Annotated in this window: 53 protein-coding genes and 1 pseudogene (1 of these 54 running past the window's edge); 6 read left to right on the forward strand and 48 right to left on the reverse strand. The window is 36.0% G+C overall.

Annotation, left to right across the window (positions count from 1 at the left end):
* Positions 1-314 precede the first annotated feature (314 nt).
* Positions 315-464, forward strand: a pseudogene (locus tag ACH0B5_RS02365) (IS3-like element ISBsp3 family transposase); the annotation flags it as partial.
* Between the two features lie 771 nt (positions 465-1235).
* Here the strand turns inward: ACH0B5_RS02365 and ACH0B5_RS02370 are convergent.
* The 35 genes from ACH0B5_RS02370 to ACH0B5_RS02540 all read right to left on the reverse strand — a co-directional run bounded on the left by ACH0B5_RS02370 (position 1236) and on the right by ACH0B5_RS02540 (position 40753).
* Complete coding sequence (locus tag ACH0B5_RS02370) at positions 1236-1844, reverse strand: immunity protein Imm33 domain-containing protein (protein WP_406927336.1); 609 nt, start codon at positions 1842-1844, stop codon at positions 1236-1238.
* Entirely contained in the window at positions 1841-3067 is a 1227-nt protein-coding gene (locus ACH0B5_RS02375) for a BAR domain-containing protein (protein ID WP_406927337.1), read from the reverse strand. The genes ACH0B5_RS02370 and ACH0B5_RS02375 overlap by 4 nt, the downstream gene beginning before the upstream one ends.
* Positions 3068-3345: 278 nt before the next feature.
* Positions 3346-3972, reverse strand: coding sequence for a Bax inhibitor-1/YccA family protein (locus tag ACH0B5_RS02380; protein ID WP_406927338.1), 627 nt, complete (start codon positions 3970-3972; stop codon positions 3346-3348).
* A gap of 167 nt (positions 3973-4139) precedes the next feature.
* Positions 4140-5846 (reverse strand): phospho-sugar mutase, encoded by a 1707-nt coding sequence (locus ACH0B5_RS02385; protein WP_406927339.1) that lies wholly within the window; start codon positions 5844-5846, stop codon positions 4140-4142.
* 103 nt (positions 5847-5949) lie between these two features.
* The gene (gene galE, locus ACH0B5_RS02390; RefSeq protein ID WP_122970436.1) at positions 5950-6921 is read right to left on the reverse strand and encodes a UDP-glucose 4-epimerase GalE; all 972 of its coding nucleotides are present in this window, start codon (positions 6919-6921) and stop codon (positions 5950-5952) included.
* 133 nt (positions 6922-7054) lie between these two features.
* The gene (locus tag ACH0B5_RS02395) at positions 7055-7744 is read right to left on the reverse strand and encodes a sugar transferase (RefSeq protein ID WP_406927340.1); all 690 of its coding nucleotides are present in this window, start codon (positions 7742-7744) and stop codon (positions 7055-7057) included.
* A 101-nt stretch (positions 7745-7845) separates the two neighbouring features.
* Positions 7846-8733, reverse strand: a complete 888-nt coding sequence (galU, locus tag ACH0B5_RS02400) for a UTP--glucose-1-phosphate uridylyltransferase GalU (protein ID WP_122970435.1) — start codon at positions 8731-8733, stop codon at positions 7846-7848.
* A gap of 31 nt (positions 8734-8764) precedes the next feature.
* Positions 8765-10054: a glucose-6-phosphate isomerase gene (locus ACH0B5_RS02405; RefSeq protein WP_241559235.1), complete on the reverse strand. Its 1290-nt coding sequence runs from the start codon at positions 10052-10054 to the stop codon at positions 8765-8767.
* Positions 10055-10435: 381 nt separating this feature from the next.
* Positions 10436-11203, reverse strand: coding sequence for a tyrosine-protein phosphatase (locus ACH0B5_RS02410; RefSeq protein ID WP_406927341.1), 768 nt, complete (start codon positions 11201-11203; stop codon positions 10436-10438).
* A 98-nt stretch (positions 11204-11301) separates the two neighbouring features.
* On the reverse strand, positions 11302-11958 hold the full coding sequence (locus ACH0B5_RS02415) for a CpsD/CapB family tyrosine-protein kinase (protein WP_406927342.1): 657 nt from the start codon (positions 11956-11958) through the stop codon (positions 11302-11304).
* 22 nt (positions 11959-11980) lie between these two features.
* Positions 11981-12733 carry a YveK family protein gene (locus tag ACH0B5_RS02420; protein WP_122970432.1) on the reverse strand — a complete coding sequence of 251 codons (753 nt, stop codon included), beginning with the start codon at positions 12731-12733 and terminating at the stop codon, positions 11981-11983.
* 183 nt (positions 12734-12916) lie between these two features.
* Complete coding sequence (locus ACH0B5_RS02425; RefSeq protein ID WP_406927343.1) at positions 12917-14143, reverse strand: GNAT family N-acetyltransferase; 1227 nt, start codon at positions 14141-14143, stop codon at positions 12917-12919.
* Positions 14144-14394: 251 nt separating this feature from the next.
* Positions 14395-15336, reverse strand: a complete 942-nt coding sequence (locus ACH0B5_RS02430) for an LCP family glycopolymer transferase (RefSeq protein ID WP_174232626.1) — start codon at positions 15334-15336, stop codon at positions 14395-14397.
* A gap of 192 nt (positions 15337-15528) precedes the next feature.
* On the reverse strand, positions 15529-17082 hold the full coding sequence (rny, locus tag ACH0B5_RS02435; RefSeq protein WP_122970503.1) for a ribonuclease Y: 1554 nt from the start codon (positions 17080-17082) through the stop codon (positions 15529-15531).
* A gap of 500 nt (positions 17083-17582) precedes the next feature.
* Positions 17583-18650, reverse strand: coding sequence for a recombinase RecA (recA, locus tag ACH0B5_RS02440; protein WP_277749703.1), 1068 nt, complete (start codon positions 18648-18650; stop codon positions 17583-17585).
* A 182-nt stretch (positions 18651-18832) separates the two neighbouring features.
* Positions 18833-20089, reverse strand: coding sequence for a competence/damage-inducible protein A (locus ACH0B5_RS02445; RefSeq protein ID WP_122970430.1), 1257 nt, complete (start codon positions 20087-20089; stop codon positions 18833-18835).
* A 13-nt stretch (positions 20090-20102) separates the two neighbouring features.
* A complete protein-coding gene (gene pgsA / locus ACH0B5_RS02450; RefSeq protein ID WP_122970429.1) occupies positions 20103-20681 on the reverse strand; it encodes a CDP-diacylglycerol--glycerol-3-phosphate 3-phosphatidyltransferase in 579 nt (192 codons plus the stop codon).
* 48 nt (positions 20682-20729) lie between these two features.
* Positions 20730-21599, reverse strand: a complete 870-nt coding sequence (locus ACH0B5_RS02455) for a helix-turn-helix domain-containing protein (protein ID WP_406927344.1) — start codon at positions 21597-21599, stop codon at positions 20730-20732.
* 146 nt (positions 21600-21745) lie between these two features.
* On the reverse strand, positions 21746-22543 hold the full coding sequence (locus ACH0B5_RS02460) for a DUF3388 domain-containing protein (protein ID WP_122970427.1): 798 nt from the start codon (positions 22541-22543) through the stop codon (positions 21746-21748).
* Positions 22544-22895: 352 nt separating this feature from the next.
* The gene (locus ACH0B5_RS02465) at positions 22896-23153 is read right to left on the reverse strand and encodes a DUF3243 domain-containing protein (protein WP_122970426.1); all 258 of its coding nucleotides are present in this window, start codon (positions 23151-23153) and stop codon (positions 22896-22898) included.
* Between the two features lie 47 nt (positions 23154-23200).
* On the reverse strand, positions 23201-23929 hold the full coding sequence (gene ymfI / locus ACH0B5_RS02470) for an elongation factor P 5-aminopentanone reductase (protein ID WP_122970425.1): 729 nt from the start codon (positions 23927-23929) through the stop codon (positions 23201-23203).
* Entirely contained in the window at positions 23929-25224 is a 1296-nt protein-coding gene (yfmH, locus tag ACH0B5_RS02475) for an EF-P 5-aminopentanol modification-associated protein YfmH (RefSeq protein ID WP_122970424.1), read from the reverse strand. Before yfmH ends, ymfI begins: the two co-directional genes overlap by 1 nt.
* 3 nt (positions 25225-25227) lie before the next feature.
* Positions 25228-26490 (reverse strand): EF-P 5-aminopentanol modification-associated protein YfmF, encoded by a 1263-nt coding sequence (gene yfmF / locus ACH0B5_RS02480; protein ID WP_406927345.1) that lies wholly within the window; start codon positions 26488-26490, stop codon positions 25228-25230.
* A gap of 348 nt (positions 26491-26838) precedes the next feature.
* Positions 26839-27798 carry an ABC transporter permease gene (locus tag ACH0B5_RS02485; protein ID WP_406927346.1) on the reverse strand — a complete coding sequence of 320 codons (960 nt, stop codon included), beginning with the start codon at positions 27796-27798 and terminating at the stop codon, positions 26839-26841.
* A gap of 1 nt (position 27799) precedes the next feature.
* Positions 27800-28849 carry an ABC transporter permease gene (locus tag ACH0B5_RS02490; RefSeq protein WP_406927347.1) on the reverse strand — a complete coding sequence of 350 codons (1050 nt, stop codon included), beginning with the start codon at positions 28847-28849 and terminating at the stop codon, positions 27800-27802.
* The gene (locus tag ACH0B5_RS02495; protein ID WP_406927348.1) at positions 28842-30389 is read right to left on the reverse strand and encodes an ABC transporter ATP-binding protein; all 1548 of its coding nucleotides are present in this window, start codon (positions 30387-30389) and stop codon (positions 28842-28844) included. The genes ACH0B5_RS02490 and ACH0B5_RS02495 overlap by 8 nt, the downstream gene beginning before the upstream one ends.
* A gap of 249 nt (positions 30390-30638) precedes the next feature.
* On the reverse strand, positions 30639-31709 hold the full coding sequence (locus ACH0B5_RS02500; RefSeq protein ID WP_406927349.1) for a BMP family lipoprotein: 1071 nt from the start codon (positions 31707-31709) through the stop codon (positions 30639-30641).
* A gap of 53 nt (positions 31710-31762) precedes the next feature.
* Positions 31763-32491, reverse strand: coding sequence for a GntR family transcriptional regulator (locus ACH0B5_RS02505; protein WP_122970418.1), 729 nt, complete (start codon positions 32489-32491; stop codon positions 31763-31765).
* A 172-nt stretch (positions 32492-32663) separates the two neighbouring features.
* The gene (locus ACH0B5_RS02510) at positions 32664-35000 is read right to left on the reverse strand and encodes an FtsK/SpoIIIE family DNA translocase (protein ID WP_122970417.1); all 2337 of its coding nucleotides are present in this window, start codon (positions 34998-35000) and stop codon (positions 32664-32666) included.
* A gap of 175 nt (positions 35001-35175) precedes the next feature.
* Positions 35176-36843 carry a ribonuclease J gene (locus ACH0B5_RS02515; RefSeq protein WP_406927350.1) on the reverse strand — a complete coding sequence of 556 codons (1668 nt, stop codon included), beginning with the start codon at positions 36841-36843 and terminating at the stop codon, positions 35176-35178.
* 242 nt (positions 36844-37085) lie between these two features.
* Positions 37086-37988, reverse strand: coding sequence for a 4-hydroxy-tetrahydrodipicolinate synthase (gene dapA, locus ACH0B5_RS02520; protein ID WP_406927351.1), 903 nt, complete (start codon positions 37986-37988; stop codon positions 37086-37088).
* A 12-nt stretch (positions 37989-38000) separates the two neighbouring features.
* Entirely contained in the window at positions 38001-39038 is a 1038-nt protein-coding gene (locus tag ACH0B5_RS02525) for an aspartate-semialdehyde dehydrogenase (RefSeq protein ID WP_122970414.1), read from the reverse strand.
* 82 nt (positions 39039-39120) lie between these two features.
* Complete coding sequence (locus tag ACH0B5_RS02530; protein ID WP_341361891.1) at positions 39121-39711, reverse strand: dipicolinate synthase subunit B; 591 nt, start codon at positions 39709-39711, stop codon at positions 39121-39123.
* Positions 39705-40487, reverse strand: a complete 783-nt coding sequence (locus ACH0B5_RS02535) for an NAD(P)-dependent oxidoreductase (protein ID WP_122970412.1) — start codon at positions 40485-40487, stop codon at positions 39705-39707. The genes ACH0B5_RS02530 and ACH0B5_RS02535 overlap by 7 nt, the downstream gene beginning before the upstream one ends.
* Positions 40484-40753 carry a YlmC/YmxH family sporulation protein gene (locus ACH0B5_RS02540; RefSeq protein ID WP_122970411.1) on the reverse strand — a complete coding sequence of 90 codons (270 nt, stop codon included), beginning with the start codon at positions 40751-40753 and terminating at the stop codon, positions 40484-40486. The genes ACH0B5_RS02535 and ACH0B5_RS02540 overlap by 4 nt, the downstream gene beginning before the upstream one ends.
* 139 nt (positions 40754-40892) lie before the next feature.
* Between ACH0B5_RS02540 and ACH0B5_RS02545 the strand changes: the two genes are divergently transcribed.
* Genes ACH0B5_RS02545 through ACH0B5_RS02555 form a run of 3 tightly spaced genes read left to right on the forward strand, consistent with a single transcriptional unit; the run spans position 40893 to position 42744 of the window.
* A complete protein-coding gene (locus tag ACH0B5_RS02545; protein ID WP_341361889.1) occupies positions 40893-41273 on the forward strand; it encodes a GntR family transcriptional regulator in 381 nt (126 codons plus the stop codon).
* Positions 41270-42121: an ABC transporter ATP-binding protein gene (locus ACH0B5_RS02550; protein WP_406927352.1), complete on the forward strand. Its 852-nt coding sequence runs from the start codon at positions 41270-41272 to the stop codon at positions 42119-42121. Before ACH0B5_RS02545 ends, ACH0B5_RS02550 begins: the two co-directional genes overlap by 4 nt.
* The gene (locus tag ACH0B5_RS02555) at positions 42118-42744 is read left to right on the forward strand and encodes an ABC-2 transporter permease (protein WP_341361887.1); all 627 of its coding nucleotides are present in this window, start codon (positions 42118-42120) and stop codon (positions 42742-42744) included. Before ACH0B5_RS02550 ends, ACH0B5_RS02555 begins: the two co-directional genes overlap by 4 nt.
* Positions 42745-42827: 83 nt before the next feature.
* Here ACH0B5_RS02555 and ACH0B5_RS02560 read toward each other — a convergent pair whose 3' ends face one another.
* Positions 42828-44054, reverse strand: coding sequence for a M16 family metallopeptidase (locus tag ACH0B5_RS02560; RefSeq protein WP_406927353.1), 1227 nt, complete (start codon positions 44052-44054; stop codon positions 42828-42830).
* A 320-nt stretch (positions 44055-44374) separates the two neighbouring features.
* On the opposite strand from ACH0B5_RS02560, the gene ACH0B5_RS02565 reads away from it, so the two are divergent.
* Together ACH0B5_RS02565 and ACH0B5_RS02570 are read left to right on the forward strand one after the other, a co-directional pair.
* Positions 44375-45070, forward strand: a complete 696-nt coding sequence (locus ACH0B5_RS02565; RefSeq protein ID WP_122970406.1) for an ABC transporter ATP-binding protein — start codon at positions 44375-44377, stop codon at positions 45068-45070.
* The gene (locus tag ACH0B5_RS02570; RefSeq protein ID WP_406927354.1) at positions 45060-46343 is read left to right on the forward strand and encodes an ABC transporter permease; all 1284 of its coding nucleotides are present in this window, start codon (positions 45060-45062) and stop codon (positions 46341-46343) included. The genes ACH0B5_RS02565 and ACH0B5_RS02570 overlap by 11 nt, the downstream gene beginning before the upstream one ends.
* A gap of 88 nt (positions 46344-46431) precedes the next feature.
* On the opposite strand, the gene pnp is transcribed toward ACH0B5_RS02570, so the two are convergent.
* From pnp to ACH0B5_RS02630, 12 genes are all read right to left on the reverse strand, one after another.
* The gene (pnp, locus tag ACH0B5_RS02575) at positions 46432-48543 is read right to left on the reverse strand and encodes a polyribonucleotide nucleotidyltransferase (protein ID WP_406927355.1); all 2112 of its coding nucleotides are present in this window, start codon (positions 48541-48543) and stop codon (positions 46432-46434) included.
* Positions 48544-48905: 362 nt separating this feature from the next.
* Positions 48906-49175, reverse strand: coding sequence for a 30S ribosomal protein S15 (gene rpsO, locus ACH0B5_RS02580; RefSeq protein WP_122970403.1), 270 nt, complete (start codon positions 49173-49175; stop codon positions 48906-48908).
* Positions 49176-49300: 125 nt separating this feature from the next.
* The gene (gene ribF, locus ACH0B5_RS02585; RefSeq protein WP_341361884.1) at positions 49301-50257 is read right to left on the reverse strand and encodes a riboflavin biosynthesis protein RibF; all 957 of its coding nucleotides are present in this window, start codon (positions 50255-50257) and stop codon (positions 49301-49303) included.
* Positions 50258-50278: 21 nt separating this feature from the next.
* On the reverse strand, positions 50279-51184 hold the full coding sequence (truB, locus tag ACH0B5_RS02590; RefSeq protein ID WP_406927356.1) for a tRNA pseudouridine(55) synthase TruB: 906 nt from the start codon (positions 51182-51184) through the stop codon (positions 50279-50281).
* Positions 51185-51297: 113 nt separating this feature from the next.
* The gene (gene rbfA, locus ACH0B5_RS02595; RefSeq protein WP_122970400.1) at positions 51298-51639 is read right to left on the reverse strand and encodes a 30S ribosome-binding factor RbfA; all 342 of its coding nucleotides are present in this window, start codon (positions 51637-51639) and stop codon (positions 51298-51300) included.
* A 163-nt stretch (positions 51640-51802) separates the two neighbouring features.
* The gene (locus ACH0B5_RS02600; protein WP_122970399.1) at positions 51803-52081 is read right to left on the reverse strand and encodes a DUF503 domain-containing protein; all 279 of its coding nucleotides are present in this window, start codon (positions 52079-52081) and stop codon (positions 51803-51805) included.
* Complete coding sequence (gene infB, locus ACH0B5_RS02605; protein ID WP_122970398.1) at positions 52081-54336, reverse strand: translation initiation factor IF-2; 2256 nt, start codon at positions 54334-54336, stop codon at positions 52081-52083. Before infB ends, ACH0B5_RS02600 begins: the two co-directional genes overlap by 1 nt.
* A 14-nt stretch (positions 54337-54350) precedes the next feature.
* The gene (locus ACH0B5_RS02610) at positions 54351-54656 is read right to left on the reverse strand and encodes a YlxQ family RNA-binding protein (protein WP_122970397.1); all 306 of its coding nucleotides are present in this window, start codon (positions 54654-54656) and stop codon (positions 54351-54353) included.
* The gene (rnpM, locus tag ACH0B5_RS02615) at positions 54653-54931 is read right to left on the reverse strand and encodes an RNase P modulator RnpM (RefSeq protein ID WP_122970396.1); all 279 of its coding nucleotides are present in this window, start codon (positions 54929-54931) and stop codon (positions 54653-54655) included. Before rnpM ends, ACH0B5_RS02610 begins: the two co-directional genes overlap by 4 nt.
* A gap of 58 nt (positions 54932-54989) precedes the next feature.
* A complete protein-coding gene (gene nusA, locus ACH0B5_RS02620; protein WP_122970395.1) occupies positions 54990-56126 on the reverse strand; it encodes a transcription termination factor NusA in 1137 nt (378 codons plus the stop codon).
* A gap of 22 nt (positions 56127-56148) precedes the next feature.
* Complete coding sequence (rimP, locus tag ACH0B5_RS02625) at positions 56149-56628, reverse strand: ribosome maturation factor RimP (RefSeq protein WP_122970394.1); 480 nt, start codon at positions 56626-56628, stop codon at positions 56149-56151.
* Between the two features lie 325 nt (positions 56629-56953).
* Positions 56954-57671, reverse strand: the final stretch of a protein-coding gene (locus ACH0B5_RS02630; protein WP_122970393.1) for a PolC-type DNA polymerase III. The gene runs 3608 nt beyond the window's last position; the window shows 718 of its 4326 coding nt (coding positions 3609-4326); the start codon falls outside the window, past its right edge; the stop codon is at positions 56954-56956.

Raw genomic sequence — 57671 nt, forward strand, 5'->3', positions numbered from 1 at the left:
AAGTTAGGATTATTTTCATATAAAAGTGGCTCACTTTTCAACTGCGATGGTGGCTCAGTTTTAGCTTATCAAATACATCAATTAAAGATCTCTTGAAATTCCCAGTTCTCCAATATATGGTTGGTTCCTTCGATATATTCCAAGTTCCGAATTCTATATTAATGGGTCTATAAATATCAATTCAATATTTAAAGACTGATTTTCTTTATATTCTTTTACTTTTAACATAATTATGTCTCCTTCTAAGGCCTATACACAGCGTGCTGAACTACCCCGTTATACTTAACATACTATTTATGAACGGGAGAATTTTTATGAGTAAGATAATTTTTAATGAACATCAACGTAGACTATTAGAAACAAACCAAAATGTTGCATCAGTATCAGATCGCGCCATCCAATATACAGCCGAATTTAAAATAAAAGCGGTTAAGGAAAATCAATTAGGAAAAGGACCAGCTCAGACTCTTCATCTCTTGCCTGCCCTTGAGTGGAGACTCGTATATACCCAACAACGTTCAACTTTTCACCCTCCCGTTACATAAATTGTAATTTTCGTAACGTTTTTTAACGAATAGCGAGTATTATACGACCGTCTCTTGTAAAAATACAACCATAAGTTAATTTTCTTATACAATAAAACAGCACCTCTTTACGTTACCCATTGGTTATCGCCACGAGCTTTGTCATTGTCGTTAGTTTGTTAGCCATTCCATGTATAAGTACCCCTGACATGTAAAATGTCATCTCGCCTAATTATCGTACTGCTCACAATATCCAAGTATTAAAACGATACTCCATGACGGTACAACCTTCATGAGCTTTTGATTTTCTAGTAAATCATTTTCTTTTTGTCTCACTCAAAATCTTCACTTTTAAATATTCACTATCTTTATGTATCCGTATCATTACCACCTTTAGCATTACGAGCTTTCTCATTGTCTTTAGTTTGTAGGTTTTGCAGTATCATAAGTCCTGTTGACATGTAAAATGTTATCTCTCCTAATTATCTTATTATTTTCACAAACACAGTACTAAAACAGAATGCCTTGATGGTACTACCTTCATGAGCTATGAATCTCATACAATCTTTTTTTGTTGTCCAATGCATAAATTTCTCACAAAAAACAAAAAGCACTTGTTGCCTATAGTTAAAGTAGACAATCAAGTACTTTATTCAATGTTTTACTTTCTATATAGTTTAGTTGTGCAATTTAAGTTTTTCTAAATAAAATCTATATAGACCCTTTAAAAACATCTACATCGTTTTCGTTTAATACTGCTTTTATTTCATTACCTTCAAAAACAACCATGTAGTCATTTGGTAAAGCAAGAACTTGAATGATTTCAGGTTTAATTTTTAGTAGTTGATAAGCATATAGAGCATACAACTCTGTAGTATTATCATCCTCTACAGGACCTATATACCAACCTGAATCTCCTTTTTCAACATCTCCATTTCTTTGTAAATATATTTTCTCGAGTTCTAGTACACCTTTAGAAAGTATGATTTTATCACTAAATTTTATTGATAAACCATCGACATTCATCTTTTTCAAAAAATGACCTTGTTCTAGTTGTACCCACAATGCTAAAGTTAAATCTTCTGTTATATCTTCAAATGGGTTTTTAGAGTAATCTGGAGTAGTCAATATAAAATCCCCAGTTTCTCTCTCATGTAAATAATAGACAGACCAACCTACTTGTAAAGAGAATCCATGAATCAATTTATTACGGTCTACCTGTGCTAATATAGCGAATAAAATTTCTACTTGAGGTTGTAATTCTTTTTCGGCAGTCACTATAATGGTTTTACCCATAATACTCTTTTCAAATTTCTTCATTTCTTCAACCTCTCTTCTATAGCTATTTTTAGAGCTTCTCTAGCTTGTTTCTCTTTTTCTAGCATTTCCATTCTAACATTAACAGGAACCTCTCCCATCTTAGAATGTCCTTTCCAATCAGCCCAACTATGAGCTCCCTTAGACGCATTCGAAGATTTTCCAAGACCAACAAAATTATCTTTTAGATTTAGAATTTCTATTTGTTGTTCTCTAGTTAACCTACTGAATCCATCCATTTCAGTTATTTCTTTCATTGAAACAATATGGTCTGCTTCAAACTTATCAACTTCATACCCGTACACTGGGTCTACTTTAGGACCATCTGGATTAACCATTTTTCTTATATCGTTACTTGGTGTCTTTTTCCTCAAACTTTTATATTCATCTTTTGTAACACCATTACCCGTACCCTTATCTACCTGCTTCTTCTCAAGATCCTTTATGTATTCCCCTAGTTGTTTTACTTCTAAATCAGAAATTGTTTTATCTTGTATCTCTTTCGTCTTATCTACAGATTTTGAGAGGTTCTTAATATTTTCTGCTTTATCCACAGTTTTTGCAATGTCTTCTGAATTATCGAGCACATCCTTCGCGACTTTTGCTCCTTTTATAACTTTTATCGCTTTACCCAGCGGAGTCATAGAAGCTCTTGCTATGGCTCTTTCAGAATCTGAACCGCTTGGGTCAAAAAGAGTAACTATATCACTTAGAAAGATTTCATATAATAAATCATCTACTGAATTTACTAATTGAGAAATAGCATCTGGTGTACCAGAACTATTTCCCCCCAATACTTGCCTTTGACCTTCATATGTAAATAAATATTCACCAGTATTTGGATCAATGGCTCTATTAGTATTAAATTGGGCATATTCATCCATCACTTGTATTTTACCATTTGCATCAATAGTTATGTTATTTTTTCCTATCACATTAGGTAACATAGGTACTTGCCTAGCAATTTTCTCTTCAGCCTCTGCATACTTATCCATCGAATTTTGAAGGAAGGATACTAACTTCTTCATATTCTTTTCAATCGTTTGTAATTCATTCGATATTTTGTACAATTGATCACCGATGCCATGTCGTGCTTTAATACGGTAATCGATTTGAGATCGGATGGATGCAACATTGTCTGTAGTATTCGATACTTTTGTGGCAACTTGTGAAAAGCTAGGGGTCAAATCATTAACTCTATCAATATCGACTTTTATCTTTGACATGAATGTTCTCCACTAAACTCATTCCCTTATTATTTTCATTAATAATGTTCCCATGTTCATCCGTTAATCATGGGAAACAAAAAGGATGATTTTAAAATATGTTACTCTACAATTATAGTAAATTAAGGTAATTATACTATATAGCAAAAGTAATTTCCATAATTTAACTACATTCAGTTGTGCTAGATTACTTGTTTAATTGAGCCCTATCATCACAAAAAAAGACACCTAACGAATCTATTAGGTGTCCTCACTCTTATCATTTTGCTACTACGTAATTATTTAAACTCTTCTCTTATTCTCCAAATCAGTTCTAAAATATTTAAGAATAGGTTAATGAAATCTAAATATAAATCTAATGCCGAGCTTACAACATCCTCTTCTGAAACATGCCCTTTTGCAATTCGATTAAAATCGTAAATTGTATATAAGACGAAAATTAAAATAATGACTGCTGCTAAAAGCAATAATATGAAGTTAGACGGCGTAAAGAAGAAGAAAACGATGGAAACTAAAATCGCAACTAATAGAATTCCAAATAGATATCCACCCCACCCAGACAAATCGGATTTTGTAACACTACCAATAAACCCTAGAATGGCGAAGATTACTATTGTACCAATTAGAGTAATAAGTACGGTTTCCATACCTAATTGATTGATGTAGAATTGCGTACTCCAGAAAAACGTAATCCCTACTAAAAATGGGATACAGTATAGGATAGTATTCATCATTCGAATGTTTCGCACAAAGATTGCGATAATTAATAACAAAATGGTAATGATGGATACAGGTAATAGAACAGTTGGTGGTAACACACTACCAACAAAGAATCCAACCCCTGTTAAGAGCCACATAATAGCAAAATGCTTCAAGACTTTACGTAAAATATTTGTGTTTTTCAATTTACTTGCCTCCTATTTTCTAAACCAATTATATATACTTTATAACCAATAATAAAGTTTCATTTTTTTATTGATTACACCTCCAAATTAGTTCGATGTAACGTATTCATCCTATGTTCATATTATTCGATTTTTAAAAGAAAACAGAAGCAAATAAAAAAGCCTTCCTAAATTGGAAGGCGTGATGTTGTAAAGAATTTTTTTAATTGGTCTAACTGTTTTTCCGCTTCCATTTTAGAAGTGGCCACAACACCAAAGTAAAATTTACATTTAGGTTCTGTCCCGGAAGGACGGATAGCAACCCATGAATCATTGTCTAATACAAACTTTAATACATTTTCCTTCGGTAAAAGAATATCTTCAATGGACCCATCTGCATTTATCGTAACACTAGTTAAATAATCTTCTACTCTTATAACAGGTATCCCGCCAATTTCAGTAGGTGGATATTTTCGAAAGTCATTTAAAATAGCTTTCATTTTTTCTTGACCGTCTTTTCCTTCGAACACTTTGGATACAAGGGCTTCTTGATGATATCCGAATTGTTTAAACAAGTCATTTAAAACATCCAACAACGTCTTTCCGTGCAATTCATAATAAGCAGCCATTTCCGCAACTTTCAATGCGATTTGAACCGCGTCCTTATCTCGAACAAAAGTTTTCATTAAATAGCCATAACTTTCTTCATAACCAAATAAATAAGTATGTTGTTTCGTTTGTTCAAATTCTTCTATTTTTTCAGCAATAAATTTGAAGCCAGTTAATGTATTAATCGTATTGATGTGATATTTTGATGCAATTTTAGCGCCAAGTTCTGACGTTACAATGGTTTTAATGATAGCTCCATTAGAAGGCAGCGTTCTATTTTCAAATTGGTTTTGTAAAATATAATGTAATAGCAGTGCCCCTAATTGATTGCCAGTTAATAGTTCATATTGTTCCCCGTTACGAACAGCAACCCCGATTCGGTCCGCATCCGGATCTGTTGCGAATAAAATTGTTGCCCCAACTTTTTCTCCTAATTGCATCGCCAAGTCAAATGCAGCCGGTTCTTCTGGATTCGGGTATTCTAACGTTGGGAAGTGACCATCTGGAGAGGCTTGCTGTTCTACTACATGGACATTATGAAATCCAAGCTGTTTCAATCCTTCTATAACAGGGACTAATCCCGTTCCATGCAACGGGCTATAAACAATGTTTATATTTCGATCAATATTGTCCCGATCTTTTACCGTTAATAGCTTTTCAATATATTTTGCATCAAAGTCTTCTAATATCCATTGGACTAACCCTTCCATTTCTAATAACTTCAAGTCCCAAACTGCGATGTCAAAAATATCTTCAATTTGCTCCATCGATTTAATGATGGCTTCGGCACCTGATGGTACAAGTTGAGCACCGTCTTCTCCGTACACTTTGAAACCATTGTATTGTTTCGGATTATGACTGGCTGTAATGACTACTCCTGCAAAGGCGTTCAATTCCCGAACCGTAAAGGAAAGCTGTGGTGTTGGTCTTGGTTCCTTATAAATATAGGAATTTATCCCATGGGCGCCCAGTACACAAGCTGTTTCGATGGCAAATTCTTTTGAAAAAAGACGCGTATCATAGGCTATTACTACACCACGTTTTTTTGCCTCATTTCCTTTGGATTCAATATAACGGGCCAATCCATCCGACACGCGACGTATCGTATAAATATTTATGCGATTCGTTCCAGCACCAATTAAACCGCGCATGCCTCCTGTACCAAAGGAAACATATTGATAGAAACGATCTTCCATTTTTTTCTCATCTTCAGAAATCGCATTCAATTCTTCCCACAAATCGTTTGGTAATTTTTGAGACTTCCATTTCGTAAAGATTGCTTTCATTGAGATACCTTCCTTTTATCATGTTGAATGATAGTATAAAAAGTCTTCTTTACTATACTTATAAAGAAGACTCGGCCACATTCTTAGCCGAGTTCGTAAATGTTTAATACTTTGGATGTTGATGCCATTTCCAAGCACTTTGAATAATTTGTTCTAAATTTCTCTCTGCTTTCCAACCGAGCTCTTCATAAATTTTATTTGAAGAGGCAACTAATCGTGCTGGATCACCCCTTCTCCGTTTTGTCATTTCCACGTTTGCTTTCAACCCTGTCACATATTCACAAATTTCAATCACTTCTTTTACCGAGTAACCTAATCCATTCCCAAGATTGTAGGTCGCCGTTTTATTTTTTCCATCTATTAATGATTGAAGAGCTACTATATGAGCTTTTGCAAGGTCTGTAACATGTATATAATCACGAATACATGTCCCATCTGGTGTGTCATAATCATTACCAAAAATTGATACTTGCTCTCTTAATCCAGCTAAATGTTGCAACACGATCGGAATAAGATGGGTTTCTGGATTATGACTTTCACCAATTTCTGCAGTTTCATCTGCACCGGCTGCATTAAAATACCTCAATGTAACATAATTTAACCCATAGGCCGCAGCATAATCTTCTAGAATTTGTTCCACCATAAGTTTGGATTTCCCATAAGGATTGATTGGATTTGTTTCGACCGATTCATTAATTATTTCCACTTTCGGAATACCATAGGTAGCAGCTGTGGAAGAAAAAATAAAATTGTTCACGTTATTATCGAGCATAACTTCCAGCAGAGTAAGGGTAGATACAATATTATTAGCGTAATATTTTTGGGGATTACTAACCGATTCTCCTACTAAACTATTTGCCGCAAAATGCATTACTCCATTAAAAGCATATTCGGAAAAAAGAGTACGTAAATCCGCTTCATTTCCTAAATCCCCGTGGATAAAAGTTACCTTTTCGTCAACCGCTTCGATATGACCGGTTGAAAGGTTATCTAAAACAACAACTTGTTCTTCTTTCACTAATTCTTTTACAACATGACTACCAATATAACCTGCGCCACCTACGATTAAAATCATTTCCTAACCCCTTTTAATTCGATATCATTATTACTTAATTGCGGTTAAAGCTACTAGCGAAAAAATACATTGCTTTCATATATGTATTTTTAGAAAAACGCCTATTCCTTTGTACAATAAAGTGGATTACCCTTTAGTACGCATCCTTTGATCCTAATAAAACGAATACGGTTTTGAATATTAATTTTAGATCAATGATCATATTTCGTTCTTCCATATATTTCAAGTCCAGTCGAACCCATTCATCAAAGCCGATATTACTTCTACCACTCACTTGCCAATAACACGTTAATCCTGGAGTTACCTTTAGCCTTTGTTTTTCATAGTTAGAATATTGGGCTACTTCCTCTGGAAGGGGGGGCCTTGGTCCGACTAGACTCATATCCCCTTTTAGCACATTGATTAATTGGGGAAGTTCATCAAGACTTGTTTTCCGAATAAACTTCCCAATCCTCGTAACCCTTGGATCCTCTTTCATTTTAAATACAGGTCCATCCTTTATATCGTTTTGTTCTAGTAATAACATTTTTAACTCTTCTGCATTGGAGACCATGGAACGAAATTTGTAAATTGTAAATTCCTTTCCGTTTCTACCGACACGAACTTGCTTAAAGAAAACTGGACCATTTCGATTTTCTAATTTAATAAGTACCGTAATAAGTATAAAAACAGGAATTAGTATAATCATTCCAAGTAAGGAACCAATAATATCCATAATTCGCTTACTGATTAAATATCCTTTATGTTCTTTCAATATAACCGGACTAATCTGCTCCCTTCCCTTTTTTCTTGTAGCCTGTTCATTTGTAGTTGTGACAGACAATATGATTCACCATCTCTCAATCATAAATTAGCGCATTTGGTTTTAAAGGTTTTACTACTATCTATTTTTCCTATTACTAGATGTTCATTAAACGTCCTAATCTATTGAACTTGTGTATAGAATCTTTTCATTAATATTTCTTTTAATAATTGTTCTACCTGTGGTCCAATCTCTTTACTGTTCAATGCAAATTCCAAAGTTGTACGAATAAATCCAAGTTTTTCTCCAACATCATAACGGACACCATCAAACTCATAACCATAAACAGGTTGAATTTCATTTAATTTTTGAATAGCATCCGTTAATTGAATTTCCCCACCTGTACCAGCTTCTTGATTTTCTAAAAATTGGAAAATTTCAGGAGTTAAAATATATCTTCCCATAATGGCTAAGTTGGAAGGCGCTGTACCTAGTGGCGGTTTTTCAACAAATTGATTTACTTTATATAATCGATCGAATTGACTAATTGGATCAATAATTCCGTAACGATTCGTTTCTTTATCGGAAACTTGTTGAATACCAATCACAGACGATTGAATTTGTTCGTATTGGGCTATTAACTGTTTTGTACAAGGAATATCCCATTGTACAATGTCATCCCCAAGTAGTATTGCGAAAGGTTCGTTCCCTATAAATTTCCGAGCACACCAAATGGCATGTCCAAGTCCTTTTGGCTCTTTTTGTCGTATATAATGAATTTCAATTTGGGAGGACTGATTCACTTTTTCTAAAACATCTACTTTCCCTTTTTTTAAAAGGTTTTCTTCTAATTCCATATTTCGATCGAAATGGTCCTCAATTGCCCGTTTCCCTTTACCTGTCACAATAATAATTTCCTCAATCCCCGATTGAATCGCTTCTTCCACGATAAACTCAATCGTTGGTCGGTCTACAATCGGAAGCATTTCCTTTGGCATCGCTTTTGTCGCTGGTAAAAAACGTGTACCTAAGCCGGCAGCAGGTATAATAGCTTTTTTAACTTTTTTCATTCGTAGGTCTCCCCTTCAGTAAAAAATAAAGTTAATGGATAATGCTTTCTTCGATTAAGAGCTGGGTAATTTTTTTCTTATAAGCTTCTACACCTGGTTGATCGAATGGATAAACATCTAATAAATAAGCACTCATCGCACATGCCTTCATAAAAAAGTAAATAACATACCCCACGTGAAAAGCATCAAGACGATCTACTTCTATTTGTATGATTGGTACGCCCCCTTCTGCATGGGCAAGGACTGTACCTTGTTTTGAAATTGAATTGATTTCATTAAATGTACGGTTACTTAAAAAATTTAAATAGTCATCATTTAATGTCTTATACGGGATGTAGTAATCATCTGAAATCTCTTTAAAATGAAGAAATGTTTCAAAAAGTAATGGACTGCCATCTTGAACAAATTGACCTAATGAATGTAAATCCGTTGAATAATTTACCGAAGCAGGAAATAATCCTTTTTTATTTTTCCCTTCACTTTCTCCAAATAATTGCTTCCACCATTCATGTATCGAAGTAAGAGCTGGTTCGAAGGATGCTAATAACTCAATGCGATAACCTTTGGTGTATAAAGCATGACGAATAACGGCATAACGGTATGCCTCATTTTTTTCTGGGCTACTATCTTTCAAATCAATTGCCGCCTTTTTTGCTCCTTCTAGTAGTTCGCAAATATTTATTCCTGCAACTGCAATAGGTAATAACCCTACAGAAGTTAAGAGTGAGTAACGTCCACCTACATTGGAAGGGATATCAAACTTACGATAACCATTGTTTTCAGCTATCACTTTTAGTAGACTATTTTCCGGATCTGTTGTGACAATAATTCGGTTTTTTGCCTCCTCTTTATAACGCTCTTCTGCATATTGACGAAGAACTCGGAAAGCAAGGGAAGATTCCATCGTAGACCCTGACTTTGAAATGACATTAATATAAAATTCTTTGTCATATAGACTTTCAATTAATTGATTCATATAAGCCCCGCTTAAGTTAAATCCTACATATATGACGTCAATTCCCTTTTCGTGATGTTTAAAATAAGGAGAAAGCGCTTCTTGCACTGCCTTAGCCCCTAAATAAGAACCACCAATCCCAATTACTACTAATACATCTGCCCGTTTTTTAATTTCATCTGAAACCGTTAAAATGGATTTTAAATACTCCTCATCCATTAGTAACGGTCCATTTAACCAACCTATTGGTTCGTTATCAGCTTCTTCTAAATGTTGATGTATCATGGAAACTGATGAAGCATAATGAGATACATCTAAATTTAAAAATCGTTCATTGATAATTGTCGTTAATAGTAATTGAGCCAATTTAATCCATCCCCTATCTGGAAATAAACATCCTTATATAGAAAAAATTAACAATTTCTATTAAAAAAAGAGAAAGCAGAATGTCAATTTCTACTGTCTATTAAAATTTCACCAAAGCTTCAACCATTTTTTAAGACTATCTTCCTACATCCACTAGAAGTTCAGAACAGGTATTACTTCTAGGAAAGTGATTTCCTATACTTTATATGAAATTTATAAGTACAATATACCATCTAAAATAATAACAAAGAGTATTTTTGAAATAAATTGTACCGTTCAATTTATAAAATTAAATATTTCATTCAATCACTCTGAACAAATAGACTTATTTAATTATGTTTTTTGAATTAATGAAAATTAACAATAAGACAATATATCTAGTTAAAAGGTAAAAAGACTCCGCTTTTTCTTCGAAGAAACGTCTGGTTCATACATAATTAACGAGTCATTTCCTATAATTCTTTTGTTATTTTCCATAAAAAGGTCTACTAAATCTAAAAGTTTATGCTTTTCTAAATAAAAAAGACCTTGTTTAAAAAGAAACGGTCTCCTTTTTACATGATGAGCATCTGAACCATAAGTATGAACTAAATTTGCTTTCATAAGCTCCATTGATAATTTTTGAATGGTACGTCCAAAATGACCGACAATACTTCCAGCCGTTATTTGAGCTGCTGCACCCTCTCGAATTAATCGCTCAAGTCGTTCAGGCTTTTGTGCGATAGCTTTATTCCGTTCTGGATGAGCAATGATAGGTATAATCCCTATTTTGTGTAATTCGTGAATGATATTTTTTGTATAGCGGGGGATATGATTGGATGGTAATTCTAGAAGTAAATAGTTCGAATCGGCCAAAGATAAAATTTCCTTCTCCTTTACTAAATTAATGATATCTTCACATAAACGAACTTCGTGACCGAGGTGGATTGAAAGGGGGATATGGCGTCGATGTAATTCGTTTTGTAGTTCATGTACTTGCAGTTTAACTAGTTCAGCAGAAACATGATATTGGGGATGACACGTATGGGATGTGGAGATAATGTCAGAAATCCCTTCCTTTGTAGCAGCTTCTAACATATCAATTGATTGTTGGAAAATTCCAGGTCCATCATCAACGTTAAATAAAATATGGCTATGAATATCAATCATTCAAATACACCTACTTAAAAAGTTTTTGAAAAGAGGTATCCATCGAAAGCTAGGAAATACCTCTTAATCTGAAATTTAACTAATTTTGCTTTTCTATGTTATTGATAGTAGAAATAGTGATTCTTTTCAATAGTGAAATTATTTAATACAACTCCGATCATATTCGCCTTTGATAAGGTTAGCATTTCCTTTGCCTTAACGGCCATTTCCTTTTCTGTTTTTCCAGAATTAATAACTAAAATCGTCGCATCACATTTATTTGATAATATTTGTGAATCGGTAACAGTCAAAATTGGAGGTGTATCAAAAATAATTAAATCAAACTGACTCTTCAACGTTTCAAGTAATTGATTCATACGATTCGAATCTAACAATTCAGCAGGATTAGGAGGGATTGCACCACTCGGAAGTACGTAAAGTCCTTGTATATCCGTTAGTTGGATTGCATCACTTAATTCACACTGTCTAGTTAGCACTCCAGATAATCCATAGATATTTGAAACTTTAAATGTATGGTGGGATGTAGGTTTTCGCATATCCGCATCGACTAAAATAATTCGCTTGTCCTCGCCAGAAAAAACCCCTGCAATATTTGCAGCTGTCGTTGATTTCCCTTCACTCGGCCCAACTGAAGTAACAAGAATCGTTTTAAAGTCTTTATCGGGCATGGAAAAATTTATGTTTGTACGAATCGTTCGATATTGTTCAGCTATAACGGATTTCGGATTTTCCTTTACAATAACCTTTCTTGCCATCGTATTCCTTCTTCTTTTTTTCCTAAACAAGTTTTTCCCTCCTACTTTTACTACGACTTAATTCTGAATTTGGGGAATAGGGACGTTTATTTAATTCCTTTTCAGGGATTGGGCTTACAATACCGATAATAGGAATTCCTAATAGTTCTTCTACATCTTGTTCAGTTTTAATTGTCGTATCTAAATATTCACGTAGGAAAGCAAGTCCGACTCCAACTAGTAAACCGATCATTGTCGCAATAGCAATATTCATTAATTCATTTGGTTTTACATGACTTGGATTTTCAAGATGGACAGCAGGAGATAAAATGGTAACGTTGTTAGCATTCATTAAAACAGGAATTTCCTCTTGAAATACTTCAGCAATTGTATTCGCAATATTGACTGCTTCGAAATATTGTTCGTCTTCAACACTTATACTAATAACTTGAGATTCTTCAACATTTGATACAGAAATTTGTTCAGATAATTGGGGTGTCGTTTGATTTAAATCCAACCGTTCTATGACTTTATCTAGGATGACGGGACTTTTTATAATTTCATTATACGTATTGATCAATTGCAAGTTTGCTTGTATTTCTTGACTTTGAATTGATTCTGTTTCACTTTTTTGTTCATTGACTAGAATTTGAGTGGAGGCTTGATAGACTGGCGTCAAAATAAAATAACTAACGACGGATGCAATAATAACGGAAATAATCGTTAACGAAACTATTAAAAATAATCGTTTTTTAATCACTTTTAAAATATCTTGTAAACTTATCGTTTCTTCCAATTAGGCCATCTCCCCTAAACTAGCAATTTTATATTATCCTATTTATATTTATTTTCTATTGAATAAATAAAGTACTATTTCATACATTTTTTTCAATTAATTTGATTCTTGTTGAATAAATATAATAATACTTAGCCATATAATAGCTTTTAAAAAAGTAGTCCATTTCTTTGGACTACTTTTTTAGAAATAATCTATAAATGTTGGAATTCCTACGGGAAGTACATCTTCCAAAACCGCGATAGTGTCATCTGCACCTTTCAACCGTTCAATCTTTTGAAGATATTTAGGCCGTTTATATCCGAGTAGCATCGTAGTTACCGTTTGGATCGACATTTCAACGGTTATATCTTCACGATCATTTTCGTCGACTGTAGATATTTTTACTTTCCAGTTTTCTGAGACAATATCATAAATGCCATTATTCCATTCCACTAATGGATCGCTAATATGGAATCGAATATGGAAATTAGGTTCATCGAAAGGATAACGTTCAAGAAATTTTAGCACATCCACAATTCTAGCCATAAAGTATGGTGAAACCTTTTGAATGATTTCACTATCTTCTAGTAAAAAGGCAACCGGCTCATTACCAGCTGTTTTTCCATAGGCATTGTATACCATTGATTTATGGGCTGATACAAAATTCCATAATCCTTTTCTTGCTTCTTCTTGTAAATAAACAATTTCATCTATATAAAAGTTTTCTTCCATAATGCGATAAAACATATAGCCTTGCGGTTTATTTTCCTCATCATAGTAAACAGCTGCTTGAAGCTGCACATTGGAATCAATAAATTTTTCTTCCCAATAATCTTCATGAAATTTTTCATTCCAAGCAATTGAATTTCGAATCATCGCTCCGTGGGCATGGGAGGCATATTTTTCATAAACATGTAAAACATCTTCATCTAGTGTGTCTACTCGTCGAATTTGACCAGCTACTTCTTTATAATTTGGGAATTGGGTATCTTTCACTTGAAATTCCACAATATCACTCATAATTTCCCAGCCCTTTTTCCGATAATAGGGAATCGAAAAGGGGAATAAATAAGAAATATAACGATTATCATTACGCATAACCGTTAATGTTTCTTTAATTAGCTGATCCATTAAACCTTGTTTTGAATACTCTGGATACGTACCGATTGCGGTTATTCCTCCCATTTCATAGGCGACTCCATAAATATTTACTTGAAACGGGAGACTTAAAATTTGAGATACTAATTGATCTCCATCAAACCAACCAAGGGCGTGTCCGACATGAAATTGTCGACTCTTTTCACTAACAAAACGCCGGTCTTTTTTTATGGACATGGACATTTGAAAAACATAGTTCAATAAATCAATGGATTGGCCCATTTCGTCCAATCGGATTTCCCGCATTACTAATCCTTTATGTTGAACCAACATGATCACCTATTCCGAAAATTTTTCATCGATTTTATACTTTTAAGATACGTTATCTTTTTACTTTTAATTCAATTAGTAAATAGATTTTGCCAGCTTTTTATGAATCTCACTTAAACTTATCTATTAAAATAACGAACGTAATAGTAGAATATCGTATCTTTCTATTATTATATGCTTGTGAAATCTATAATAATCACTATTAAAATAAAAACTCTTTTGAAATGAATTCAAAAGAGTTTTATCAATTTCTATGAGTTTAATTCTAGATGAGTTTTTAATGTTGATTTAACAGTTTCTAATTGTGTTTCATCAGGTATATAATAATAAATTCCATCAATTTTTGTACCATTACCGTCATTTATATATAGTTGCTCAATATTACCGAAACTATTTTTGTAATTTTTTTGCATCGTCATTAATTCATCATAAGATGCATTGACACGCACATTATCCTCAATTGATTCGAAAATGGATTTATAGTTCAATGCTGTATCAACGCTTACTGCTGAAGAAGCAATTCCTTGAATCACTTTTTTCTGACGATTTTGTCTACCAAAGTCTCCTTCCGGATCTTCATATCTCATTCGAACATAATTTAATGCACTATCTCCATCTAAAGTAATGGTTCCTTCAGGGAAGTTCGAACCGCCATATTCAAAGGCAAGGGTGTTATCTATCGTAATACCACCAACGGCATCAATGATGTCTTTAAAACTTTCCATATTTACTTGTACAACATAATCAATTGGAATTTCTAATAAATTTTCTACCGTTTTACGGGATAATTCAATACCACCATAAGCAAATGCATGATTGATTTTATCCATTCCATGTCCTTCAATTTCTGTATATGTATCACGTGGTATACTTAACATTTTAGAATCTTTCGTTTCCGGATTAACTGTTACAACAATCATCGTATCCGAACGACCAGAGTCACCTTCACGTTCATCTACCCCAAGTAACAATATCGAAATCGGTTCTTGTTCTTCCACATTGACGTTTACTTCTCGAAGTTCAGATTTATCTAGTTCTTCATATACTTTATCGACAGTATTCTTTGCATCAAAGTATACTTTTGCCACCAGACCAGCTACTGCCAAAATGAAAAGTCCTAACGTAATACCAACCCACTTCAGCACTTTTCGTTTTTTTGACTTCACTTTGTCTGTGCGTTTTTCTTTTACCACCTTTATGCCTCCTTTTAAATCTCCATATGTTGCTAATTAACTAGTGCTAAATGTAGCATATATTATTTTTTATCGATTGGCTACTCTTTTTGCAACCCCTTTTTTAATGTTTTTTAAATTGTCTAACTAGATTATATAGAAATTTTCATCCAAAAGAAAAAGGGAGCCCCCAAAACGGAAGCTCCTTTTCATTTATTTTGCATATTCGACTGCTCGTGTTTCACGAATAACCGTCACTTTTATATGACCAGGATAATCTAATTCTTCTTCAATTCGTTTGCGAATATCGCGTGCTAAACGGTGGGAAGCAAGATCATCAATCTTCTCTGGTTGTACGATAATACGAATTTCACGGCCTGCTTGGATTGCGTATGACTTTTCTACGCCATCATAACCTTCAGAAATTTCTTCTAGTTTTTCTAAACGGCGAATGTAGTTTTCAAGGGTTTCACTACGGGCACCAGGTCTTGCTGCTGATAAAGCATCCGCAGCTGCCACAATAACCGCAATAACTGACGTTGCTTCTGTGTCACCATGGTGAGATGCGATACTGTTAATTACAACTGGGTGCTCCTTATATTTAGAAGCAAGCTCAACACCAATTTCCACGTGACTACCTTCCACTTCATGGTCAATAGCTTTCCCAATATCATGAAGTAATCCTGCCCGTTTTGCTAATGTTACGTCTTCTCCAAGCTCAGCTGCCAGGAGTCCTGCTAAATGTGCTACTTCGATGGAATGTTTTAACACATTTTGACCATAGCTTGTACGATATTTCATACGACCTAAGATCTTCATTAAATCTGGATGTAAATTGTGAATACCCACTTCGAAGATCGTTTGTTCTCCAGTTTCACGAATTTGTTCATCCATTTCACGACGGGATTTTTCAACCATTTCTTCGATTCGAGCCGGGTGAATACGTCCATCTTGTACTAATTTTTCAAGGGCAAGACGAGCTGTTTCACGACGGATAGGATCGAAACCAGATAAAATAACCGCTTCTGGTGTATCATCAATAATTAAATCGATACCAGTAAGTGTTTCAAGTGTTCGAATGTTACGACCTTCTCGACCGATGATGCGGCCCTTCATCTCGTCATTCGGTAAGTTTACAACGGACACGGTTGTTTCAGCAACGTGATCAGCTGCAAAACGTTGTAGTGCAAGTGATAATATTTCACGAGCTTTTTTGTCAGATTCCTCTTTCGCACGTGTTTCCGCTTCTTTCGTCATGACAGCGATATCTGTTGAAAGTTCATTTTCAACTTGTCTTAAAATGATGTCTTTTGCTTCTTCTCGAGTTAAAGCTGCGATGCGTTCAAGCTCTGACGTTTGTTCTCGTACTAACTCTTCCACTTTACTTTCCATCTGTTCAATATGCTGTTGTCTTTCAGCTAGAGCTTCTTCTTTACGCTCTAAGCCTGATTCTCTCTTGTTCAGAGCATCATCCTTGCGATCAAGATTTTCTTCTCTTTGCAATAACCGGTTTTCTTGTTTCTGAAGCTCGTACCGGCGTTCACGGATGTCTTTTTCTGCTTCAGTTCGAATTTTGTGAGTTTCATCTTTTGCTTCAAGTAGTGCTTCTTTCTTAAGCGCTTCCGCTTCCCGCTTAGCTTCATCTATGATAAGCTCAGCTGAGTGTTTCGCACCATTCACTTTTGATTCGTTCACTTTTTTCATATAGAAATAGATAACAGCGGCACCGACGATGAGTCCAAGCAAAGCGGAGATAATGTATTCCATCATTCGAACACCTCCTCTTGCTATATTCGTTTCATTTTCAGTCGGCTCATACATTGACGAAAGTTTTTATCCTATTCAATCGGTTTTTATTGATGATTGAATTGCAACTTAGTTTTCAACATACTGCCTATTTCATTTCATAATTTAGAAATTATACAATTTTAATTGTATAGGTCCATCCCAGCTATGTCAAGGACTCCCGCAAGTAGAGACCTTTTGACTACTAGATAATTCGATAGAGTTTTACCTCATTCCATGTAGCACTTTCGATAAAATACTTAAAAATTAAGATATTTCTTATTATTTTAGGCAATTTCATCTTATTGTATTCACTCTGAGGAGAAAAGGTAGGTATAAAAAAATAGCAGTTGGGAATAATGGACTGCTTTAAAAAATTTTTTCATCGAATAGTATTTTCAAAAAATTTCACTAACAAAAAAAGTTGGAGGAAACATTACTTTCCCTCCAACTTTAATATAGAAAATTAATTTGACGATTAATTATTCTTCATCTAAAAGTAATGCTAATTCTTCATCCATTTCTTCTTCTTCATCATGGGCACCAATTGTATAGGATGTTGCCGCCATGCCGAAGGATTCACGAATTTTGTTTGAAATGTGATCACGAATTTCAGGGTTTGCTTTTAAGAAAGCTTTCGCATTTTCGCGTCCTTGACCTATACGTTCATCACCATAAGCATACCAAGAGCCGCTTTTTTGGATAATGTCTAGTTCTGCACCAAGGTCAACGATTTCCCCTTCTTTCGAAATCCCTTCACCGTACATAATATCAACTTCAGCAGTACGGAAAGGAGGAGCTACTTTATTTTTTACTACTTTAATTTTTGTTTTGTTCCCTACCATTTCAGTACCTTGTTTAATTGTTTCAGCACGACGAACTTCAAGACGGATTGATGCGTAGAATTTTAATGCACGTCCACCAGTCGTTGTTTCAGGGTTACCGAACATAACACCGATTTTTTCACGAACTTGGTTAATGAAGATCGCTAGTGTGTTCGATTTATTAATAATACCGGATAATTTACGTAATGCTTGAGACATTAAGCGGGCTTGGAGACCCATGTGTGAGTCACCCATTTCGCCTTCAATCTCAGCTTTCGGTACTAATGCTGCTACAGAGTCAATAACGATAATGTCAATGGCACCACTTCGTACTAATGCTTCAGCGATTTCTAGTGCTTGTTCACCAGTATCAGGTTGTGAAAGTAATAATTCATCAATATTTACACCTAATTTTTGTGCATAGACTGGGTCTAATGCATGCTCCGCATCGATAAATGCAGCTTGTCCACCTTGGGCTTGAATTTCAGCAATAGCATGTAGCGCCACAGTTGTTTTACCTGAAGATTCAGGACCATAAATTTCTACAATACGTCCACGGGGATATCCACCAACACCTAACGCTGCATCAAGGGCAAGGGACCCGCTTGAAGATGTGGAAATTTGACGATCCGATTGTTCGCCTAATTTCATAACTGAACCTTTACCAAATTGCTTTTCAATTTGTTTTAACGCCATATCTAAGGCCGCTTTACGATCATTACTCAAAATATTTCCTCCTTATTCTATATCAGACCATTTCTATCTCTTTCTTATATTTCTACTATACTTCTTTTTGAGACAACTTTCAAGAAAAAAGCGAACATATTTTCGTTTTTTAACAAAATAAAAATTTGAGCTATTAAAATAGCTCAAATTTCACTTTCCCCAATTAAAAATATTATCTTATATTAAATCTTTTCATAGCCTTTCTCAACTAACAAACGCATTAAGTAGCTATAAGCTAATTTGACCGCGCGAATGCGATTAGAATTTCTCATACCTAAAAGTTGAAGCTTACGGGTAATTGGTTCAGAATTACCGATGCTAAAGCCTATCCAAATCGTTCCCGCAGGCTGATCACCATGAGGTTCCGGCCCAGCTGCACCTGTTAGTCCAACGCCAATATCGGTACCAAACTTTTCTCGAACTTTTAATGCCATTGCAGCTGCACATTCACTACTAACAACACCGTATTGATCAAGTAAAGATTGTTCGATACCTAATTGTTGAACTTTTGCTTGTTCAGTATACGTCACCATACCACCGACTAATGTTCCACTTACCCCTGGAATTTCCGCTAATTCAGACTGGAAAAGACCAGCAGTTAAACTTTCTGCTGCAGCAATCGTTAAGTTATGATGGAGTAACATTTCAACAATTTTCGATGCTAAGGAGTCGTCATTATTCCCATAATGATACTCCCCAACAATAGCTAAAATTTCTGCTTCCTTCGCTCTAATTAATGGCCAAGCTTCCTCTTCTGTAGCCGCTTTTGCGGTAATTCGTAGTGTAACTTCTCCATCTCCAGCAAGGGGAGCAACCGTTGGATTGGTTTGGTTATCTAAAATATCTTGAACTTGTACTTCCAATTCTGCTTCACCAATCCCATAAAATCGTAAAACATGGGAAAGAATGATGCCACCTTCATTTAAACGAGCAGCAAGTTTCGGTTTCGCTTCGAACTGGAACATCGGTTCAATTTCCTTCGGTGGACCTGGCAGTAGTATGTATATACGTCCATCCTTTTCTAGAAGCATTCCGGGAGCCATTCCGTGATGATTTGCTAATACTTCGCTACCTTCTAGTATAAGCGCCTGTTTACGATTGTTTTCAGTCATCGTGCGTCCCCATTGGGCAAAAAATTGCTCAATATAAGATAGTGCCACATCATCGAATACTAAAGGTAATCCTAAGTGGTTAGCAATCGTTTCTTTCGTTAAATCGTCTTTCGTAGGACCAAGGCCACCTGAGAAAATAATTAAATCTGCTCGAGATTCCGCAATTTCAATAGCTCTTTTTAAACGGTCCCCGTTATCTCCAACAACCGTATGATAAAACACATTAATACCGAGCTCAGATAATTGAGTAGAAATAAACTTTGCATTCGTATTGGCGATTTGCCCTAGTAACAATTCTGAGCCAACAGCTATTATTTCAGCATTCATGTTTTAACCTCACTTATTTTGAGTTTACAAAGACACGACGATTTAAATAGAAATATTCCCAACCAGACCAAACTGTAAAGATTAATGCCACATAAAGGGCAATCATATCAAAAGGTATGTTCATTAAAGTGAAAATTGTATTGTGTAATAGAAGGGATGAGATAGCAACAATTTGAGCCCAAGTTTTAATTTTCCCTAATTGGCTTGCAGCTACTACTTCCCCTTCTCCCGCTAAAATTGCCCGTAAACCAGTTACAGCAAATTCTCGACTTAAAATAATAATGATGATCCAAGCAGGAGCCATATGAAGATCTACTAATACAATAAAAGCAGCACTTACTAATAATTTATCTGCTAATGGGTCAAGAAATTTCCCAAGGGTAGTAACTAAATTATATTTCCGTGCAAAATGACCATCAATCCAGTCAGTAGTAGAAGCGATAATAAAGATTAATGCTGCTACAAAATGATTGACTGGCATTTCTGCGCCTAAAAACTCCATTTTTCCCCAGTCAAAATCAAATAGTATTACAATCACAAAGATTGGAATTAAACAGATTCTCGAGACTGTAATCTTATTCGGTAAGTTCATTTGCTAACACCTTTCATTCGAAAGAAAATAGTCATCTGATAAAGATGACTATTGTTCTTCTTGTTGTAATGTAATGATAATATTTTGAGTCGTAATGTTTTGTGCATATTGAAGTTCTACATCATTGATGAAAACTTTAGCAACGGTAGAATCTCCTAATCGAATACGAGCATAGGCATTTGCTGTAGCATCGAATTCCACTACTTCCCCAGCTTTGTATACACGGTCTTCGATTTGTTCACTTCCAGCTTCATCACGGATTCCAACCCATGTGTCACCTGAAACTTCAATACGAATATTCATCGTATCTGTTCCTGAAAGTTCGTAAGTAGTTGTTTCTCCATCGATAGTACCAGAAGAAATCGTTTGAGTTGGTTGTTCTGGCTCTTCTTGTACTGGTTGTTCTGTTTCTTCAGGTTGCTCTTCCTCTTCTACCGGCTCAACAGGAGTCGGCTCCTGTTGTTGATATTCGATTTCTGAATTATTTTCTTCTTCTTCGCCCGGTTGTTTAGCCTTTTGTTGATATAAAAACCAAATGGCTACTAAAATAACGATAATAAATAACGCAACGATGATTTTTGGCATCGTTTCCAATAACCTGCTAGTCGATCTTGAATTTAATTTACGCCGGGTTGGACTTTGGGAAATCGACTGGGCAACCTCTTCTTTTGGCTGGTTTGGAATTTCTTGTTTAAATTCCTCTAAAAGTTCCTCTATTTCCAGTCCAACTGCCTCTGCATATTGTTTAATGAATGCCCGAACATAAAAGCTTCCAGGCATAATGGAATAATTTCCTTCTTCAATTGCGACAAGATACCGCTTTTGAATTTTTGTAATTTCTTGAAGATCATCCAAACTGTAACCTTTAGATAATCTCGCTTCTTTAAGGCGAGCTCCGAGTTCTGTCAACAAAAACACCTACTTTTTTCTAATCAATTTCGTCTTTTGCAAAATCCTCTGACATGCTTTTAGACTGACAACTATCGCTTAGTAGTCAACATACTAACTAAACGAACAAAATGAAACAATGTTCCAAAAAAAGACATCCTTTTTTTGAACAATGTTTAAAAATCGAATCCTCCAAAACCTCCAAACGGGTTGTTTTGAATGTTCATTTCATTTTTTTCAACAAGTTCATACGTAATGATTTCATCTGGATGATGACGAAGTTCAATAATATAGTCAAAATCTTCAATTTTGTATTGGGAGTTTTGTACAAATAAATCAGGATGTTCAATTACTTTAATAGCAGGTACACTCATCACTTCTCGAACAAGCTGTTGATGACGTTCATCAGTAGTTCTTCGTGTGACTGCTCCATCAAGAATAAAAATATTATTGGCATTAAATTCGTCTCCAATTAGCTGATTACGAATTGTTTGTTTAATCATCGTAGACGATAGGAATATCCATTTTTTGTTGGCACAAACACTAGCAGCTACAACTGATTCCGTTTTCCCAACTCGTGGCATCCCTCGGATACCAATTAATTTATGACCGTCCTTTTTAAATAATTCAGCCATAAAATCAACTAAAATGCCTAGCTCATCTCGTACAAAGCGGAATGTATTTCTTTCGTCCTGATCCCGTTCTATATAGTGACCATGACGGACAGCTAAACGATCACGTACTTTCGGCTCTCGAAATTTTGTGACATGAATGTTTTCCATTGTCGAAACGATGGAAATGAAACGTTGAATCGTTTCATCATTCTCTGTTTTTAATAGCATTCCCCGTCTTGCTTCATCTACACCATTAATTGAAACAATATTCACACGTAACATACCTAGGAGTGATGCAATATCGCCTAATAAACCTGGACGATTTACTTGGATCTCATATTCAAAATACCATTCACCCACTAAAAACCGTCCCCTCACCAACGAAAAATATTATTTTTCTTATTAGTTTCATCATAGCGGATTTTATATGTATTGAAAAGTTAGAAAGTAATGATTTTCTCTTAAAATATTAAAATTTATTATACTTATATATGATAATGTAAAAAATAGTATGCTGGCAATGAAAATGTCGAAATTTAGGAAAAAAACAAGATAAGAAAAAAGGAGGGCTAGCCTCCTTAAAGAGAAGTTTGAAGAAATTAGACGATGAGAGTTTTATGATATCTAAATTAGCGGGATTAGGCTTGCCTACTTTAGGCTTAATAAGTAAACAAGCCACTTCGCTTTTTTCACTAAAAACTTATGATATTGACTACTGCATGCGATGATTTTGTACTAATTTAATAATACAATTCGCAAGCGCATGTTTTTCATCGTCAGAAGCTACTCCCCATAAGTCGGATAGTACGCGTTCTTGTTCGTTTTTAGGGTCAACGTTTTTCGCTAAATAATCACCGATTTGTACAGCTGATTTTTCAATCATACGTTTGGACATACCTTTTTCTTGGGCTTCATTAACTTGTTCGCCTAAAAATGATGTCCATCTTTCCCAGTTTTCTAATAGCGCCATTTATATCTCCTCCTCCTTTGCAATTTTATTATGTGCAAATTGGAGAATTATATGTACCATCCACCATTTAATCGAATAATTTGACCAGTAACATAATTTGCCTGTCCACTTAAATAAAAACTGACTAGATTTGCGACCTCTTCAACTTCTCCAGCTCTTCCTAAAGGTATTTCTTCATTGATTTTCCTTTTTTCTTCTTCATTTAAATGGGCATTCATTCCGGTCTTAATCAGCCCAGGAGCGATGGCATTCACTAAAATACGATTGTAAGCTACTTCTTTTGCATAGGACTTAACAAATGCATGTTGGGCACCTTTCACAGCACTATAAACTGTTTCAAAGGCAGCTCCAGCTTCTCCCCAAATTGATCCAATAAATAAAACATAACTTGTATCATGTTGACGGAGCTTATTGGATAATAACGCAAGTAAACGCATTGGGTTTTGAACATGCACTTTCCAAAGTTTATTCATTTCTTCCACTGGCGTATCTTCTATTAAACCGTAAAGTGCATGACCTCCTGCAAAAACAATTGCTTGTAATGAATAAATTTGTGTTGCAAGAATATCTGCTCCATTATCTTCTGAAAAATCCGATTGGACTTCGATAAATTCTTGCTCTGGGAAGTTACATCTCAACTGTTCCACTAACTGTTCCAATGCTTGACGATTTTGATGGAAATGCAAATAAAGCGACCAACCATCACTAGCTAGTCGCTGAGCTATTGCCTTTCCAATCGCACCAGAAGCTCCTACTACGAGTGCGAATTTTTTCATTATTCTTTCCTCTCACTTGAAGGTAAAACTTTAAATACGGTTTGCTGAGACTCTCCTTGAATCGATTCGAAAGCTTGTAACACATCATCAACCGTTAATTTTTCGATGACAGGTACTGCATCAAATAAATTCATTTCATTAAATTTATAACGGGTAAATTGATTTGCGATAAATTCCATAGAATTAAGAGCTCTTAGGAAGAAACCTATTTTTTTGCGTTTTACCCGCTCGATTTTTTCAGCCGTTAAGTTAGACTGAGCATTGTTTATTTCATTTTTAATTTTTTCCGCTAACTGATCCGGTTGACTTGAGTCAGAGCCGATTAATGCAAAGCCATAACCTTTTTCTAAAGAGAAATCATAAGCAAAGGTTTCATCGATTAACCCATTTTCATATACATCTGTATAAAAGTTTGATGCCCGACCAAATAGACACTCTAATGCAATTTGAATCGATAGCTCATGTTTAAGCATTTCCTCGCCGCTTAATTCTGTTTCCTTCGCCTTTAACCCTACATATACTTTTGGTTTTTGAACATCCATTGTCAGTTCGCGTTCTTTAATCGCGACTTCTTTTGGTTCTTCTTCAAAGTGACGCTCAATCGGCGTTGGTTCTGGAAATTCCTTTTCACTTTGATTTTTTTCAATAAACGCCATCATTTCAGTTGGATCGATGGCACCAACTACAAACAATAACATGTTGGATGGGTGATAAAACGTGTTGTAGCAAGTATATAAATGCTCTGCTGTAATTTTATCGATTGATTCTATCGTTCCAGCAATATCAATTTTAACGGGATGATTATGGTACATATTTTCAATCGCACCGAAATATAGTCGCCAATCTGGTTGATCATCGTACATCGTAATTTCTTGACCGATAATTCCTTTTTCTTTATTCACCGTTTGTTCCGTAAAATATGGCTCTTGAACGAAATTCAATAACGTTTCTGTACTTTTATAAATATGATCTGTTGCAGAGAACAAATAAGCTGTACGAGTAAAGGAAGTGAAAGCATTCGCTGATGCTCCAGCTTCGCTAAATTGTTGGAATACATCCCCATCTTCCTTCTCGAACATTTTGTGCTCTAAAAAGTGGGCAATCCCATCCGGAACTGTTATAGCCTCTGATTCCCCCATTGGGACGAAGGTACGGTCAATCGAACCATATTTCGTTGTAAAAGTAACGAATGTTTTTGAAAAACCTTTCTTCGGTAAAATATATACATCTAATCCGTTTGGTAACTTTTTATAAAATAATGTCTCGTCTAGCTGTTTAAACTCAATCGTTTGCATTGGCTAGGCCTCCTTTCCACTTAAGAAATAAACTGCTTCAAGTTGTACTTGTGAAGCCATTTTTTGAACATCTTCTTTTGTAACCTTTTCCCAACGTTCTTTCCAAAGGTCCACTGAAAATTGTTCATCTAAATCTTTATATTGATCGTAAATATCAATTTGTCCGCGGGCTAAATCAAGGGCTTCTTTTAATTGGTTGATTAGCATTGCTCTAGTTTGCGTTAGTTCTAAATCAGAAATTTCTCCTTTTTTGATTGCTTCTAACTGTTCAAAAATAACGTCTGTTGCCTTTTTCTCATTTGCTGGTTCAATACCAGAGACAACATAAACTAAACCATAATGGGCAGAATAAGAACTTGACGCATAATAAGCTAAACTTTCCCGTTCACGGACATTCATGAACAATTTAGAGTGGGCATAACCACCAAAAACACCATTGAAAATTTGCATTTTCGGGAAATCCTCATCGCCAAAAGTTACAGGAGTACTAAACCCAATATGCAATTTCCCTTGTTTCATTTCTTGTTGTTCTTTTACATAATCTTTTTCAGGTTTTGAAACATCTTTCTTTTTCTCTGCTTGTTTTGGCGTCCGATCTTTGAATGATAGGGCTTCAGTTAATTTCTTTTGAACTGCCTCTACGTCAAAATCACCGACAACGTAAATATCAATTTTATCTTCATTAATCATTTTTTCATAAGCTTTTGTTAACGATGCTGGTGTAATTTCTTTTACCGCTTCAATCGTTCCATTAGCAGAAATGGAAGCCGGATGATTCGGGCGGATAATTTGAGTTAAACGATGTTGGGCATAACGAGTTTTATCATCAAAGATTGACTGGATTCGTTGAATGATCATTTCTTTTTCCCGCTCCACAATAGCTGGTACAAATGATCCACTTTCAAAATTTGGTTCGAAAACGACCGTGTTTAGTAATTCTAACACTTCATTAAATACTTTATTTTCTGCTAAATATTGGTCGTTTACAGTTTCAACATTTAATAAAAGGGTATGTTCATTGCCCCTTTTCGTCGCATCAAAATATAAAACCGTACCGAATAAGTCATCTAAATAACTTCTAAATTCGGCTGATTTTTTATATTTTCCATTACTATGTTGCAAAACGTTTGATAACACGGCACGTTCTGCAGCATCCTTCGTCGTTAATGGGGTTCTCCATTTTATAGAAAAGTTTACTGTTTTGAATTGAGTTGTTTGTCGGATATGCAGCGTAACACCTTCTGCTAACTTGGTCGATAAAAACAAAAAAATTCCTCCTGACTTATACTCTTGTATAGGAAAACGTACAATCGCCATCAATAATTGGCTTTGTATGTTGTACCAATCGACTATTTTCTACTGTTTTTAACTATTTCTTTTGAAACAAACAGTCGCTATCACTACTATACATGTAGAATTGGTGATTATGCAAAAATAATCCAATTTTGTTTTTTCCCTTTTGAATTTATACATATATGCAATAATTTACCCTTCTCAAGCAGATTGATTCATCAAATCGAACAGATTTTTTTCATATAAGTCGTGTCGAACATTAATTTTCGACAATAGAAAAAAGCACCTTTCAATTTGAAAGGCACTTTAATAAAAAACATATTATCTTTTTCCTTTAATATACGGAACACCACTTGCTTTTGGTGCATGGGCTTTTCCTATGAATCCTGCTAAAGCAAAAATTGTTAAGACATAAGGTAAAATGTGTAAGTATACATCCGGAATATCTTGAATATACGGGATAGAACCACCTACTACACTTAGTGCTTGGGCAAAACCGAAGAATAAAGCTGCACCTAACGCACCTAGTGGATGCCATTTACCGAAAATCATTGCCGCAATCGCCATGAAACCTTGACCACTAATAGTTGATGCACCGAAGTTCCCAGCAATCGCTTGGGCATAAATCGCCCCACCGATACCACCTAGTGCTCCGGAAATCATAACAGCTACATAGCGCATTTTTGTTACATTAACACCCATCGTGTCTGCCGCCATTGGGTGTTCCCCTACAGCGCGTAGACGTAACCCGAATGGAGATTTATAAATAATAAACCAAGCGACAATTGCTACGGCAAAGGCTAATATTGATGTTGCATAAACGTCTACAAAGAACATTTTCCCAATGACAGGAATGTCACTTAATAACGGAATATCGAAACGAGAGAAACGTTCTGTAATCGAATCTGTTTGACCTTTGTCATAAATCATTTTAACTGTAAATACCGCTACAGCAAGCCCTAACAAATTCAGAGCAACTCCAGAAACGGTTTGATCCGCACGTAAAGATACTGCTGCAATTGCTAATATTAATGAAAAAATAATCCCGACCACCATTGCGACGATTAATCCGGCCCAAGGTGTGAAATTTCCTAATTGATCTGCAAAAAATAAGTTGAAAATAATACTACTTGCTGCACCTACAACCATGATCCCTTCAAGTCCAATATTGACAACCCCAGATCTTTCAGTAAATACGCCACCGATTGCTGTTAGAATTAATGGTGCTGCATAGAAAATGGCAGAAGGAATAATAAAATATAGCACTTCTAAAAAGCTCATGTTATTTTTCCTCCTTTCTTTTCTTACCAAAGCGTTCTAGGGCTACTCGAATGATATAACCTGATGCTACAAAGAAGATGATCAGTGCAATCACAATGGAAACTATCTCTGTTGGTACGCCCGCTTCACTTGGCATATTTAAACCACCGTTTTTCAATGATCCAAATAAAATCGCTCCTAAAAGAACACCAAATGGTTGGTTTGCTCCTAATAACGCTACGGCGATTCCATCAAAACCAATTCCTGTCATTGCATGAAGCTTAGACATATTTTCGAAAGTCCCTAACGCTTCCATCGCACCACCAAGACCGGCAAAGGCACCGGAAATAATCATTGCTAGAATAATATTTTTGTTTACATTCATACCCGCGTATTGGGAGGCGTTTTTATTGAACCCTACTGACTTTAATTCGTATCCAAGGGTTGTTTTTTCTAAAATAAACCACATGATGACTACAGCTATTAGAGCTAGTAAGAAGCCCCAGTGTAAACGGGAATAATCCGTAATAGATTCAAAGAATTGAGAACGTAATGAAGCTGACTCATGTATTCTCTCCGTTCTTTCTCCCCCATCAGCGATGACTTGGATTAATGCATTTGCCACATGTAAAGCTGTGTAGTTTAACATAATCGTTACAATAACTTCGTGAACTTGTAGTTTCGCTTTTAACAAACCAGGAATAAAAGCCCATAAAGCTCCTGCTAATGCAGCTGCAAGTAAAGCTAATGGAAGGTGAATAATTGCTGGTAAATCAAATGCTTGACCTACCCATGCAGCCGCTAACCAACCCATAATTAATTGTCCTTCTACCCCAATATTAAATAAACCTGTACGGAAAGCGAAGGCTACAGCTAAACCTGAGAATACATAAGGTGTGATTTGGCGAACCGTTTCACCCATTGTGTATGTATCCATAAAAATACCGTTCCATAATGCAATATAGCCATCAATCGGATTGAAACCACTGACAGCCATTACAATCGCTCCAATGACTAAACCTAATAAGATGGAGATAAGTGGAACAAGTATATTGACTAATCGTTTATTCATTTTCGCCACCTACCTTTTCTTTCTTCCGTTGTAGCGATTGTCCTGCCATTAATAACCCTAGTTCCTGTTCATTTGTTTCCTGCGGATTTACCGTATCAATGATATAACCATCATAAATAACAGCGATTTGGTCAGAAACGTTCATTACTTCATCTAATTCAAATGAAATTAATAGAACGGCTTTTCCTTTATCCCGTTGTTCAATTAAACGTTTATGAATAAATTCAATTGCCCCAACATCTAGACCACGGGTTGGTAATGCGGCAATGAGTAAATCTGGATTACGATCAATTTCTCGTCCGATAATCGCCTTTTGTTGGTTACCACCTGATAAAGAACGGGCTAGTGACATTTCACCTTCACCGGAACGAACATCATATTCTTCAATAATTTTTCGAGCGATTTCATTTACTTTTTTATAGTCGATGACGCCTGATTTAGATATTGGTTTTTTATAATAAGTTTGCAACGCAATATTATGTCCAATAGGAAAATCTAAAACTAGGCCATGTTTATGACGATCTTGAGGAATATGCCCTACGCCGGATTCCGTAATTTTTCTCGGTTTTAACCCTGTGATATCTTTGCCATTTAACGATATTTTTCCGCCTTTCACTTTGCGGAGACCTGTTATCGCTTCGATTAACTCGGATTGACCGTTTCCATCAATCCCGGCAATCCCTACAATTTCACCTGCACGAACGGATAAATTTAAATTTTTCACTTTATCAATTCCGCGGTTATCTGCCACTGTCAATGAATCAATTTGAAGAACAACTTCCTTTGGATTTGCAGGAGCTTTCTCCGTTTTAAACACAACTTGACGACCTACCATTAGCTCGGCAAGTTCTGTTGGATTCGTTTCGGCAGTTGTAACAGTACCAATCCCTTTTCCTTTACGGATAACCGTTACTCGATCGGAAACTTCCATAATTTCATTTAACTTATGGGTAATTAAAATGATGGATTTTCCTTCTTCGATTAAACGTTTCATAATATGCATTAGTTCAGTAATTTCTTGTGGTGTTAAAGAAGCAGTTGGTTCATCGAAAATAATAATGTCTGCGCCACGATATAAAGTTTTTAAAATCTCTACCCGTTGTTGCATCCCAACTGAAATATCTTCAATTTTCGCATTTGCCTCAACATTCAAACTGTATTTTTCTGATAACGCTTGCACTTCTTTCGAAGCTTCTTTAATATTGATAGTTCCCATCTTTGTTGGTTCACTACCGAGAATGATATTTTCCGTCACCGTAAAATTTTCAACTAACATAAAGTGTTGATGCACCATACCGATTCCGAGATTATTAGCTACATTCGGATCTGTAATTTTTACTTCCTTGCCATGAACTCGGATAGTCCCCGCTTCAGGTTGATATAAACCAAAGAGGACATTCATCAACGTGGACTTCCCTGCACCATTTTCACCAAGAAGTGCATGAATCTCGCCTTTTTTAAGTTGAAGGGTGATGTTATCATTGGCTACAAAATCCCCAAATTGCTTACGGATTCCAAGCATTTCAATTACATATTCCAATGTGTTCACTCCCTTGGACACTTATTTTTCAAAATAGTTTGATAGACTTGTATTTTTAAATTAACACAAGAAAGGTTTTAATTTAACCGGTGATTTATGTTAATTTCTATTAACTTAAAACCTTTCATCTATTAATTCAAATCAGGCAAAAGCGAATGTTCGCACTTTTTTATTTATCAGAATATTACTACTTTTATCTCTGAACAAAACATGAAGACTAGCGCTCGCTAGCCTTCATATTGCTAAATCTTATTCTGCAGGTTGTTCTGGAACTTTAATTGTTCCGTCGATAATTTGTTGTTTGTATTCTTCAACTTTCGCTAAAGTTTCTTCAGAAATTGCACCACGAGAATCAGCTAAGTCAACACCTTGGTCAGATAAACCGTAAGTAATTGTTTCGCCACCAGGGAATTTTCCTTCTTGCGCTAATTTTGCAACTTCTTGAGCCGCAACGTCAACACGTTTTAATACAGAAGTTAATACAACGTTTGTTGAGTCATCCACTTTACCTTCTTCATATTGGTCACGGTCAACACCGATTACCCATACGTTAGCATTAGGATCTTTTTGTTTACGTTCTTTTGCTTCTGTGAATAAACCGTTACCTACACCACCAGCTGCGTGGAAAATAATGTCTGCGCCAGAATCATACATTCTTTTTGCAATTTGTTGACCTTTTGCTGCATCAGTAAAGCTTTCTGCATATTCAACATCCACTTTAATATTAGGGTCTACTGCTGCTACACCTGCTTCGAAACCAGCTTGGAAACCTCCGATAATTTCACCAGTTACACCACCGATGAAACCAACTTTACCAGTTTTTGTTTCTAAAGCTGCTGCTACACCAGCAAGGTAAGATGCTTCGTTTGCACGGAACATAATTGAAGCTACGTTTTCTTTGTCAGGAACTACTTCGTCAATGATCGCAATTTTTGCGTCAGGTTGTTGATCTGCAACTTCTGCTACCGCATTATGTAATGCGAAACCAACTGCAAATACTAAATCAAAGTCACGACGAATTAAGCTATTTAAGTTTGTTACATAATCAGATTCTTGAGCAGATTGTAGGTAGTCAAAACCACCATCACCTTTTTTAAGGCCATTTTCTTCACCGAAAGCTTGGATACCTTCCCAAGTAGATTGGTTGAATGATTTGTCATCAACACCACCAGTATCTGTTACCATAGCAACTGAGAATGTATCTTCTGAACCTTTTTCAGAACTTTTTTCTCCAGTTTTTTCGCCTTCGCCACAAGCACCAAGGATTGTACCAAGTGCAAGTATACCTGAAAGCGCAAATGCAAATTTACGTTTTTTCATTTGACTTACCCCCCAAAGGATTTAGTAATTAGCAGGAATTTCTCAGAAATGTTTTACACCCGTTTTCGAATTACATGGAAGCTGAATTTATCAGCTCTAAAGTAGTTTTTTGAATAAAGAACTACTCGATCATTATCATCATAATGAAGTTGCTTTAATACGAGCAATGCTGTTTCTCGGCCACAATTCAATATAGGAGATACTTGCTCATGATAACCTACTGGATCTATGTAAGTAACAGCGTAAGCAACATGAATATCACCTGATTGTTCAAGGGATGAGAATATGGAAACTTCCTTTTTTTGAACAAAGTTAACTGGAAGGTGTTTTGACAGTACTTTATCTATACAATAAACTACTGGTTCACCGTCGGCAGTTCTAACTCGTTCAATGGTTAATACTTGGTCATCTTTGTCACATTGGAAACGATCCATATCATCCTCTGTCGGAATATTCTCAGAGGCTTCAATAAAGATTGTCCCTGGAACCATTCCGGCATTTTCAATCATAGAGGAAATACTCGATAATTGTTCAATACCTGAAGTAAATACAGGTTTTGGATTCACGAATGTCCCTACTCCATGACGTCGAACGATGATATTTTCTTCTTCCAATAGTCGAAGCGCTTCTCTTAAAGTTGCTCGACTTACCCCTAGTTCTTTCGACAAATCGAATTCTGAAGGTAATTTTTCATTTTCTCTATAAATACCTTTTTCAATATCCTCTTTTAATCGATCGATTACTTGGAGATATAAATGACGATGATCAGCTTTTATTGACAATTTCATCACCACCAAACAACACAAGATCAGACATCTGATGTTGAACTTTCCTACTAATCGATTCATAATATACCACTTTTATTGAATAATGAAAATAGTTTTACAAAAAACTGTTGTGTAATAGAGAAAAAGTTTTGATTCCTATTAACATTAATATGTCATTTTACATAATTTACCCATTTTCTACATTCGTTTTGTCAATTAGAACTTGTCTTGGACGACTTCCATCCGGTGGGCCAACAACGCCCCGCAATTCCATTTGATCAACGATACGTGCAGCCCTTGAATAACCTATTCTAAAGCGTCTTTGCAGCATTGAAACCGATGCGGTTTGCATTTCCACTACTAACTGTACCGCTTCATCATATAAATCATCGGTTTCTTCCTCAAAGGATTTTTCTGGTTCATCTGTAGGAATCATACTTTCATCATATTGAGCTTTCTGTTGTTCTATAACAAAATCAACGACTGCTTCAACCTCTGAATCAGATAAAAATGAACCTTGTACACGAATCGGTTTAGATGAACCGGCAGGTAAAAATAACATATCTCCTCTACCTAATAACCGTTCAGCACCACCCATATCTAGAATTGTACGGGAGTCGATGGCAGACGAAACAGCAAAGGCAATTCGTGAAGGAATATTCGCTTTAATAACTCCTGTAATAACATCAACAGAAGGTCTTTGTGTTGCAATAATTAAATGAATTCCGGCTGCACGGGCCATTTGCGCTAAACGTGTAATGGAATCCTCTACATCATGGGAGGCGACCATCATTAAGTCGGCTAATTCATCAATAATGACAACGATATATGGTAATTTAGGATGTTTTTCTTCATTTTCCAAATTAAATTGTTCGATATGATCGTTATACCCCTTAATGTTTCGAGTCCCTGTATGGGAGAACAAATCATAACGGCGTTCCATTTCCGAAACGACTTTTTGTAATGCTTGGGATGCTTTCCGGGCATCTGTTACAACAGGAGCCAATAAATGGGGAATCCCATTATAGACATTTAACTCTACCATCTTTGGATCGATTAACATCATTTTCACTTCATGGGGAGCTGCCCGCATTAAAATCGACACGATAATCCCATTAATACATACACTTTTCCCACTACCAGTAGAACCGGCAACAAGTAAATGGGGCATTTTATTTAATTCCGCTAAAATTGCTTGTCCAGTAATATCACGTCCGAAACCTATCAACAACTTCGAATCAGGTTGGTTATTTTCTTTCGCCTCTAATACTTCTCGCAACGTTACCATCGCAATTTCACTATTCGGTACTTCTATTCCAATGGCCGATTTTCCTGGAATAGGAGCTTCCATCCGAATATCCTTAGCAGCTAAAGCTAAAGCTAAATCATCCTGGAGACTAACGATTTTACTAACCTTTACACCAACATCAGGCATGACTTCATATTTCGTAACAGCTGGACCAAGATGAACTTGAGTGACTCTTGCCTTTACACCAAAACTTAAAAAGGTTTGTTCTAACTTCTTCGCGTTAGCTTGAATCACCGTATATTCACCGCTTTGGTCATAGGCAGGAGGAAGTTGTAACAAATTCATGGAAGGTAATCGGTAATCTGCATTTTCAATGTTTGTTTCCACAGATTTTTGGATAACTTCTCCAATATTTTCCTTATCCACTTCCGGATTTTCTTCCGTAATACGAATTTGTTGCGTTTGCGGCTCTGGTTGTTCCTTCTTTATATTTTGTGTGAAAGCTGAAATAATCGGCTCTTCATCTTCTTCAAAATAGTCTTCAATCGGTTGTTGTTTTTTACGAACGGGTTCCTCCGTTGTTGCGGCTATTTCATTGGAAATCTTTTCGTCCTTCGATTTTGAACGTCTTGGTTTCTTTTCATCTTTGACGATCGTCTTTTTACTTCTTCTTCGTAAACTTCTTTTAGGAAATTTCTTTTTCATTTTCGGCGCATTTTCTACGATAATTGGGACAAGCGCCTTCCCTGTAATTAACACAATTCCGATAAATAAAATAAACCATGCAGCGACTTTAGCTCCCGTTGAATCAAATAATATATGAAACAAACTAAACAGTAATGCACCGATCATTCCACCACCAAGGGCGCTACTACGATTATCGATTCCTTCCATTTCGATTAATAATCTCCATGTTTCTCGTAAAACCGAATCGGAAAGTAATTTATTGTTATTATATAATTCTTCAAAAAGTACACTATGGGCAAAAATAGATAAACTACAAATAATTAAAATAGAGCCTTGAATAATACGATCTTTAAAAGATACACCTTGCCTTTGAACCATTAATAATACTGCAATTAAAACTGCAAAAAATGGCACAATGATATGAAGATTTCCAAATAAAAACATCGAAACGGTTTTGATCATCCGTCCGACTACACCATATTCAAAAAATACAATAATGGCAAAAGCGATTAATAAAAGTCCTATAATTTCATATGCAAGGGGGTGTAGTCCCTTTTTTGCTTTCGTACTTGTTTTTTTCACTGCCATTTCCATCACCTACTTTAAAAGTTGTTTCATAGTCGTTTTAAAAGTTAAAAAAGGATTTCCTCGACCGTCAATCGGTTAAGAAAATCCTTTTTGGTTGCGGACAAATTCTTTCATCTATCATTTCCGACTAGAGAATTTATTATTTATTTGTCTACAACGCACCTTATACAGCTGCTTAGTATTCCATAATAATTGGGATAATCATTGGGCGGCGCTTTGTTTTTTGGAATAAATAAGCGTTTAGCGTATCACGGATTTCTTGTTTAATGTTTGTCCATTCAAACGTGTCTTTATTCACATACTTTTCAATAACAGAACGTGCAAGTTCAGTTGCTTCAAGTATTAATTCCTCTGATTCACGCACATAAACAAATCCGCGCGATAAAATTTCCGGGCCAGACGCAATTTTCTTTTGCGCTCGGTTCAATGTAACAACGACAATGAAAATTCCATCTTGGGAAAGTAGCTTACGATCCCTCAATACAATGTTTCCTACGTCGCCGACACCGATCCCGTCAATTAGGACGTTACCAGCTTGAACTCGGCCACTCATTCTCATTTTACCATTTTTATATTCTACGATATCACCTTTGTCGGCAATAAAAATTTGTGATTTTTGCATTCCAACTGATTGGGCAAGTTTAGAATGGGCAATGAGCATTCTATATTCACCTTGTATCGGGATAAGGTATTTTGGTTTCATTAAGTTCAGCATCATTTTTAAGTCTTCTTGACTACCGTGGCCAGATACATGAACTTTTTTATCAGCTGTTAGAACGGTTGCCCCCGCTTTTGCTAAACTATTCATCGCACCAGCCATTTGAATTTCCATTCCTGGCGATGGAGTGAATGTAATGAGAACTGTATCTGTATCTTTTATGCGAATATCGCGATGCTGTTTACGAACGATTTTATCAAGGGCTTCTAACGGCTCTCCTTGATTGCTTGTAACAAGAATGATCAGTTCATCATCTTCGTACTTTTGAATCGTATTAACAGGAATTAACGTCTCTTCATCAATCGTTAAATAGCCTAAGTTTACGCCAATATCGATGACTTTCTCTAAGCTTTTTCCAACAACGGCAACTTTTCTTCCCGATTCTTGAGCATGATTAAATACTTGTTGAATTCTAATAAAGTTCGATGCATAAACCGCTACAATCATTCGAGCAGGTGCAGAGTGGAAATATTTAGCTAACTTCTCTTCAATCACGGTTTCACTTGTTGTATAACCTGGACGTTCTGCTTCCGTTGATTCAGAAAGTAAAATAAATACGCCTTCTTCACCTAACTGGGCCATTTTTGCTAAATCCGGTTTAAATTTCCCTTTGGCCGATTGATCAAACTTGAATTCACCTGTATGAACAATAGCACCTTCTGAAGTATGGAACACGATACCTAATGAATCAGGAATGCTATGTGTTGTGTGGAAGAAAGTCACATATGTTGTATTAAAATTCATACGACTTTTATTCGTTACTTCAAAAAACTTCACAGGATGAGGAACTGGTAAGCCTTTAATATGTTCTTTTGCCAATGCAATCGTTAATTTGGAACCATAAACTGGTGCTTTAATTTTTTGTAGTACGTATGCAATGGATCCAATCGCATCTTCGTGTCCGTGGGTTAAGAAAATCCCTTTTACACGATCTTTATTTTCTTCTAAGTAAGTAATGTCAGGAATGACGATATCTATTCCAAGCATCTCATCTTCTGGGAACATTAGCCCACTATCTACAATAAATAGTTCGTCATCGATTTCGATTACGTACATAGATTTTCCGATTTCTCCTACTCCGCCAAGAGGGATTACTCGGATTACTTCGTTTTTAGTTTTTGTCACTTGATTTCCTCCTATAATATCCCGAACGCACAACCACTTAAACCCATTATACGGTGTCCATGCATGAAGCACAAATAAAAAAAGAATATTTTTTATTTAATGCTAAATGCTGCTTATTTTAAATCAGCATGTGCTAGAGACTTCCTTCTACAAGATAAAATAAAGGAAAGAGAGTGCATTCAATAAAAGAAAATAAAAAAGCAAACACCGAAATGTTTGCTTTTTTTAAATGAAATCTCTTTTTAAATGGAAAGGTTTAATTCACTTAGTTTTTCTTGGAACTTATTCCAAGTATGATCAAATTTCATTTTATCTTCTTCCAGAAGCTCTACTAATGGAAGTCTTACTTTTTCAACGTTAAAACCTACTTTGGATAAAGCATATTTCACTGGGACTGGATTTGGATTAGCAAATAATTGATGAACTACTGGTAAAAGCGCTTGATGTAATTTATACGCATCTTCATGTCGACCATCTTCAAACGCCCGAATCATCGCCTGTATTTCCTTACCTACCACATGGGCAGCAACAGAAATAACCCCCCTACCACCTATAGCAAGTAATGGTAATGTGAGACCGTCGTCACCACTATAAATATAAGTATCATCCGAAACTTCAGCGAGTATTTTTGTCATTTGATCTAAATTACCGCTAGCTTCTTTCACGATTCTTATATTCGGGATTTTACTTAAAGCGATGGTCGTTTCTGCATGAATATTAATACCTGTTCGACTCGGTATATTATAAACGACGATCGGCAAGGACGTTTCTTTCGCTATGGCTTCAAAATGCGCATAAATACCACGTTGATTTGGCTTATTATAGTATGGTGCAACGAGCATCACGCCATCAACACCTAAGGCATCCACTTTTTTTGTCATTTCAATTGAAAACTCGGTTTCATTATCACCTGTTCCAGCGATAACGGGTATACGTTTATTCACTTTCTTCACCGTAAAATCAATTAATTCGAGTTTTTCTTCAATCGTTAAAGTGGGAGATTCACCCGTTGTACCGCAAACTACAATAGTATCTGTTCCATTGGCTATTAAATGCTCAATTATTTGCTCTACTACATCATAAGCGATTGCGCCATTTTCTTGAAATGGGGTAATCATGGCAGTAGCAATACGACCTAAATCCACTATATACACCCCTTATAGTAAGTTATCCTCTAACATCGCTTCTGCAATTTGAATTGAGTTTAAAGCTGCACCTTTTAACAAGTTATCTGAAACGATCCATAAATGGAATCCTTTTTTATTTGATAGATCTTGGCGAATCCGTCCAACATAAACAGGATCTTCACCTTCTACAAATAGAGGCATTGGATAGTCTTGTGTCGTAATATCGTCTTGTAGCACAATTCCAGGAGCATTTTTCAATACTTCAAAAATCTCATTCACAGAAGCGTCATTTTCCACTTCTATATAAACGGACTCGGAATGTCCAGAAACGACCGGAACACGTACACATGTAGCCGCCACTGCTAGTTCAGGCATATGCATAATTTTTTTCGTTTCGTTTATCATTTTCATTTCTTCGTATGTAAAGCCATTTTCCGTAAATACATCAATTTGCGGAATGACATTACGTGCGATTGGATAATGTTTTTTATCTGATTTTGCTGGTAGAATTTTCGCTTCTACATTTTTTCCAGCTTCCCATTGTGCACTTTGCTCACGCAATTCTTCAATAGCTGAAACACCTGAACCGGATACAGCTTGGTAAGTAGAAACAATGACTTTCGTTAAACCAAATTTTTCACGAATTGGTTGAAGAGCTGCCACCATTTGAATAGTAGAACAATTTGGATTAGCAATAATTCCTTTATGTTCCTTTAAGTCTCCTCTATTCACTTCAGGTACAACTAGTGGTACTTCCGGATGCATGCGGAAGTGACTCGTATTATCAATTACTACCGCTCCACGTTTTGCAGCTTCTGGCGCTAATTTCGCAGAAACTGAACCACCAGCTGAGAATAGAGCTACATCTACTCCTTCAAAAGCGTCCGGTGTAGCTTCTTCAATTGTATAAGTCTTTCCATCGAATTCAATTTCTTTACCTGCTGATCTTGCTGAGGCTAAAAATTTTATATGTTTAATTGGAAAATTACGTTTGATTAGTTGTTCTTTCATCTTTGTTCCTACCGCACCTGTAGCACCTACAATTGCAACTGTTAATTCTTTAGCCATTTACTCATCTCTCCTCAAAAAACTAGTAACATAATGTTGAAAATTGTATCATAAAAAGGAGAAGCTGTGTTAGGATTTTTCATTATTTAGAATATTGTACAAACAAAGGCTGTAACTGCTTTTTATGCACAATTGCAGTTTCTACTGTTTCTACCATTTTTGTGAAATCGGCAATGAGTGAATTCGGTTTATTGTGTGGATCATCTTGACCAAATGGAATAAAGTAAATATTTTTGGAGTTTAATAATTTCATAATGTTTACACCGTTCAAACCTAAGGCATCGTTCGTTGAAATACCTAAAACAACCGGTGAACCATTACGAAGCGTAGCTTTTGCAGCCATCAAAACAGGGCTATCCGTTGAAGCATTTGCAAATTTACTAATCGAATTTCCTGTCATTGGTGCAATAACCATACAATCTAATGGATTTTTCGGCCCGAACGGTTCCGCCTCTACGATAGAAGAAACGACTTTTTCACCTGTTATGGACTCGATTTTTTTTATCCACTCTTCCCCTGTGCCAAATCGTGTAGCAGCTGTTAGCACGGAATGGGTAATGATAGGTACTACCGTTGCACCGGCATTGCGGAAATCCATAATTTTCGGAACTACATCTTCATACGTACAATGGGATGCCGTTATGCCTAGCCCTATTCGTTTACCTTCTAGCAACGATCTCTCCTCCTTAATTGTCCAACAATTGATTCATATAGTACATTTCCAGCATCTTCAGGGAAAAATTTTCCTGGTAATGCGGGTAACAGTTCATATTGCTTTCTTACAATTCCATCTTGTAAACACCCTGGATGGGAGGCTAAATCATATACTGGAATGGTAATCTTTTCGTTAAATTGTTCATCCAGCCATTTAGCGGGTATCGTGTTAATGAAAAAGTCCCCTACCACTTCACCCACTTCGTCTAAATAAACCGCTTCATAACGAAAGGCTTTTGCTTCACTTAATTGCACATCTGATCGTACTGCAATACTTACTTCAGCACCGATACTTTTTAAAATATGGGCAACCATTTTCGCAACGCGCCCGAATCCTGTAATGATAAATTTTTTTCCTTGAATCGCTTTTTTTGTATTGTAAAAGCTTGATACAAAAGCTTCTGCTGTTAATGCTGCATTATGCCAAATGAAGGCTTCATCTTGTAGATAAAAATGAATGTCGTTCTGTTGTAAAATATTACGCCACTCGTCATTCAACTTCCCAGCAAAAATTACTGCTTTAGAAAGCCCAAACACCATAGGTACTTCTATCGATAATGGATGAATCGGTAGCACAACAAAATGAGGTTGAAATTCAAGAACTGTTTTGTTTAGTTCCTCATCCCAAACGCTCAAACTTTTATAATATACGGTTCTATTTTCGTTCGTTAAATTTTTTGCTAACACTTTCATGCGCAAGTCCGTTCCAACGACTAACCATTTTTCTTCGGTCATGTCTCAAACTGCCTTCTTTTGGATGATGTGCGATGGAAAAGAATCCGATCTTCACCGATGAGATGAATTTCTTCCCAAGGAATGAATAACGGTGTTGTCGCCTTTTTCTTTTGGAATGGTATTTTCGCTGATTGTTCGTGCAATTCAAAGCCAAAAATTTTCCCAGTCTTTGGATCAAATAAACATTCCGTTTCTGACAAATAACCGTATCTTACGCCATTTTCCATCTCTATCAGTTCTTTCTCTGCAAGCTCCGATAGCAGCATTGTCTCCCTCCTCCATGAGCTTATTGATACTATATGCAACATAAGAAATGATGGTGACCCCTTTTCACGTATGCAGTTGACAACAACTGTACCAACTGTGTATAGTGTATATATACAGTTGTAAAGGGGTATTAAAATAATGCATATACGCTTAAGCAATGCCAGCGATAAACCAATTTACGAACAAATCACACAACAAATTAAACAAGCTATTTTAACTGGTGTATTAAAACCCGGCGAGGTACTACCTTCCATTCGAAGTCTAGCAAAAGAATTAAAAATTAGTGTAGTAACGACAAAACGGGCTTACAGCGATCTAGAAAATGATGGCTTCATCGAAACAGTTGCTGGAAAAGGTAGTTTTGTAGCAGAACGAAATCAAGATTTTTTACGGGAAGAGCTATTACGACAAGTGGAAGAATCTTTGCAGAAGGCAGTTCAAACTGCCAAATTAGCGGGTATGCCAAAGGAAGAATTAGTAGAATTGTTATCGCTTTTAGTAGAGGAGGAAATACAATGACAAATGCTATAGAAGTGTTGAACTTAAATAAAAAGCTACATCAGTTTCAATTACGAGATGTATCATTCACTTTACCGGCTGGTACGATTATGGGCTTTGTCGGAGAAAATGGTGCAGGTAAAACAACGACTATTAAGTGCCTGATCAATTTGTTAAAAAAAGAGCGTGGTTCAATTAAATTATTTGGCTTAAATCAAGAGTCAAACGACATTGCTATTAAGGAACAAATTGGTGTCGTATTCGATAATATCCATTTCCCAGAAATGCTAACCCCAAAACAAATCAATCAATTAATGGGTGCCGTTTATAAAACGTGGGACCATCATTATTTTTTAAAATTATTGGATCAATTAAAAGTACCCATTCATAAACCGATTAAACAATTGTCCAGCGGGATGAAAATGAAACTTTCCATTTCTACCGCATTAGCACACTATCCTAAATTGCTCATTTTAGATGAGCCAACGAGTGGACTAGACCCTATTGTTCGTGAAGAAATATTAGATTTATTTTTAGAGTTTATGCAAGATGAAGAACATAGTATTTTATTTTCTTCCCATATTACGAGTGATTTAGAAAAAATTGCTGATTATATTACTTTTATTCATGATGGAGAAATTTTATTTAGCGAAAATAAGGATGATTTATTATATCAATTTGGAATATGGAAAGGTTCCTTTGAACAATCAAAGGATTTACCTGATCATTCAAAAATCCGTATGAAAAAATCGCCCTTCGGAGTTGAAATTTTAGTTAAGCGGAATGAAGTGAATAATGCTTTTTATTTAGAAAAACCAACTATTGAAGACATCATGTTATTTTATGTGAAAGGAGACGACATCAAATGAAAGCATTATTATTAAAAGATTTTTTGGCTATGAAGTCCCAGCTTAAAATGATTATTACCATTCTATTATTATTCATTGCTGTCTCTTTCTTCTTACAAGATAGCTTTTACTTGGTCTTATCCATTTTTATATTTGGTACGATTCAAGTAACAGCTTCTTTTACTTATGATGAAATGAGCCATTGGGATCTATATGCAAATACATTGCCTTTGGAAAAATCAGAAATCGTAAAAAGTAAATATATTTTAAGTTTACTTTTAAGTATAGGTACATTATTACTCTTTAGCCCCATTTTACTTTTAATTAATTATTGGACAAATGGGATTCCTCTTATTGATTTTCTTCCAATCATTTGTTTAATGGCCACTGGATCCCTAATCATCATGTCCTTTTTATTACCGATTTACATTAAATTCGGACCTCAAAAGGGAAGACTCTTTTTGTTTTTAATCGTAATTCTTCCAATTATAGGATTTAATGCATCCCTTTCATTTATACTTGATAAGCTACCACCAGTAGAAACATTGCAAAAACTAAGCTATGTTTCACCTATTTTTGGAGCTATACTTTTCATCCTTTCATATATGCTTTCAGTTAAATTTTATGAAACGAAAGAGTTCTAATAAAGAGCGGTTGTTTCCTACACTTTAAGGAAACAACCGTTTCTTAATATTACTTCATCGATTCAAAAGAAAGTGAAGCGAATTTATTTTACCCCTTGCCCAATAATGGATACAGCCGGGTCCACACTAAAGATGGATTCAATGAGACGGTCTACTTTATCCATTGATACTTGGTCAATTTCAGCTATCGTTTCATCTATTGTTTTATGACGACCATGAATTAACTCATTGCGTCCATTACGGCTCATACGGGAATTCGTACTTTCTAAACCTAATACAAAGCTTCCCTTTAATTGTTCCTTTGCATTGGACAGTTCCGATTCCTTAATTCCTTCTGTACGAACTTTTTGTAATGTTTCATTAATCGTTTCGTGCATGATAGTTAGTTGTTGATTATTTGTACTTCCGTAAATAGTGAATGCCCCAACGTCTGCATAACAGGATTGATAAGAAAAGATTGTATAGGCTAAACCTCTCTCTTCCCTCACTTCCTGGAAAAGTCTCGAAGACATATTGCCACCAATAATATTGTTTAAGGCTATAAAACTATTTAAATCCGGATGCTTTATTCCTATAGCAGGATAGGAAATAGCTAAGTGGGATTGTTCCACATCCCTTTCCTTCACGAAGCGACCAGAATGAAATGTTGGATTCGTAAGTGCCGTTTCCATCGCTTTATCAGTACGTTCATAGCGACCGAACAATTTTTCGATATGTAGAAGCAAATCATTTGTTACATTCCCTGCGACCGATATCACAATATTTTCTGGGAAATAGTATTTTTCCATATATTGACGGATTGTATCAGACGTAAATGTGGACAACGTTTCGCTCGTACCTAAGATCGGTAAACCTAACGCGTCTGTTGGATACATCACTCTCCATAATTGTTCGTGAACATCATCATCAGGTGCATCTTCACTCATTAAAATTTCTTCTAATACGACTTGTCGTTCTTTATCTAATTCGTTTTGATCAAAACTAGAGTTAAAAAACATATCTGCCAATATCGATACAGCTAATTGTCCATGATGATCTAATACTTTAGCATAATAACAAGTATTTTCCTTAGAAGTAAAAGCATTAATTTCTCCGCCAATTCGATCAAATTCTTCTGCGATTTGTCTAGCGGATCTCGTTTTCGTACCTTTAAACAACATATGTTCAATGAAATGGGTGATTCCATTTTCTTCCGGTAGTTCAAACCTTGAACCAGCACCTACCCAAATCCCTACGGAAATAGATCGAACATGGGGTATTTCTTCTGAAACGATTCGAACACCGTTTTGACATGTATATACTGTAACCAAACTATCTCCTCACCTCTATGATCAAATTCTCTCCAGCAAAATTCACAAATTCAATGTTTTCGCCAATCATTTTGCTAAAAGGCTGTTTCCTTTCTTACGTTCTACTTTTTTAAATAGAAAAACGTTATAGAACAAAGAAAAATATTCGTAGCATTTAATAATCATATGCTAATCTTCTCTAACCTTCAACTTTTGAAAACGAATTTTTCTTTCATACTTTTTATGAAACTATTAAGAAATTCTTCATAATTGTCCTTCCATTTTCTTCAGATTTTTTTCCTACAATGAATTTATCACTTAATAAAGGAATGAAAAACAATATGATTACTGTTCAATCATTACAACACACTTTTATTATTGGAAAAAAGGGTCAGGAAAAAAAGGTGGAAGTATTAAAGGATATCAACTTCCGTATTGAACAAGGAGAAATAGTGGCTATTGTAGGAAAAAGTGGTTCAGGAAAATCGACGTTACTACAAACGATTGCTGGTTTTATGAAACCTGATTCTGGATCGATCATTGTAAATAATACAGAAATTGCTGGTTTTACGGAAAAACAAAGTACTGCGTTCCGATTAGATCATTTCGGCTTCATTTTTCAAAACTTCCAACTGTTATCTTCTCAAACGGTATTTGAAAATGTTGAACTACCTTTAAAACTAAAAGGCATTAGTCCAGCAATACGGAAAAAGAAAGTTAGTGAAATCCTTACAAAGGTTGAACTGGCTGGAGTAGCAGATCATTACCCAAATGAACTTTCCGGCGGGCAGCAGCAACGGGTATCAATCGCTAGAGCTATGATTACAAACCCGCCTATTATATTGGCTGATGAACCAACTGGTAGTTTAGATTCACAAACGGAAAAGGAAATATTAACCCTTATTCAGCAATTGAATGAACAAGATAATATTACGTTTATTATCATTACCCATGATGAAGAAGTTGCTTCCATTGCAGATCGTAAATTTCGAATGGCAGATGGTGTATTAGTAGGAGGTATGGCTCATGTTATTTAAAGATCAATTACAATTTGTATTTCAACATATGAAAAAAAATAAACTGCGCGTTACGATGACAATATTAGCTGCAATGATAGGATGTTCCTTTTTAATTGTACTAGCTTCAGTTGGGTTTGGTATTCAAGAAACTTTACGGAATGATATTCTTTCACAAGAGGAAATTACGAAAATTGAGCTTTATGGGGATGAAACCCTTTCAGAAAAGGATCGAGAATATATCGAGAGCGTTGATCATGTAAATGTCGTTTTAAATAAGGCTGAACTAGATGGTATTGTCTCCACATCCTTTGAAGATCGTAAAGGTGAATCAACGGGAGTTATTTATAATACGTCAGAACTCAAACAACTTCCATCGAATTTAAATGAAGGTCGCTTACCAGAGCAAGCGAACGAAATTGTCGTCGGTTATCATTTTGCTCAAAGTTTATTAAATGAAGAAGATAGAGCAATCATTGAGAAAAAATCAAAGGAGGCTGAAGAACAGGGATCCTATTACGATGGTTCTGAGGAAGGCTATAAAGGTGATATTTTAAATAAGGAAGTAAACCTTCAGTTTTACAATGCTGAGACTGAAGCATATACAGAGCCTTCTACCTTCAAAATTGTCGGTATATTAAAGAAACCGTCCTATGATTGGTATGTTGATTCTTCCATTCAGTTTAGTGATGCTTTATTGGACAAGTTTCCTAACTTAGTCACGTATCCATCCACTTTTATTTATGTAGATTCTGTCGAGAATGTTATGCCTGTTTTAGAGACATTAAAAGATCAAAACTATCAAGTATACTCGCAAATTGAACAATTAGAAGAAATGGATCTGTTCTTCCTTATTTTTAAAATAGGACTTATATTTATAGGAACAATCGCTATTCTTATTGCTTCTATTGGTATATTTAATACGATGACAATGGCTGTTACAGAAAGAACTCGTGAGATTGGTGTGTTAAAAGCAATAGGGGCTTCTCCGAATTTAATTCAACGATTATTTTTAATGGAAAGTACATTTATAGGCCTTTTAGGTACCGTATTAGCTGTTATTGTATCCTATGTAATTAGTTTTGCGGCAAATGCTATTTTACCTTATGTTGTATCCTTTGCTTTATCTGAAGAAGATTTATCAAATTACGAACTTACCTTCTCATTAATTCCAATTAGTCTTGTGTTAGTTGCAGGGAGTATTAGTTTACTAGTAGCCATTACTTCCGGTTGGCGCCCGGCACGTAATGCGACAAAAATTGAAGTCATTCAAGCATTACGTCAAGAATTGTAATACTTAAACGAAAAAATATTCATAAAAATAAGCGTAGACAAAGTATTAGAAACTTAGTCTACGCTTAACTTTTTTATAAGGGATTGTTTTAGGCTTGTTCAGCACGTTCTTTTTCTTCTTTTAGAACGACTTTGCGAGATAAATTTACGCGCCCTTGGTTATCAATTTCAATACATTTGACAAGTAATTGATCACCGATTTTCAACACGTCTTCCACTTTATTCGTACGTTCTTCTTGAATTTCCGAAATGTGTAATAAGCCATCTTTTCCTGGGAAGATTTCACAGAATGCACCGAATTTCTCGATACGTTTTACAGTTGCCATATAATATTCGCCAACTTTTGCTTCGCGTACGATGGATTCGATAATTTCTTTTGCACGTTTATTCATTTCTTCGTTAGCTGAAGAGATGTAAATTGTACCGTCTTGTTCTGTATCGATTTTTACGCCCGTTTCATCGATAATTTTGTTAATCGTTTTACCACCAGAACCGATGACATCACGGATTTTTTCTGGGTTAATATGAACGACTTCAATTTTCGGTGCATATTTAGATAAGTGAGTGCGTGGCGTATCTAATGTTGCAAGCATTGATTCTAGAATAATCATTCGTCCTGCTTTTGCTTGTTGTAATGCCTCTTCTAAAATATTGCGGGATAAACCGTCAATTTTAATATCCATTTGAAGTGCTGTAACACCTTTGGCAGTACCAGCTACTTTAAAGTCCATATCTCCAAGGTGGTCTTCCATACCTTGAATGTCTGTTAAAATCGTGTAATGTTCCCCTTTTTTCACAAGACCCATTGCAATACCTGCTACTGGAGCTTTAATCGGAACACCAGCGTCCATCATCGCAAGAGTTGATGCACAAATGGATGCTTGAGAAGTAGAACCGTTAGATTCTAATACTTCCGATACACAACGAATCGCATATGGGAACTCAGACTCATCTGGAATAACAGCAAGTAATGCACGTTCTCCCAATGCTCCGTGTCCAATTTCACGACGTCCAGGTCCGCGCATCGGTCCTGTTTCCCCAACTGAGAATTGAGGGAAGTTATAGTGGTGCATGAAACGTTTAGATTCTTCAAGTCCTAAACCATCGATAATTTGTACGTCCCCTAATGGACCTAATGTACAGATGGAAAGTGCTTGAGTTTGTCCACGTGTAAACAATCCTGAACCATGGGCACGTTCTAATAAACCTACTTCAGAAGATAAAGGTCGAATTTCATCAACTTTACGGCCATCAGGACGGATTTTTTCCTCTGTAATTAAACGGCGAACTTCATCTTTAACCATCTTGTCTAAAATGGATTTTACTTGCTTTAATGTATCTTCATCTGCTTCTTGTTCTTCATAGTGGGCAATAACACGTTCTTTAACAGCATTAATCGCATCTTCACGAGCATGTTTTTCCACCGTTTGAATAGCAGCGTTCATGTCTTCTTCGCAAAGCCCTTTCACTTGAGATGAAAGTTCTTCATCGATTTCATATAATTCTACTGCTAATTTTTCTTTACCTACTTCTGCAACAATTTGTTCTTGGAACGCAATTAATTTCTTAATTTCTTCATGACCGAACATAATTGCTTCAAGCATGATTTCTTCTGGAACTTCTAACGCACCAGCTTCTACCATGTTAATTGCATCTTTGTTACCTGCCACAGTTAAGTGAACAGTACTTTTTTCAGATTGTTCTGTTGTTGGGTTAAGTACGAATTCACCATCGATATAACCAACATGTACACCTGCGATTGGACCATCAAATGGAATGTCCGAAACAGCCAATGCTAAAGATGAACCAAACATTGCTGCTACATCTGTTGGGCAGTCTGGATCTGATGACATGACCATAGAGATAACTTGTACTTCATTACGGAAGCCATCAGGGAACATTGGACGAATAGGACGGTCAATTAGACGAGAAACTAAAATCGCATGCTCTGATGGACGACCTTCCCGTTTAATGAATCCTCCTGGAATTTTACCTGCTGCGTATAGACGTTCTTCATAGTTAACTGTTAATGGGAAGAAATCTAATGCTTTTGGTGTTTTTGACATTGTTGCTGTCGCAAGTACTGCTGATTCACCGTAGCGAATTAATGTTGCGCCATTTGCTTGTTTAGCTAGCTGTCCTACTTCTACTACTAGTTGTCGGCCAGCCCATTCATATGAATAGACTTTCTTTTCGGTCATATAATGAACCCCTTTCTCTTGAAACACACTACGTCACGATTTTATCCCGCTATTTGCGGCACATCCAATGATTATGTAAGGAAGTGTCCGTAAAAAGCCCGATAATCACTTACAACCAACTGATATTTCCATCGATTGATTGTTTCATTCTTATATACCATTAGTAAGTGTATCAAAAAAGCAATTTCTATGCTAAATATTTTCAATATAATTATGGCTTTTTCGTATATTTTTTACAAATTATTTAGGAGATAATATTTCTATCCTTATTTATAAATATTTACTAACAACTTTATACATAAATAAAAAGCGGGAATGTTCCCGCTTTTTTTAAACAGAGTAAAGCTACTCAGCTTTTCTTATTATCGACGTAAACCTAGACGATTGATTAGTTCACGGTAACGTTGAACGTCAGTTTCGCGAAGATATTTTAATAAGTGACGACGACGACCTACTTTTTTAAGAAGACCACGTTGAGAGTGGAAATCTTTTTTATGAGTACCTAAGTGATCATTTAAAGCATTGATTTCAGCAGTTAATACTGCGATTTGTACTTCTGGAGAACCAGTATCTCCTTCGTGAGTACGGTACTCAGCGATAATTTCGTTTTTACGTTCTTTTGTAATTGCCATGTTGAATGGACCTCCTAAATAATAATTTACACCACTAGCACAGCAGTCGTTGGAGAATCGAAATGCCGAGCTAAGGTATAGTGCGCATAGCACTTAAAGAATAGTATCATACTTTTAGTTTACAATCAACTATTACGAAGTGTCTTGAAGTATTCAATTGCTTCGTTTTTATCTCGCTCGATTTGAGCTTTTAAAGATTCGATGCCGTCAAATTTTTGTTCGTTACGAATTCGTTTATACCAACCAACTTTTACTTCTTCACCGTAAATATTTTTTTCAAAGTTTAAAATGTGTACTTCGATCGATAATTGCTTATCGTCCGGATTTTTAAATGTCGGCTTATATCCAACATTACAAACTCCATCATACCATTTATTTTGAACTAAAATTTTGACTGCATACACACCGATTGCTGGAATAAAACTTCCTTCGATGGATTGAATATTAGCTGTAGGGAAACCGATTGTTCGACCACGTTTGTCACCATGAACAACAAGACCAGGTACTTCGTAAGCACGACCAAGTAAATTTGCAGCGCTCTCCATATCCCCTTCTTGTAAATAATGGCGAATTCGAGTAGAACTAATTTTTTCTTCTCCGTCCGTTTGTTTGCTAATAACGGACACGCCATAATCTCCATTACTATACTCTTTCATTATATCCATATTTCCCTTTCCTAAACTACCAAATGAAAAATCAAATCCTGCGGAAACGTGTTTTACATTTAAATCCCTTATAAAATATTGGATAAAATCTTCAGGAGATAGTTTCGCAAAATCGGATGTAAATTGAACGACAAAAACATTTTCCACACCGATTTCCTCAAGAATATCCAATTTTTGTTGCAAAGGCGTTATGTAAAATACCTTTTCTTTACGGCCTCCTAAAACAATAGATGGATGAGGATCAAAGGTCATAACGGCACTTTCAATCCCCAATTGTTCTGCCATATGAATCGCATTTTGAATAACCGCTTGATGCCCTCTATGTACACCATCAAAGAATCCTACTGCAAGAGAGTATGCAGTGGATTCATTTGCTAGATTTAATTGATGGGGGTATTTTAAATGAACAACCTTCATCTGAAAACTTGCCTCCTATAATTAGTTTGGGAACATTTTTTCTGGTTTCATAAAACCTTCTTTTGTTGGATGCTTTACATATACTGCAAGAGCCTTTCCATTCATGCTATATACAATTTTATCATTTTCTTTTAATAATGTATGTTTCGGAAGTACTTGTCCATTTAATATTTGCTTTTCATTAGATTCATCAACTTCAATAAACGGATAGGTAGATAGGGCATACTCAACGGGTAATATGATTTGATCTATCGTTACTTCCTTCATCATTTCTTGTACTTGTTGTAGTGTAACACAATTTTCTTTTTTGAAAGTACCAGAAGCTGTTCTTACAAGGGATGCCATGTGGGCAGGATAGCCTAATTTTTCTCCAATTTGCACAGCAAGGGTACGAATATATGTCCCTTTGCTACATGCAATACGAATGTGGAAAGTAATTTCTTCCCCTGCAAAACTCTCTTCATCATCCAACAATTGTAAGGAGTAAATGGTCACTTTTCTTGTTGGACGCTCAACTACTTCCCCTTTGCGGGCATATTCATATAATTTTTTACCGTTTACTTTTACGGCAGAATACATTGGTGGGGTTTGTTCAATAACGCCCGTTAAACTTTCCAATGTTTTTAACAACTGTTGTCTTGAAATTTTTTTGAAGGAAAGATCCTGATTAACCGTTTCACCTTCTGCATCCTCCGTTGTTGTTGTTTTTCCAATGGATACAACCGCTTCATAGACCTTTCCAGCATCTGTTAAATATTCTGCAATTCGTGTTGCCTGTCCAATGCATATAGGCAAGACACCTTCTACACCTGGGTCTAGCGTTCCAGTATGACCGACCTTTTTTGTTTTTAAAATTTTTCTTAATTGAAAGACGCAATCATGGCTTGTCATGCCTCTTTCCTTCCAGAGAGGTAAAATGCCGTTCATATTGTGCTCCTTAAACTATTTTTCTTGTATTTTTCTATCTATGCATGCTCATCATGATAAACAGAAAAAGTCTACATCGCACAACTTTATGCAGATGTAGACTTCACTAACTTTTATTCCTCATGAAGAGAACGTAACAATGCATCGATTTTGTTTCCATATTCCACAGCTGAATCAAATTCAAATGTGATTTCTGGAGTACGACGCAAACGAATTCGATGACCGATTTCTGTACGGATGAAACCTGATGCTTTTACTAAAGCCTTCAATGTCTCTTCCCGTTCCCGTTCACTACCTAGAGATGAGATGTAAACCGTTGCTTGTTGAAGATCACCAGTTACGGCTACATCAGTAATTGTAACAAACCCAACTCTTGGGTCTTTTAATTTACGAGTAATGATATCGCCAAGTTCTTTTTTCATTTGCTCAGCAATTCGATTTGAACGTAATGACATAATTGTGCCACCTCTTTTTTAAAGTAAGAATGATGCCCCTTTAGGTTCACGAAAATTAAGCCTTGTTTTACTTAATAGATAAGTGATGTAAGGAGGCATCGTTCTTACCTTAATATCATTTAAACTTGTACGCCTCGGCGTAATTTGTCCCTTTTCGGACGAATTATAAATAATCTTTCCAAACCTCGAGTTGTTCCCACGAAGGATTGGATTGAAGGAAGTGAAGTGCATGATTGATTTCTCGCTCTGCACTCATCTTTGATGATGACACACAGACAAGAGCAATTCTTGTCCGTTGCCATACATTTTGATGATCAATTTCTGCAACAGAAACATTAAATTTCTGTTTTGTCCGTGTAATCATTCGCTGGAGAACAGCTCGCTTTTCTTTTAACGAATGGGAATCAGAAATAATGAACTCAACTTCCGCATAGACGATCATTATCGTTTAATTTCTTCCATTATGAAGGCTTCGATAATATCGCCCTCTTTAATGTCATTAAAGTTTTTGATCGTCATACCACATTCGTAACCTTTTGCCACTTCTTTAGCGTCGTCTTTGAAACGTTTTAATGAATCTAATTCACCTTCAAATACAACGATTCCGTCACGAATGACACGAACGCCAGAATCACGAGTTACTTTCCCTTCTGTTACGTAAGAACCAGCGATTGTTCCAACTTTAGAAACTTTAATTGTTTGACGAACTTCAGCTTGACCAATGATTTTTTCTTCATATTCAGGGTCAAGCATTCCTTTCATTGCCGCTTCGATTTCTTCAATTACTTTGTAAATAATACGGTGTAATCGAATATCTACGCCTTCTGCTTCCGCTGCACGTTTCGCATTCGTATCTGGGCGTACATTGAAACCAATAACGATTGCGTTTGAAGCAGCTGCTAATGAAATATCAGATTCTGTAATTGCGCCGGCACCAGTATGAATAATTTTTACGTTAACACCTTCAACGTCAATTTTCATTAATGATGCGGCCATTGCTTCTACAGTACCTTGAACGTCCGCTTTAACAATAATATTTAATTCTTTTACATCGCCTTGTGACATTTGCTCGAATAAGTTATCAAGTGTCACCCGTTGTTTTTCAGAACGACTAGCTTGAATAGCAGTCATAGCACGGGATTCACCCACTTGGCGAGCAGTTTTCTCGTCTTCGAAGACAACAAAACGGTCACCAGCTTGAGGTACTTCGTTAATACCTGTAATTTCAACAGGTGTAGCAGGACCTGCCTCTTTAACACGTCGGCCAATATCATTCACCATTGCACGGACACGTCCATAAGCATGGCCAACAACGATTGGATCACCAACACGTAAAGTACCATCCTGTACTAATAAAGTAGCAACAGAACCTCTACCTTTATCTAATTGGGCTTCGATCACTGTACCGATTGCTGAACGATTTGGGTTTGCTTTTAATTCTGCTACTTCCGACACTAATAGTATCATCTCTAATAGCGTATCAATACCTTCACCTTTAAGGGCAGATATTGGAACGAAAATCGTATCGCCGCCCCAATCTTCAGGAACTAATCCGTGTTCTGTTAATTCTTGCATTACACGGTCTGGATTTGCAGAAGGTTTATCCATTTTGTTTACTGCAACAATAATTGGAACTTCAGCCGCTTTCGCATGGTTAATTGCTTCTACTGTTTGAGGCATAACCCCATCATCAGCAGCGACAACAATAATTGCTAAATCGGTAATACTTGCACCACGGGCACGCATCGTTGTAAATGCTGCGTGTCCAGGCGTATCTAAAAATGTAATCTTTTTACCGTTAATATCAACTTGGTAAGCACCAATATGTTGAGTGATACCACCAGCTTCACCAGCTGTTACTTTTGTATGACGAATTGAGTCAAGTAATGTTGTTTTACCATGGTCAACGTGCCCCATAATTGTTACAACTGGAGGACGTTCTTCCATCGATTGTTCGTTTTCTTCATTTTGTTCAAAGTACGCATCTAAATCTGTAATATCAACGCGTACTTCTTCTTCTACTTCTACACCATAATCAGCACAGATTAACTCAATCGCATCTTTATCTAACTCTTGGTTAATTGTTGCCATGACACCAAGCATAAATAATTTTTTAATGATTTCTGATGGTTCGCGGTGTAATTTTTTTGCAAGCTCTGCAACAGATAAAGATTCATAAAACGTAATTTTTTCTGGTAATTCTTTAGGTGTTACCGGTGTTTGTGGTTGTTGATGTTTAGGCTGACGGCGTTTTCCCCCGTGAATACCAGGTTTTTTACGTTGATTAAATCCGCCTTTATTGTTGTTACGATTGTTATTATTGTTAGTTTGATTTTTATTATTATGATCCATATTTTTGTTATGGTTACCCTTATTCTTTGGTTTTTCGCCGTTCGATTGAGGCGATTGTCTTTGTTCATTGTTAGTTTGATTTGGTGATTTCTTTTGCGGTCTATTTTGCTCTTTCGTTTGAGACTTTTGAGCATTTGGTGTAGCTTGTTTCTTTTCTTTTGTCTCTTGTTTTGCTTGAGCTTGTGTTCCTTTATTAAACACTGAGTCTAATTTGGAAACAGCATCTCCTTCAAGCATTGACATATGATTCGAAACAGTGATGTTTAATTTTTTTAGTTCTTCTATAACTTCTTTACTTGATTTACTTACTTTTTTCGCATATTCATGAACTCTTATTTTGGTCATCTGCTCACCCCCGATTAATTTTCGTTGAGTAGACTAGACATCTTTTTCGCGAATCCGCTATCTGTAATAGCAAGTGCGACACGTGCTTCTTTACCAATTGCAGTCCCTAGCTGGTAGCGATCACCAAACACATGATACTCAACGTTGTAATACGTACATTTATCTTGAATTTTTTTACTAGAATTTTTTGAGGCGTCAGCGGCTAGTAGTACAAGCTTTGCTTTATTCGTACGTATTTCCTTTACTACTAACTCTTCCCCTGAGACTACTTTTCTTGCTCTTGCTGCCAATCCTAATAGTTGCAGTAGTCTCTGATTCATAAAATTGACTCCCGACGAATGAGTTTAATGAGTTCCTCATAAACTTCATCTGGAATTTTCACTTCTAATTGGCGCTCTAATATATTTTTCTTCCGCGCAGTTTCCACCGCTTCTTCCGATTTTGAAATATAAGCACCGCGTCCGGATTTTTTCCCTGTTACATCGACCGATACTTCTCCTTCTTTTGAGCGAACAATACGTATCATAGATTTCTTAGGAAGCATCTCGCCCGTTACAACACATTTACGTAATGGAACCTTTTTTTTCGTTGACATGAGATATCACCTTCCCTATATAAAACGAGAAAATTAAAACTTATTCCTAACTGTGTCGTTATTCTTCTTCGTCTTGATAAAGGTCGTACCCAATATCTTCGAAGGAAGCATCTTTGTCTTCTTGAACAAAACGACTTGTCTCGTTCGGATAAATTCCTAATTCACGAGCATCCGTTTCACTTTTAATATCAATTTTCCAACCTGTTAATTTTGCAGCAAGACGTGCATTTTGACCACGCTTACCAATAGCAAGAGAAAGCTGATAATCAGGAACGACAACAGTAGTCGATTTTTCTTCTTCGTTTACGATCACATCTAATACTTGTGAAGGACTAAGTGCATTTGCAACGAAAACGACTGGATCTTCTGACCATTCTACAATGTCAATTTTTTCTCCATTTAATTCGTTGACAATCGTTTGCACTCGCGCACCTTTAGCACCAACGCATGCCCCTACTGCATCGATTTCTTCATTGTGAGCATAAACAGAAATTTTAGAGCGATCCCCTGCTTCGCGAGCAATGGATTTAATTTCTACAATACCTTCGAAAATTTCTGGAACTTCCATTTCGAATAGTCTGCGTAGTAATCCTGGATGTGTACGAGAAACAATGATTTGAGGTCCGCGTGTCGTACGCTCAACTTTTGTAATATAAACACGAATTCTTGATTGAGGTTTATATACTTCACCTTGAATTTGTTCATTAGTAGGTAGAGCAGCCTCCACCTTCCCTAAGCTAATGTAAATGTTACGAGCGTCTTGGCGTTCAATGACGCCATTGACAATATCATCTGTACGATCTACATATTCTTCGTAGATTAGTCCGCGCTCTGCTTCACGAACACGTTGTGTAACAACCTGCTTAGCTGTTTGCGCAGCAATACGACCAAAGTTGCGAGGAGTTACTTCTTGTTCTAATACGTCACCAATTTCATAAGCAGGGTTAATTTCTTTAGCATCTTCAAGAGAAATTTGAAGACGGTCATCTTCCACTTCTTCAACGACATCTTTACGAGAATACACGACCATTGAACCATTCTCTAAGTTTAAATCGACACGTACATTTTGTGCTTGATTAAAGTTTCGTTTATATGCAGTTACTAATGCAGCTTCGATTGCTTCAATTAAAATATCTCTTGAAATGCCTTTTTGCTGCTCCAGAGCAGTTAAAGCATCTAGTAAATCACTACTCATTTTTGTTTTCACTCCTAAATAGCTAGTTTGATGAAAAATCGATTGCAAGTCGTGCTTTAGCGATTTTTTCTTTTTCGATAAATATCGTCATTTTACGTGTTTTAATACGAATTTCAAGCTCTAAACCTTGTTCAGTATATGCTCTCAAATAGCCTTGGAATTCTTTCATGTCCTTAATCGGCTCATATGTTTTCACATAAATAAATTTACCTACTGCTTTTTTAAAATCAGATTCTTTTTTTAATGGTCGTTCCGCACCTGGTGAAGATACTTCTAAATAATAGTTTTGCTCGATTGGGTCCTTTTCATCCAGAACTAAACTTAGACGCTCACTTACAATGGCACATTGATCAATATCAATTCCGCCTTCAGGTGTATCTATATAGACACGAAGGAACCAATTGCGGCCCTCTTTCAGAAACTCTATATCGACTAATTCTAGGTTCAATTCTTCTAAAATTGGTGTAACAAGCTCTTCAATTACTGACGTTACTTTGCTCATAGTATCCTCCCTACGTAATTGTCTGTTGCTTATACATGTTAGATGACAGTAGTTAGTTAAAAAACAGAAATTCCACCAAAAATGGTGAAATTTTAAAGTAGTACCTAAAGGTAAGAAAAATTTGGATTAGCATAACAACAGAAAAGAGCGGGAAAGCCCCACTCTTTTGCTGCAAAACTATCAACAAATTATTACCATAACAATAGCACAAATTATTACTTAATGCAAATTTACGTAAATGTGTTACTCCATTGGTAATAAATCAATTAACTCCTAGCGTTATAGCATCTTTTCTAAAGACGCATAAAAGTAATGGTTCATTTTATTAGAATAAGGAAAGTTGATTCGCATCCGGTAGTCCTTCTAAACATCCTAAAGAATCCATATACTCAATTAATGTTTTCGAAACTCGACCCCGTTGTTGTAAATCTTCTTTCGATAAAAATTCACCATCCTCTCTAGCGGCAACAATTGCTTTCGCAACGTTAGTCCCTAGACCAGGAATCGCATCAAAGGGTGGAATTAATGAATTACCGTCTATTATAAACTCGCTTGCTTGTGAACGATAAAGGTCTACTTTTTTGAAGCTCATACCTCGCTCGCACATTTCTAAAGCAAGCTCTAAAACCGTCAGTAAGTCTTTTTCCTTTTTGGAAGCATCTAACCCTTTTGCATTGATTTCATCGATGCGAGAACGAATCATCGCCGAACCTTGAGTCATCGCAATTAAGTCAAAATCACTTGCACGAACGGTAAAATAGGCAGCGTAATATAAAATAGGATGATGCACTTTAAACCAAGCTATACGTACCGCCATTAAAACATAGGCTGCGGCATGGGCTTTCGGAAACATGTATTTAATTTTTTTACATGAATCGATATACCATTCCGGTACATTTTGCGCCCGCATTTCTACTTCCATTTCTTCGGTTAATCCTTTCCCTTTACGAACGGATTCCATTATTTTGAAAGCAAAACTTGGTTCTAACCCTTGATAAATTAAATACACCATAATATCGTCACGACAGCCAATTACTTCGGAT

Source organism: Ureibacillus sp. 179-F W5.1 NHS, assembly GCF_045369345.1.
GTDB classification, from domain to species: Bacteria; Bacillota; Bacilli; order Bacillales_A; family Planococcaceae; genus Ureibacillus; species Ureibacillus halotolerans.

Bases quoted from the DNA above. Each gene is read 5' to 3' on its own strand.
- rnpM (WP_122970396.1), bottom strand. From the start codon at position 54,931: ATGTCAACGAAAAAAAAGGTTCCATTACGTAAATGTGTTGTAACGGGC.
- rpsO (WP_122970403.1), bottom strand. From the start codon at position 49,175: ATGGCAATTACAAAAGAACGTAAAAACGAAATTATCGCTGAGTACCGT.
- ACH0B5_RS02445 (WP_122970430.1), bottom strand. From the start codon at position 20,089: ATGAATGCTGAAATAATAGCTGTTGGCTCAGAATTGTTACTAGGGCAA.
- yfmH (WP_122970424.1), bottom strand. From the start codon at position 25,224: ATGCAAACGATTGAGTTTAAACAGCTAGACGAGACATTATTTTATAAA.
- ACH0B5_RS02485 (WP_406927346.1), bottom strand. From the start codon at position 27,798: ATGAGCTTTTTAGAAGTGCTATATTTTATTATTCCTTCTGCCATTTTC.
- ACH0B5_RS02415 (WP_406927342.1), bottom strand. From the start codon at position 11,958: ATGGCAAGAAAGGTTATTGTAAAGGAAAATCCGAAATCCGTTATAGCT.
- pgsA (WP_122970429.1), bottom strand. From the start codon at position 20,681: ATGAACTTACCGAATAAGATTACAGTCTCGAGAATCTGTTTAATTCCA.
- ACH0B5_RS02370 (WP_406927336.1), bottom strand. From the start codon at position 1,844: ATGAAGAAATTTGAAAAGAGTATTATGGGTAAAACCATTATAGTGACT.
- ACH0B5_RS02555 (WP_341361887.1), top strand. From the start codon at position 42,118: ATGAAAGCATTATTATTAAAAGATTTTTTGGCTATGAAGTCCCAGCTT.
- ACH0B5_RS02525 (WP_122970414.1), bottom strand. From the start codon at position 39,038: ATGGCTAAAGAATTAACAGTTGCAATTGTAGGTGCTACAGGTGCGGTA.
- ACH0B5_RS02540 (WP_122970411.1), bottom strand. From the start codon at position 40,753: ATGCTGCTATCGGAGCTTGCAGAGAAAGAACTGATAGAGATGGAAAAT.
- galU (WP_122970435.1), bottom strand. From the start codon at position 8,733: ATGAAAAAAGTTAAAAAAGCTATTATACCTGCTGCCGGCTTAGGTACA.
- ACH0B5_RS02375 (WP_406927337.1), bottom strand. From the start codon at position 3,067: ATGTCAAAGATAAAAGTCGATATTGATAGAGTTAATGATTTGACCCCT.
- galE (WP_122970436.1), bottom strand. From the start codon at position 6,921: ATGATTTTAATCGTAGGTGGCGCAGGTTATATTGGTAGTCATGTTGTA.
- nusA (WP_122970395.1), bottom strand. From the start codon at position 56,126: ATGAGTAGTGATTTACTAGATGCTTTAACTGCTCTGGAGCAGCAAAAA.
- ymfI (WP_122970425.1), bottom strand. From the start codon at position 23,929: ATGAAAAAATTCGCACTCGTAGTAGGAGCTTCTGGTGCGATTGGAAAG.
- ACH0B5_RS02535 (WP_122970412.1), bottom strand. From the start codon at position 40,487: ATGACCGAAGAAAAATGGTTAGTCGTTGGAACGGACTTGCGCATGAAA.
- ACH0B5_RS02610 (WP_122970397.1), bottom strand. From the start codon at position 54,656: ATGAATCAGAGACTACTGCAACTATTAGGATTGGCAGCAAGAGCAAGA.
- pnp (WP_406927355.1), bottom strand. From the start codon at position 48,543: ATGACCGAAAAGAAAGTCTATTCATATGAATGGGCTGGCCGACAACTA.
- ACH0B5_RS02565 (WP_122970406.1), top strand. From the start codon at position 44,375: ATGATTACTGTTCAATCATTACAACACACTTTTATTATTGGAAAAAAG.
- ACH0B5_RS02550 (WP_406927352.1), top strand. From the start codon at position 41,270: ATGACAAATGCTATAGAAGTGTTGAACTTAAATAAAAAGCTACATCAG.
- truB (WP_406927356.1), bottom strand. From the start codon at position 51,184: ATGAACGGCATTTTACCTCTCTGGAAGGAAAGAGGCATGACAAGCCAT.
- rny (WP_122970503.1), bottom strand. From the start codon at position 17,082: ATGGAATACATTATCTCCGCTTTGCTTGGACTCATCGTCGGTGCCGCT.
- ACH0B5_RS02545 (WP_341361889.1), top strand. From the start codon at position 40,893: ATGCATATACGCTTAAGCAATGCCAGCGATAAACCAATTTACGAACAA.
- ACH0B5_RS02410 (WP_406927341.1), bottom strand. From the start codon at position 11,203: ATGATTGATATTCATAGCCATATTTTATTTAACGTTGATGATGGACCT.
- rbfA (WP_122970400.1), bottom strand. From the start codon at position 51,639: ATGTCATTACGTTCAAATCGAATTGCTGAGCAAATGAAAAAAGAACTT.
- ACH0B5_RS02385 (WP_406927339.1), bottom strand. From the start codon at position 5,846: ATGAAAGCAATCTTTACGAAATGGAAGTCTCAAAAATTACCAAACGAT.
- ribF (WP_341361884.1), bottom strand. From the start codon at position 50,257: ATGAAGGTTGTTCATTTAAAATACCCCCATCAATTAAATCTAGCAAAT.
- ACH0B5_RS02510 (WP_122970417.1), bottom strand. From the start codon at position 35,000: ATGGCAGTGAAAAAAACAAGTACGAAAGCAAAAAAGGGACTACACCCC.
- ACH0B5_RS02570 (WP_406927354.1), top strand. From the start codon at position 45,060: ATGTTATTTAAAGATCAATTACAATTTGTATTTCAACATATGAAAAAA.
- infB (WP_122970398.1), bottom strand. From the start codon at position 54,336: ATGACCAAAATAAGAGTTCATGAATATGCGAAAAAAGTAAGTAAATCA.
- ACH0B5_RS02600 (WP_122970399.1), bottom strand. From the start codon at position 52,081: ATGATCGTCTATGCGGAAGTTGAGTTCATTATTTCTGATTCCCATTCG.
- ACH0B5_RS02490 (WP_406927347.1), bottom strand. From the start codon at position 28,849: ATGAATAAACGATTAGTCAATATACTTGTTCCACTTATCTCCATCTTA.
- rimP (WP_122970394.1), bottom strand. From the start codon at position 56,628: ATGAGCAAAGTAACGTCAGTAATTGAAGAGCTTGTTACACCAATTTTA.
- ACH0B5_RS02465 (WP_122970426.1), bottom strand. From the start codon at position 23,153: ATGGCGCTATTAGAAAACTGGGAAAGATGGACATCATTTTTAGGCGAA.
- ACH0B5_RS02500 (WP_406927349.1), bottom strand. From the start codon at position 31,709: ATGAAAAAACGTAAATTTGCATTTGCGCTTTCAGGTATACTTGCACTT.